Raw genomic sequence first — 50,624 nt, forward strand, 5'->3', positions numbered from 1 at the left:
AATCAGGTGGAATAACAGTTTCACACTTAAGATTTGGTAAGACTCCAATTAAGTCACCATACTTAATAAATAAAGCTGATTTCGTAGCTTGTCATAATCAATCATATGTTTACAAATATAATGTATTAGAAGGATTGAAAAAAGGCGGTAAGTTCTTATTAAATACTATCTGGACTCCAGAAGAAGTAGAAGCACATTTACCAGCTTCATATAAGAAATTCATAGCTGAAAATAACATTGAATTCTATACACTAAATGCTGTTAAAATAGCTCAAGAAATTGGTCTTGGCGGAAGAATCAACATGATAATGCAATCAGCATTCTTTAAACTTTCTAACGTTATTGCGGTTGATGATGCTATCAAATACTTAAAAGATGCAGTTGTAACTTCTTATGGTAAGAAGGGACAAAAAGTTGTTGATATGAACAATGCTGCTATCGATAAGGGTGTTGAATCAATAGTTAAGATAGAAGTTCCAGCTTCATGGGCTAATTTAGAAGAAGAAGCTGCTGCAACTACAGAAATTCCAGAATTCATCAAAAAGATTGTTAACCCAATGAACAGACAAGAAGGAGACAAACTTCCTGTAAGTGCATTTGTAGGAATGGAAGATGGTACATTCCCACAAGGAACTGCTGCTTATGAAAAGAGAGGCGTAGCTATAAGCGTTCCAGAATGGCAAATGGACAAGTGTATACAATGTAACCAATGTGCATTTGTATGTCCACATGCTGCAATAAGACCAGTTCTTGCTACTGAAGCAGAAGTTGCTGCTGCACCAGCAGGATTTGAAGCTAAAGATGCAACAGGAGCTAAGGGACTTAAATTCCATATGGCTGTATCACCACTTGATTGTTTAGGATGTGGAAACTGTGCTGACATCTGTCCAGCTAAAGAAAAGGCTCTTGTTATGAAGCCTCTTGATACACAATTAGAAAAGACTGCTGCATGGGATTATGCTATAACAGTATCACATAAAGAAAACCCAGCTAATAAATTCTCTGTAAAGGGAAGCCAATTTGAACAACCATTACTTGAGTTCTCAGGTTCATGTGCAGGTTGTATGGAAACTTCATACGCTAAAGTTGTAACTCAATTATTTGGTGACAGAATGATGATAGCTAATGCTACTGGATGTTCATCAATTTGGGGAGCATCAGCACCAGCAACTCCATACACTAAGAACTACAGATGACATGGTCCATCATGGGCTAACTCATTATTTGAAGATAATGCTCAATTTGGTCTTGGAATGTTCCTTGGAGTTGAACAATTAAGAGATAAATTAGCTATGACTGTAAAAGAAGTATTAGGCGGAAATGCAAGTGCAAACTTAAAGACAGCTCTTCAAGAATGGTTAGACAACATGAATGTTGGAGAAGGTTCAAGAGAAAGAGCTGATAAGGTAATAGCTGCAATCGAAGCTGAAAATTGTGACTGCGGTTTAGTAAAAGAAATATATGAAAATAAAGATTTCTTAGTTAAGAGATCACATTGGATATTCGGTGGAGACGGATGGTCTTATGATATCGGATATGGTGGATTAGATCATGTTCTAGCATCAGGAGAAGATGTAAATGTATTTGTATTTGATACAGAAGTTTACTCAAATACAGGTGGACAATCATCAAAAGCAACTCCAGCAGCTGCTATAGCTAAATTTGCAGCTAGTGGTAAGAAGACTAAGAAAAAAGATCTTGGTATGATGGCTATGAGTTATGGATATGTATATGTAGCACAAGTTTCTATGGGTGCTGATAAGAACCAATTAATAAAAGCTTTAGCTGAAGCAGAAGCATATCCAGGACCATCATTAATAATCGGTTACTCACCATGTATCAACCACGGCTTAAAAGCCAGCATGGGTAAGAGTCAATTAGAATCTAAGAAAGCTGTTGAATGTGGATATTGGGGATTATACAGATATAATCCAACATTAAAAGAACAAGGCAAGAACCCATTTGTATTAGATTCAAAAGAACCAACTGGAGATTTCAAGGCGTTCTTAATGGGCGAAGTAAGATATGCTTCACTTGCTAAGCAATTCCCAGAAGCTGCAGATGCATTATTTGAGAAAACTCAAAAAGATGCTATGGAAAGACTTGCAGGATATAAAGAACTTGCAGCAAAATAATATAAGAAAAAGAAGTGCTTAGGCACTTCTTTTTTAGTTAATAGTTAATTATTTAAAATATAAATAAAAAAAGCTTTTAAAATTAGCTAATTAAGGGTACAATTAGAACATAACATATTTAAGGAGGATTTTTATTTATGGATAAAGAGAATTTACATGACTGCGGTTGTGGTTGTAATGATGAAGGTTGTGGATGCGGAGAACATGAGCATGAACATAATGATGATTGTGGATGCGGTTGCGGCTGCGGAGAACATGAAAATTTAATAGTTGATTTAGAAGATGAAAACGGAAATACAGTTCCATGTGAAGTAGTTGATGGATTTGAATATAAAAATAATGAATATGCTATAGTACAGCATCCAGAAAATGGAGCAGTATATTTATTTAAAGTAGTAGGTGAAGGTGAAGAAGGAGAACTTGTAATTCCTGATGATAAAGAGTTCGAAGAAGTATCAGCTTACTATGAAAATATGGTAGAAAACGAACATAATCAACAATAATAAACATAAATACTTGGTTTTAGCTAGGGTTTAAATGCAACTGAAGCTTAAAAATTTTCATGTATTAGTTAAAATTTTAAATTAGATTAAATAAAAGAAAGCCGTTGCAGTAATGCATTGGCTTTCTTTATTAACTTAACTTTTGTAGCTTAAGCACATTGCGAAGCAAAGCTTTCAAAGTTAAGAGTTACTAACTAGAAAGGTAGTGTTATTTTGGAGAAATTAGCCATTTTTGATGTAGACTATACTTTAACAAAACGAGAAACTCTTATGGAATTTTATTTATTTATGTTAAAGAAAGAACCTAAACTCATAAGACATCTTCCAAGAAGTCTTGTATCGGTGTTTTTTTATGTATCTAAAATATTAGATGCAGGCAAAGCTAAGGAAAATTTTATATCATTTATAGATGGAATAGAAGAAGTTAGAATGAAGAAAATAGTTGAAGAATTTTATAGAACTAGATTGAGCAAAATATTCTATAAAGATGCTATGAATACTATGAAAAAATTAAAATCTGAAGGGTGTAAAATATATTTAATATCAGCATCAGCAGAATTTTATCTGGATGAATTGTATAATATAAAAGAAGTAGATATGGTTATAGGTACAAGATTTACCTGTGAAAATGGTAAATATAGAAGAAAGATTGTAGGAGAAAATTGTAAAGGAGAAGAAAAAGTAAAAAGGCTTAAGGAAGTTTTAAAAAAAGAAAATATAGAAGTAGATTTTAAAAACTCATATATGTTTTCGGATTCACTATCAGACATGCCTCTTTTTAACTTAGTGGGGAATCCGTTTCTTATTAATTATAAAAAGGGACATGACAAAATACAGATATTGAACTGGAAGTAAATGAGAGTTAAGAATTAATAAGAGACAGTTAGAGTAGTACTTTTTCATAAAAAACTTTGAATAAATTTTTAATAGCTTGAATTTTAGGTTTAAAATCATATAAAAAAAGTGCACTTAGTTCTATATTTTACTAATTATATACTTTTGTGGTATAATAATTGTTATAAAATAAAAATTATTAAATGGAGTGATTTTAATGAATGAATGCTTTAATAAGTATTTTATATACAATTCTGAAATAAAAAATTCTGAAGAATTCGATGATGCCATGTTAAATAAAGGTAAATCTTTATACGAAGTTATAAGAATAATAGATGGCAAACCTTTATTTTTAGATAGACATTTAAATAGAATGGATAATTCATCAAAAATATCAAAACTAAGTTTATGGCTTAATAAAAAGCGTGTAGAAGAAAAAATATTGCAATTAATAAAAATAAATGGTGTTGATTCAGGCAATATAAAATTTTTATTTAATTTTCAAGAAGATGTATTAAAAAAAGAACAAAATAAGACTTTTATGTGTTATTTTGTAAAACATCATTATCCTTTTAAAGAAGATTACGAAAATGGAGTAGATACGATACTTTATCACGGAGAAAGAAATAATCCTAATGCAAAAATTATAAATTCAGATTTTAGATCTATGGTGGATAAGGAAATAGTGGCTAAAAGTGCTTTTGAAGCTATATTAGTAGATCGAAATGGTAATATAACCGAAGGTAGCAAATCTAATATATTCATGATTAAAAATAATAGTGTCTTAACAGCACCTCTTGAAGATGTTTTACCAGGGGTTACTAGAAATGTTATAATGGACTTATGTAAGGATTTAGGCATTGAATTAAAAGAAGAAAAAATTAATTATAATAATTTAGAAAGTTTAGAAGCTCTATTCATATCAGGCACTTCTCCAAAAGTTTTACCTATAAAATCTATAGATAAAATGAATTTTAATTCTGCAAAAAATGAAATGGTTCTCAAAATAATGAAAGCATACGATGAAGCAGTTAAAAAGGATATTTTAAGTATATGAAAGAAAATAACAAGTAAAAGATGTTAGTATATTTTGCGATTGACAAGGAAAAGCAGGTTCCACTGATGGTTGTTTTATCAAAGGGTTTTGTTGACGCAGTATGACGCAAAATATACTAACTGGCTTCCTAGTTATTTTTGAATATGCCTTAAGTTAAAAAATATTTTATTAAAATTATGAATAGAGTTTTTAGTAATACATCTAGCAGTAATATTAAGCTTAAAAGCAAAAAAAGACTTATGCTTTTAAGCTTATTTTTATCTTATGAATATTTATTTGTTATATGGTTTTTTAGAATAAGATAAAATGTTTATATACATATAACAATATAAGTTATATAATAAGAGAAAAGTACAATTATGGGTATTTATGGCACATGTTTTCTAATAATTAAGATTTTAAGAGTTTTTTTCTTAGGGAGGAAGAGAGTTATATTAAAGTTTAATATTTTTTCTAAATATACATTCTTATATGTTGTGTAATATTTTTGAAATTAAGGAAGGTTTAATTGAGATAGGTGAAAGTAGGCATCTACAAAGTTCAATATATCTATTACAGTTTATAGAAAATTATTATGGATATTCAAACTAAAAGTTGTATCATTAAATGTAAAGTATAACAAAAAAGTGTAAAATTCATTTTTATACAAAATACATCATAATAAGTATTTTATACCATAGTTTACCCATGTTATAATAAATACATATAGAACTTTGAAATTTAAGAAGTTTTATGTAATACAAATATTACATAAAGAGAAAAGAAAATGAAACGATAATATTAAGAACCTTTAGAATTTAAAAAGTATTTAGGTTATATATAATAGGGGGGAAATTAATGAAAAAGATATATGAGGAGTCCTCATTAGAAAAAAGTATAAAAAAGGCCTGCAATGAATTTGGTGTGACTGAGGAACAAGTAAAATATAAAATTTTAGATGAGAAGAAACATTTGTTTATGAGAAAGTTAGTTGTTGAAATAGAGATTTTAGATGATGTGAAGGCTGAAAATGTCCAAATTAATGATGAAGAATTATATATAGATAAAAAAGATGGCACTGTAAAAATATTGAATGGTAAAGTAGTGGTTAAAAACCCTGAAGAAGGAGGAGCACCTGCATCTATAGCAGTAAGTGATAGCATAAAGGTAATAGTAGATGGCGAGGAAGTTAAGGGTAAAAAAGAAGTTTTTAAAGAAAATAAAATAGAAGTTTTTTTTCCGGAAGGTAAAGCCTATAGAGAACTAAAAATTAATTTATCCGATGATTTAATGGAAGCGTATGCAAGTATTGTATATAAACCTGAAAATGTATTTAAATTGAAAGATTGTGAAGAAACTACAATGGCAGTTTTAAAAACTGAGGTTGTTAAACAAAATTTTCCACCAAAGTATAAAGTTGAAGAACTTAAGCAAGAATTAAACAACAATAATGTAGTATATGGTATAATAGAAGAAAATTTGAGATCATGTGTAGAAAATCCGTGTAAAAACTATCTAGTTGCTAAAGGTGATCAGATACAAAACGGAAAAGATGATTTTGTGGAAGTAAAATTTCAGACCGATGCAGATTTGAAAAAATTGAAGGAAGATAAAGTTGGAAATATAGACTTTAAAAGTATAGGTTCTGTAGCAGCAGTGGAAAAAGGAGATTTAATAGCTGAGAGGCATCCTGGGGATGGTGGAAAAGATGGATGTGATGTTGCTGGAAAAATAAAAAAGCATAAACCAGGAAAAAAATTAAAATTAAAAGCAGGAGAAGGATGCACTACTAGTGATAATTTAATATTTTCAACTAGATCAGGAAAACCATGTGTAAAAAGCAATACCTTTTATGTTTATCAAGTTCATGAAATTAGAAGTGATGTGGATTTGAAAACAGGTAATATAAAGTTTATGGGAGATATAATCGTATATGGTAGTGTAAAAGAAGGAATGCAAATAGAGTGTGGAAACTCCTTAATTATAGAAAAGGATGTAGAAAGAGCTGATATAAAATCAATTGGAGATATAAGTGTAAAAGGTAATGTTATTGCTGGTAAAATATTTGCTGGTGGTGAGGATGTTGCAAAAATTAAATGCATAAAAGACTTACAAACTTTTAAAGAAACATTAACCAATTTAATATCAGCAGTAGAAGAAATAAGAAAGTTTAACCTTTTAGGTCCTGATAAGAAAGATGGAGAAATAATAAAGATTCTTATAGAAAACAAATTTAAAACATTTTCAAAGCTATGTATAAATGTTGTTGCAGATTTAAATATGCAGCGTGGTGATTATGATGAGGAAGGTTTAGTAAAACTTATAAGAACAAAGTTAATAGGAATAGCACCTGTTAGCATAGAACATTATTCAATATTACGTAAGATTATAGAAGCTGTAGAAGAAAAGTTGGTGATTTTAAATAATGATTTATCTATACCCGTAAATGTAAAACTGTCGTATTGCCAGGACTCAAATGTGCAAAGCTCAGGAGATATTGTTATATCTGGAAAGGGTGAGTATATATCTAATATTGCAGCTAATGGAAGTATATATTTTATGCAAGAGAGAAGCGTGGCTAGAGGTGGAAGCTTAAATGCTAAAGACGAAATTAAGTGTAGAATAGTTGGAAGTACAGCGGGAGTGTCCACAAAGTTAAAGGTGGAAAAGAGTGGACACATATGGATTGATGAAGCTTACCAAAATACGATATTCTTAGTAGGAAATAGAGAATATATTTTGGATACGCCAAGCAGAGGTGTACATGCATATCTAGATAGCAGCGGTGATATAGTTGTAGATAAGTTGAAGCTTTAAAAAATTATAATTATTATTGATGAATACACAGATTTTGTAAGATTTTACACTGAATTTAATAAAATGGGGAGGAGTTATCAAAAAAATGGATAGTAAAGAAGCTAAAATATTAATATTCAGCATAAATGGAGAAGAATATGCTACAGATATTATGGAAGTGGAAAGAATTTTGGGATATGAACAGCCAACTAAGATTCCTGATTCTCCGGCGTTTGTAGAAGGAGTAATAAATTATGAAGGAGATGTACTGCCTGTAATATCTTTAGCTAAAAGATTCAATTTGCAGGAAGAAGAAAAAAATGATAATGCCAAAATAATAGTGTCAAAGCAAAAAAATAATAAGTTCGGCATAGTTGTTCATGTGGTATCAGAAGTTAGAAATATACATGAAAATGAAATAGAAGATCCACCTGAAATAGCAGTAGGAATTTCAAAAAGGTATATAAAAGGTTTGGTAAAAATAAAAGGACAAATAATTATATTGCTGGATCTTGGAAATATATTAACAGAGGATGAAAAAAAGCTTATTTAATTTATGAAATGAAAGGTGTATATTTATGGAGATAAAAGAGATAAAAGTAGGAATTGCAGATTTAAATACAGCTTTTTCTCCTGACAGAATAATAACTGTAGGGTTGGGTTCTTGTATAGGAATAGCCATATATGATGCAACAAAGTCTTTAGGTGGACTTGCTCATATAATGCTTCCTGATAGTACTCAATTTAATAACGTAACAAATCCGTTAAAGTTTGCTGATTTAGCAGTTCCTATATTGATAGAAAAATTAGAAAAGTTAGGTGCATCAAGACGAAACCTCAAAGCAAAAATAGCTGGAGGAGCTTCTATGTTTAACTTTTCAGATAAAAGTATGATAATGGATATTGGAAATAGAAATGGTATAGCAGTAAAAAATGCTTTAAAAGAATATTCAATACCTTTAATTGGAGAGGATATTGGAGGAAACAAAGGCAGAACTATGATACTTGATAATAGTGATGGAGCTGTAACCATTAAAACAGTTGGAATGGGAGTAAGAGAACTTTAATTTGTTGGTAAATGTGCCATAAGCTTAAGTTAAAAAAGAGGTGATGGTAATTTGAGTAAAGTTAAAGTTTTGGTCGTGGATGATTCTGCTTTAATGAGAAAATTTATATCAGATATGATAAATGAAGAATCTGATATGGAGGCTATGGATATTGCAAGGAATGGAGAAGATTTTTTAAATAAACTAGTACAAGGCAGCGTTCCAGATGTTATAACTTTGGATGTGGAAATGCCTAAGATAGATGGAATTACTGCATTAAAGAAGCTAAAAAAAATGAACATAAATATACCTGTAATAGTCTTAAGCAGTATTTCAAAGAGAGGACCTGAACTTACTATGGAATGTCTTGAAGCAGGAGCATTTGACTTTGTACCAAAGCCTTCTGGAACAATATCTCTTGACATAAATAAAATTAAAAATGAATTAGTTGAAAAAATAAGATTGGCATTTAAAAAGGGATTGCCAGAAGATCAAATGGTTGGAAAGGATATGCAGTTAGATAATAAATTTCAAACCGGAATAAAAGCTGAAATGAAAACAACTAGTAGACAAGGTAAAGTGGAAGCTGTAGTTATAGGAGCATCTACAGGTGGACCTAAGGCGATATATACAGTAGTTACAGCGCTACCAGAAAATTTAGGAGTTCCTGTGTTTGTAGTACAACATATGCCTGTAGGATTTACAAAGGCTTTTTCAGAAAGACTTAATTCGAATAGTAAAATACATGTAGTAGAAGCATCGGAGGGTATGGATATAAAAAAGGATACAGTATATGTAGCACAAGGTGGATTTCATATGGAAGTGGGATCAGATCATAAAATACATTTGAATACTGAGCCTCCTATATGGGGAGTACGTCCAGCTGTAGATAAATTATTTATTTCTGCCTCAAAAGTGTATGGATCTCAAATTGTAAGTGTAGTACTTACTGGCATGGGGAAAGATGGTGCTGAAGGAACTGTAGAAATTAAAAAAAAGGGGGGCTTAACTATAGCTGAAGATAAGTCTACTTGTACTATATATGGTATGCCAAAGGCAGCTTATGAAACTGGTATGGTAGATAAAGTATTGCCAATAGATAATGTAGCATATGAAATAATAAAAGTAGTATCAGGGATTGGGAGGTAGATTTTATGGATATGGACTATTTTGAGAAATGGGTGCTTAAGGAATTTAATATAAACCTATCTGCCTATAAATCAAACCAACTTCATAGAAGAATAAATAGTTTAATGTCAAGAGTAGGATCAAGCTCTATACAAGAATACATAGAACTATTAAAAAAGGATCCAGCGCAAAAACAAAAGTTTTTAGACTTTATAACTATAAATGTTTCAGAGTTTTTTAGAAATCCTGAAATATTTGAAGAACTTAAGGAAAAATTAAAAAGTGAGCTTTTAAAGAACAACAATTCTTTAAAAATATGGAGTGCAGCATGTTCTATAGGAGCAGAACCGTATTCTATAGCAATGTATTTAGATGAGGTTTCGCCTGGTGGTAGACATAAAATAATAGCAACGGATATAGATAATACTATAATTGAAAGAGCTAAAAAAGGTGAATATGTAGATTCAGAAATAAAAAATGTAAAAAAACAATATTTAGATAAATATTTTACACAAATGGGCGATAAATATACCATGAGTTCTAAAATAAAAAATATGGTAACTTTTAAAAAGCATGATTTAATACTTGAAAGCTATGATAAAGATTTTGATTTGATAGTATGTAGAAATGTAGTAATATATTTTAATCAGGATGTAAAAGATAATATTTACAAGAAATTTAGTGAATCGTTGAAAAAAGGTGGATTACTATTTGTAGGAGCCACCGAAAGTATATATAATTACAGAGATTATGGATTTGAAAAAGCTTCTACATTCATATATAGAAAGTTGTAAGGAGGGGATAAATATGGATACTTCACAATATATGTCCATGTTTCTTGAGGAATCTATGGACAACCTACAAACATTAAATGAATCATTACTTCAACTTGAACAGGAACCAGAGAATATAGATAAGCTAAATGAAATATTTAGGGTAGCTCATACAATAAAGGGTATGGCTGCTACTATGGGATTCAATGAAATGGCAGAACTTACTCACAAAATGGAAGATGTATTATCAGAATTTAGAGAAGGAAAGCTTAAAGTTACTCAAAAAGTTGTAACAGTTTTATTTAAATGTCTTGACACTTTGGAGCAGATGGTTAACAATATATCTGATGGAGTTGAAGATGAAGTTTCAATTGTTGATATAATGAGTGAACTTGAAACGATTAAAGAAATTGCAGATGAAAATTCAGAAGTAGAAAGTAATCCTGAAAAACCTGTAAATGAAGAAAAGAAAGATAGTAAGGCAGTTAATATAGAATTAAATGAATATGATATTAACGTAGTAAAACAGGCAGAAGATAAAGGCTTTAAGCCTTATCAATTAAAGATATTTTTAAGTGAAAATACACTTTTAAAATCTGCTAGGGCTTTCTTAATATTCAAAAATCTTGAAGATTTTGGTGAAATAATAAAATCTGTACCAAGCACAGAAGATATAGAAAATGAAAATTTTGATTTTGAAATTGATTTAATACTTTTATCTACTAAAGAGAAAGAGGAGATTCAAAATAGCCTAATGAATGTATCAGAGGTAGATAAGGTTAATATTGATGATGTGGATGTAAAACAAGAAAAGATAAGAAAAATAGAAGAAAATGCCAAAAATGAGGATGTAAAAGCTAAAGCTCAAGAACAGAAAACTGATATACAGCCAAAACCAGCAGCAACAAAAGCGCCAAGCAAAGCTGCCAGTAAGACGCCTCACAAAGAGGTTCATAAAAAGGCACATCAATCTGTAAGAGTAGATCTTGAAAGATTGGATAAGTTTATGAATATGGTTTCAGAGCTTGTTATTCATAGAACAAGATTAGAGCAAATAAGTAGTAATTATAAATTAAATGATTTAAATGAAACTTTAGAACAAGTAGCTAGAACTACATCAGATCTTCAAGACTTAGTTATGAAGATTAGAATGTTACCAGTAGATACTGTATTTAACAGATTTCCAAGAATGATAAGAGATCTTTCTGTGGAACTAGATAAGGAAATGGAACTTATTATTCAAGGTTCAGAAACTGAATTAGATAGAACTGTAATAGATGAGATAGGAGAACCTTTAATACATTTATTAAGAAATGCAGCAGATCATGGTGTTGAACCGAAGGAAGAAAGATTAGCTAAGGGTAAAAGTGAAGTTGGAAAGATAAGACTCATAGCTTATCAAGAAGGAACTAAAGCTGTAATAAAGGTAGAAGATGACGGTTCTGGAGTACCTGTAGATAAAGTAAAAGCTAAGGCAGAAAGATTAGGAATAAATACAGAAGGGATGTCTGATAATGATATAAGAAATTTAATCTTTATGCAGGGATTTAGTACTAATGAACAGGTTACAGATATTTCTGGTAGAGGAGTTGGTATGGATGTAGTAAAAACTAAGATATCGGCTCTTGGTGGTACAGTAGATTTAATAAGTGAAAAAGATAAAGGATCATCTTTTATAATAAGATTACCATTAACTCTTCAAATAATTCAAGCTTTACTTGTGGGGGTTGGAACTGAAACTATGGCTATATCTTTAGGATATATAGATAGAGTTATAGATTATAGTGATGACTTAGTTAAAATGACTAATAATAAAGAAGTTATAATACACAATGGAAATGTAACACCGCTTATAAGGTTAAGCAATAAGCTTAATATAAATAAAGATAGTAGTGTTAAAAAATATATAGTAATAGTAAAGGTTGGAGAAAAAACTGTAGGACTTATGGTAGATGGATTGTTTGGACAAAAGGAAATAGTTATAAAACCTCTTGGAAAAACACTTCAAGGCTTGAAAGAATATATAGGAGCAACAATACTTGGAGATGGGTTAGTAACATTAATACTAGACGTTGCTGCTTTAGTGTAGGGAGGTAAATAGTATATGAGCTATCAAGACATGACTCCATTACAGCTTGATGCACTAAGGGAAGTAGGAAATATAGGTACAGGAAATGCAGCTACAGCACTGTCGCAACTTATAAATAGAAAAGTGGATATGTCAGTTCCTGATATAAACATTGTACCTTTTGATGATATTTTTTCAAGTATAGGTGGAGATGAGATAGTTGTGGGAGTTATAGTAAGGGTTTTAGGTGAAGCACCAGGTAATATATTATTTGTATTTGAAAAAGATATTGCACTAAATTTAGTAGAAACCTTAACTGGAGAAAAAGAAGAATTTTTAAGTGAAATGGGTAACTCTGTAATATGTGAAATAGGCAATATAATATCTAGTTCATATATGAATGCTATATCAAGATTTACTGGACTTGCTATAATGCCTTCTGTTCCAGCAGTAAGTTATGATATGTTAGGAGCAATACTTTCTACAACATTTATAGAATCAGGACAGTTTGACGACTATGTGCTTGATATAGAAACCATGTTTGTTCAAAGTGATTCTGAAGTAGAAATAGGTGGGCACTTTTATTATGTACCAATGCCTGGTTCACTTGAGAAAATGTTAAGTGCATTAGGAGTTTAATAATAATAACAACAGGAGTAAATAGATTTGGAGGGAATAAAATGTCAAAAGTATTAATTGTTGATGATGCTGCTTTTATGAGAATGATGATAAAGGATATATTAGAAAAGAATGGGTTTGAAGTAATAGGAGAAGGAAATAATGGCCTAAAAGCTGTAGAATTGTATAAAAAGGAAAGACCAGATGTAGTAACTATGGATATAACTATGCCTGATATGGATGGAATAGAGGCTGTAAAAGCAATAAAGGCATTTGATCCAACAGCAAAAATAATAATGTGTTCAGCTATGGGACAGCAGACTATGGTTATGGATGCAATAAAAGCAGGCGCAAAAGATTTTATTGTAAAACCATTCCAAGCCGATAGAGTGCTTGAAGCTATTAAAAAAGTAATAGGGTAGCAAATTAAATTTTCAGTGACAGATGACAGTAAAAGTTATCTGTCACTTATAGAATTAGGAATTGAGAATAAAAAATTTATTTGTAAGATATAAAGGTCTTATAAATTTGAACGAGAATTTATTGAGTGATATTAAAATTTGTATTAAATTTTGCATTAATTCTCCATTCTAAATTTTATGTTCTCAATTAAGTTGTAATGGATAAAATTATAGATATGTTAAAAATGCTGCAGTAAAATATTGTTCAGCAGTTAACATTGGAGGTGTTTAAGTGATGCAGGTTGTTATATTTAAGTTAAACAATGAACAATTTGCAGTGAAAACTGCAAAGGTACAAAGTATAAATGATGCTATGGAAATAACAAAAGTTCCAAAGGCGCCAGCACATATAAAAGGACTCATAAATTTAAGAGGTAATGTAATATCACTTTTAGACATAAATCTTTTATTAGATGTATCAAAATCCGAAGAAAAACAGAACAATATAATTATCTTAGAAATGGAAGATGAATTAGTAGGAATAACTGTAGATCAAGTAGATGAAGTTTTAGAAGTGGAAGAAGAAATAATAGAAAAGAATAATGATGAAAAAAAAGCTTATATCGAAGGAGTTATAAATTTTAAAGATAGAATTGTGACACTTATAGATATAGATAAACTTCTTTCAAATTAGAAATTCTTTAATAAGAAATGAGGGAAGAGAATGGCAGATGTATTATCGCAGAGCGAAATAGATGCCCTTTTAGCTGCCTTGTCTGCTGGAGAGTTAACTCCAGATGAAGTACCAAAAGAAGAAGAAAAACAAAAAGTTAAACCTTATGATTTTAGAAGTCCTCAAAAGTTTTCAAAGGATCATATAAGGACACTTGAGCTTATTCATGATAACTATGCTAGAATAATTTCAAATTATTTAACTGCGCAGGTAAGAAGTAATGTAAAGGTAAAAATAGAGTCTGTACAGCAAATAACTTATGAAGAGTTTATTCATTCTGTGCCGAATCCCACAATTCTTACTGTATTTAAAATGCCACCTTTAAGTGGATCTGTATTGTTTGAAACAAATCCACAATTTTCTTTTGAAATAATAGATGTACTTTTAGGTGGAAAAGGAACAGGAAAGTATAAAACAAGAGAATTTACAGACATAGACAAGAATATTATGACGGTTATAAATACAGGGCTTATATCTAATTTGAAATTAGCTTGGGATGATGTGCTTGAAGTTAATACTGAAATAGAAGGTTTAGAAACTAATCCGGCATTAAATCAAACATTGGCACCAAATGAAGCAGTGGCATTAATAACTTTTTCTGTAGAAATGGGCAAAAGTAGTACTTTTATCAATATATGTATACCTTATTTAAGTATAGAAAAAGTATTAGATAAGCTCGTAGTACAATATTGGTTCCAGGATAGTAATAATGAAGGAATACTAGAGGAATCTAGAGCAAAATTAAGAGAAAGATTAAATATAGTAAATATGGGTCTTACTGCAGTATTAGGTTCTACTAATATTACTGTAGACGAGTTCTTAAGGTTAGGTGTAGGTGACGTGTTAACTTTAAATGATAAAACAAATACACCTATTAAGTTAATGGTGGAAGATAAACCATATTGTTATGGAAAACCAGGAGTGTTGGGGAAAAATATGGGGGTTCAGATACTAGATATTATAGATAAGGATGTGGAAAATTATGAGTAATGGGTTTCTTTCACAGGAAGAAATAGATGCACTTTTAAACGGTGGAGGCGATACACCACCTGAACCATCGGAAGAAACAAAAACTTCAGGGGAAACACCAGAAACGCCAGAATCATCAGATAAATCAGAGTTACCTGCATTAACAGATATAGAAAGAGATTTATTAGGTGAAATTGGTAATATATCTATGGGTTCTGCATCCACAGCACTTTCTACAATAATCAATCAACAGGTAAACATAACTACGCCAATAGTAAGTATGACTAGATTAAAGGACTTAAAGGATGAATTTGAAGTTCCCAATGTTGCTTTGGAGGTTAAGTATGTAAGTGGTATAGTTGGAGAAAATCTTCTTGTAATGAAAATTACAGATGCATCTGTAATTGCAAATCTCATGATGGGTGGGGATGGAAAGGTAGAAGAAGGCGCTAAAGAATTATCTGAAATAGAACTTAGTGCTGTGTCAGAGGCTATGAATCAAATGATAGGTTCTGCAGCTACATCCATGGCGACCATGTTTATGAGAGAAGTAAACATATCCCCACCTTTATCTACAATATGGAACGATTTAAAATCTCCTGTGGCTAAAGGTATATCAGAAGAAGAACCAATAGTTAAAGTATCCTTCTCCTTAGCAATAGGTGATTTGGTAGATAGTACTATAATGATGGGGCAAGAATCTCCTGAAGGAGAAACAATATCAAAGTCAGAACCACAAACGGTTCCATCACAGCAGACAGTGCCGCAGCAGAAAGTAGAACAAAGTCAACCACAGCAACAGCCACAGACACAATATCAGGCACCGCCACAACAAACTATATATGAGAAGCCTATAGAAAATCCGAATGTTCCCAAAGTTGAAGTTAAGCAAGCTTCATTTCAACCTTTGGGTACACCAAGTTCAAGTGCGGAAATGCCAAAGAATATAGATTTAATATTAGATGTACCTTTAGATATATCTGTAGTATTAGGAAGAACAAAAAAGAACATAAAGGACATATTAAATCTAGGAACAGGATCTTTAATAGAACTTGATAAATTAGCAGAAGAACCAGTAGAAATACTTGTAAATGGAAAAAAAGTAGCTTATGGTGAAGTAGTTGTGGTAGATGAAAATTTTGGCGTAAGAATAACAAGTATTATAAGCAGTGAAGATAGAATTAAATCTTTAAGATAATATAAGCAGCCTTAAAAGGGCTGTTTTTATTTTTTTTATAGGAATTTTCTATTTTTGTACAAAAAATATATTGCCAAGTATTTAACTTAAATTGTTAGCATATTATGGTGAAATATTACAATTAAGTGTATATAATCAAGGTTGATGCAAAAAAGACGTTTAAGAAAATACTTATATTCTATAGTAAATTTTAATGGAATTTATTTTTTTATTAAAGTAGTTAAAAAGAGGGATTTTGAATTAAAAATAAAGGTTTTTCTTTTATTTTCAGGTATAAACATTGGATTTATATACCCGATAATACTAATAATGATATAGCCAAGAGAAGTTGTTTCACTTGATAAATGTTAGGAGTGTATATTTATGAAAATTAATGGAGTTAATCCAAGTAAGGTTATAAACCTTTACTCGGATCATAAAAAAACCATAGAAAAGAAAGAAAGAGTACAAAACGGTGATATAGTTCAGATATCCTCATTAGGTAAAAGTTTGAGCTCCTATTCATTAGATGATAAATTTGTAAGTTCAAAAGAAAAAATAGAAAAGTTAACTAATGAAGTAAAAAATGGTACTTATAATATAGATTCGAAATTAATTGCAGCAAAAATTATGGAGGAAATGAAAATATAAAAATGGAGGTATGTCATGAATGCATCTGAATTAAATTCAGTAATAGTTGAAGAAATTAAAGCACTTCAAACACTGCTATCTTGTTTAGATGAACAGTTTCAATATTTAACGAAGAGAGAAGTATTTGCACTGGATGCTGTAAGAAGCAAAATAGAACAAAGTAGTAGGGAGGTAGCTTCTTTTGAAATGAAAAGAAGAAGCCTAACAAATGGTGAGGATATGAATAAAATAGTGCATGAACTTAAGGATAAAGAATTAGAAAAAAATTATAGAGATATAAAGAAGTTATTGGATTCTGTAGTTTTTCAAAAAGATACAAATGATATTTTGATTAAGCAGCAGCTTAGTTTTACAACTCAAATGTTAAACTTTTTAAATCCTGATAGAGGACCTAAAACATATAATTCATATGGAAAAAGACGATAGGGAGGAAATATAATGTCCGGTTTATTTGGAACTTTAAATATATCAAAAAGTGGGATGTTTACTCAGCAAAGATGTATAGATGTAACATCCCATAATATAGCTAATGCTAATACAGAAGGATATTCAAGACAAAGAGCAGAACTGCAAACTACAAAACCTTTTCCAATGCCTAGTGTGAATAATGCAGTGGGACCAGGACAATTAGGAACGGGAGTGCAAGTAGTTACAATAGATAGAATAAGAGATTCTTTTCTTGATTACCAAATAAGAGTAGAAAAGGGTGTTGATGGGCAATATAAAGGCAGAGATAAATTTTTAAGTCAAATAGAAAATATACTAAATGAGCCTTCAGATACTGGATTGTCTAAAGATATAGGAAATTTCTTCGATGCATGGAATACGCTAGGTACAAATGCTAAGGAATCTAATTCTAGATCTATAGTTGCACAAAATACAGTAACACTTACTACTGATTTAAACCATACTTATAATGAGCTAGAAAAGCTGAAGGAAAATACTCAAACTGTTATAAAAGATGATGTATTTGATATAAATAGTAAATTAAAACAAGTAGATCAATTAAATAGAGAAATAATACAGGTTAGGATAGCAGGAAATAATCCAAACGATTTAATGGACAGAAGAGATTTGCTTTTAGATCAATTAAGTGAAAAATTTGGAATAAGTGTAGATAGAAAACAATTTGAGGGGGAAAATGTAACTACCTCTGATGATGCAAAGGCTAAAGATATAGGAGATGATGGAAGACCACCATTAGCTGCTGATGGTACCACTAATCTTAATCTTGTGCAAGCCAATTTTCCAGATCAAGCGTGCAGGTTTTCTTATGTAGATAGTATACAACCTGCTGGTGGACAAAAAGCTGGAGAGGCAGGAAAGTATACTTTAACTTATTATAAAAATGGCGATAAAACTAGTAATGATAATGCTGTAACTATAACTGTAGATATACAAGATAGTACAGATAAAAATGGAGTTAAAACTACTGCAGCAGATAAATTTAAACAACTGAATCAATGTAGGGTTTTGTGGGCAGATAATAGTGGAGTAGCACTTAATGTAGATACTTCTGCTAAATCTCAAGGAATAGTTGCAGGTAACCTTCCAGCAGGAAGTTCAATAAAATTTGAAAATTTAAAATTATTTCAACCTCCTTCAGGAGAAATTAAAGGATATATGTCAGTTCAAAAGGACATAGATACTTATGAAGGACAGTTAAATAAGTTTGCAAAAGCATTAGCTTTTGCAGTTAATGGTATAGTAAGTCAAGAAAATGGTGCTATTGCAGATGTTACAAGTGGAGATAATGTTGTTGAAGTGAACAACTTCTTTGTAAATGCAGATGCCCAAAAAAAAGGAGCGTATACTGGTACAAATCTAACTAAAATAGAAGAAGCAGAAGCTGATATTACAGCAGGAAACATTACCATAAATCAAGCTATATTGGATGACCCCATGAAGATAAAAACTGCAGCTAAATATGATGGAAATAATAGACCTTTAACAGGTGAAAGCGATGGAAGTAGGGCTGTGGCGGTTGAAACTTTAAGAGATAGTCTTATGGCGGTTCAAAATATAGATCAAGATAATTCGACTAAAACTAAAAAAGCAGATTTCCTTGATGGTATATTTGAACTAAATTCTAAAATAGGAGTAAATACAATAATCAATAAAACTGGTGGAATGACTTTAGACAGTTATTTCAAGGATACAGTAGATAGACTTGGAATTCAGGAACAGGAAGCAAAGAAGACTGTAACAAATCAAGCAAGTCTTTTAGCAGGTTTTACACAATCTAGAGACTCTGTATCGGGAGTATCACTAGATGAGGAAATGGCAAATTTAGTTCAATTTCAACACTGTTATCAAGCTAATGCTAAGCTGATATCCACTGTAGATCAGCTTTTAGATGTAGTAATAAATGGACTTAAGAAGTAAAAAAACGAGGTGATATTTAATGAGAGTTACTAATAAAATGCTTGCAAATAATTATTTAACGGATATGAGTACAAATTTAAATAATCTACAAACAATTCAACAGCAAATGTCCACGGGAAAAAATTTCACAAAGCCTTCAGATGATCCTTTTAATGTAGCTAGATCTATGCAAATGCATACAGCTATAGATGCAAATACTCAGTATAATAAAAACATAACTAATACTATAAATTGGTTAGACACTACAGATACTGCATTAAACCAGTTGGGCAATGTATTTCAAGGTATAAGAGAAAGACTTGTATCATCAGGGAATGCTGCTTATGGTTCTGATGAAAGGTCTAAAATAAAGGATGAAATAAATCAAAGGATAGGTCAAGTATCTCAAATATTAAATACTACTTTTGCTGGAGAATACATTTTTGGTGGTACAAAAGGTGCATCTAAACCAGTAGATGCTATAATGGATTCTTCAGTTGGAGAAGTTACTAATACTGTTGCTGGGGGAAAAGGAACTGTTGGTGGTAAATTTTATGGTTCTGGTAATGCCAAATTTACAATAGAAGTAGCAGCAGTAGATTCTTCTGGAAAAGCAACTAAAGTAAATGTATTAAAAACCACTGCAAGTGGAACTACTTCAACATCTACAGTTTCACTCAATAAAGATAATAAATTTGATATAGGTAATGATTTAACATTTTCTATAGAGACTAATACCATCAATAAAGCTCCAACTATAGATCCTACAACCAAAAAGGAAACTGCATCAGGAAGTACATATACTTTTGACTGTACTTCTGCTGGAAATGCTAAACTTATTTATTGTAAAGCTGATGGAACTGAGTTAAATACAGATACTGTTGAATCGGATCCAAATTCTGAAGATGCTTTGCAATTTAATATGATAGATACAAAAAGACAAACAGAAATATCACAAGGAGTTTTAGCTGATTATAACGTTTCAGCTTCAGAAGTAATAAAATATGGTGATGAAGATAATGACGATTTAAGAAGTTTACTTTCTAGGATTGTAAATAATTTAGATGGAAAAGATGCAAATGGAGTTAGTAATGAAGATGCAGCTACCAAAGCTTTAGCTAATGAAGATTTGGCTGATTTAGATAAAGCTATTAAGCAGACATTAAAAATTCGTTCACAGGTAGGTGCAAAGCAAAATAGAATGGATAGTGCTAAAGAACAAAATGTTCAAGGAAATACTAATATGACTGATATACTTTCAAAAACAGAAGATATAGATGTAACACAGAAAACTATGGAATTTGCTGTGGCTCAAACTGTATATTTAGCATCACTACAAACTAGTGCAAAAGTATTACAGCCAACACTTATGGATTATATGAGATAACATCTTAAAACCTAAGAATAAGAGGTGTAAAAATGGAACTATCAACAAAATATCATGGAATAGTTGAGTATGATGAGAGTGATGTCATTACATTTGAAAAAGGAATTCCAGGTTTTGAACGTTTAAAAAAATTTATCATTTTCCCAGCAGAAGAAAATGAAGTGTTTAATATACTTCATTCTATAGAGGATGAAACCATAGGTCTCGTAGTAGTTTCACCTTTTCTTTATATTAAGGATTATGAATTTAATTTAGACGACGAGAAACTAAAAGAATTGCAAATTGAAAAAGAAGAGGATCTTCTAATTTTAAATACAGTAACTGTAAGTACGAATGTTTCTGATATAACAGTAAATTTGAAAGCACCTATAGTAATAAACATAAAAAAGAAAACAGGAGAACAAATAATATTAGATAACCCTAATTATGCTACTAAGCATTTGCTATTTCAAAAATAATTTTAATTTAATATGGCATAATATATTTAAGAATTAGCTTGAGAAATTTAAAAGCTCCTGGGGAGATGATGAAATGTTAGTTATAAGCAGAAAAAAAGGAGAATCTATTTTACTTGGAGAAGATGTAGAAATTACAATTGTAAAAATAGATGATAGTTCAGTGAAACTTTCTATATCAGCACCTAAAAGCATAACAATTTTAAGAAAAGAGCTATACAAGGAAGTAGAGCAGGAAAATAAAAAGGCAGTGGCTGTAGATATAAGTGTACTTAAAGAGTTAAAAAGTAAATAATTATATTAATTAAAAAAAGGAGTGTTTGAACATGGAGGTTAATGTATTAGGTCAGGGAGGACAGAATACCGTTACATCTAAATCTTCAGCACAAAACTTAAATGATAATGTTAAAACAGATAGTATAAACAATATTTCTCAAGTAAACAATACCGAAAATGCTAATGAAAGCAAAGGAAGGCAAGTAAGTGTTGAAGAAGTAAAAAAGCGGTAGACAAATTAAATAAATTGCTTGAAGGAAGAGAAACACATGTAGAATACGAGCCAATAGGAAAGGCAAAACACATCGGAATAAAAATAGTTGACAATGAAACGCAGGAGGTAATTCAGGAGATACCTTCTAAAAAAATTGTAGAAATGATAGATAAACTATGTGAGTTGGCAGGGCTAATGGTTGATGAAAGGGTTTAATTAAATTAATAGTGGACAATTGACAATGAAGGTTGATTTTCAGCAAAACTGAAAAGTTCCAATTAATAATTTTCAATCCTCAATTATTAAAAAAAGGGGGTACTTCTATGGAATTTAGATTAAATAAAATAGACCCTGAGGTACGTCAAAGAGTAAAAGAAACAACCAGTGCTGGTAAGATTCATACTAAAAGCGGTATAGCTATAAATAAGGATAATAAAAAGAATAAAAATGGACAAGATTTTAGTTCTGAACTTGAAAAACAAAAAGATAAAAGAAAAGCAAAAAAAATTTATGTAGATGCATTAAAGTCTGAAGAAGTAGAAGTTTCAGTTTATAAAGAAGAAAAAGAAGATTTATCTAAGGACGAAATTAAAGGCTATATTATAGATATAAGAAAATAATTAAAAGGGAATTAAGATTTATTACTTTTAGATTAAGAAATAAGTTTTAATTCTTAATTTTAATTAAATAGTATAGATAAGTATACGATAATTAATTTATATGATTGTTGAATTTAGAAAAAATCATACTAAGGATATTCGTTTAAATTTTTACTAAAAAGGAGTGAGTTTTAGATGTATGCACAAAACGCATATAATGCATATAAAACTAATAGTGTAAATTTTGCTTCAAAGGAACAATTATTATTGATGCTTTTAGATGGGTCCGTTAAGTTTTCAAAAATAGCAAGACAAGCTATAGAGAAAAAAGATATACCAAGAGCTCATGAAAATATAGTAAAAACTCAAGATATATTTTATGAACTTATGTTAACTTTAGATGCAACCCAGACAGGAGAATGGGGAGCTAAGTTACTTGGAATATATGATTTTATAATAAGAAGACTTAGAGATGCAAACACGAAAAAAGATTTAAAAATAATGGATGAAGTTATACCTCTTGTAGAAAGTGTAAGAGATATGTGGAATGAAGCTTATAAGGTATCTAAGCAAGCAAAATAGAATGAAAGTATAAATTTATTTTTATGAAATGTAAAAAGTTATTTATAAATAGCTTGTGTTATAAAGGAAAGGAGAGTGTTTAAAAATGAGCAGCATAAATAGAATAACAGGTCTTTCGGGATTTGATGTGGATGGTACTGTACAAAAACTTATGAAGGCAGAAAATACTAAGCTAGATAAGGCAAAACAGGATAGACAAGTAATACAGTGGAGGGAAGAATTATACAGAGAACAAATTGGAAATTTAAATACATTTTCAAGCACCTACTTTGATACTTTAAAAAGTGATACATATATATTATCTTCTAATACATTTTCAGCAGCTGCTGTAACTACTTCAGACACTACTAGCAAAATAAATGCAACAGCTATGTCTTCTGCAAGGACTGGTACTTACAGTATAACTGTCAATAATGTTGCAAAGGGAGCTAGTGTAATAGGTAGTAAGGCTGTAAATATAGAACAAGGTGGTGCTATTGGTTTTCCAATAGTTATGGATGGAAATAACAATACATTTAAGGTGAATATAGGTACAAGTTATGATGTTACTTTAGATAGTACAAAAGTTTATAGTAATTTATCGCAAATGGCGGCAGATTTGAATACAAAAATGGGCAGTGTTACAGTAGGGTCAGGAAAATTAAGTGATAATGTGGCAGCTGTAGTAAGTAGTGATGGCACAAAAATTGAATTTAATAAAAAAATAGAAATAACTGACAGTAATAAAAATATAACTCTTAATGTGGATGGAAATAATTATAATGTAACCTTAACTAAGGGAAATTTTACTACTAGCGATATTGCCTCGCAAATAAATGGTCAATTGTCAGGCTTGAAGACTGCGGGTGGTACTGCTTTTCCTACAGGAGTAGCAGCACAGTCAACTGATGGTCAAAATATAACTTTTATAAATACCTCCGATAAGACTGTTCATGCAGGGACAGTAAGTGTATCTACAGGTTTGCCTACAGTTACAACTGGCGGTACTAATACAGGAGTAACTGGAACTAAATTAAACTTTGCGTCAAACAGTTTTAGTTATGATAAACAAATAATAGCTGGAAAAAATGATACTTTTAGTATAGGTGGAACTACAATCACTCTTGCGGCAAGGAATTATACAACTGATCTAAATGGTGGTGGTAGCAACTATAGTGATAATGATATAACAACAGATTTAATTTCACAAATAAATACACAGTTAACAGCAGGTTCATCCATATCAGCAAGAACTGCAGTAGATGGTAGTAATACAATTCAACTTGTTTCAACTACTTCGGCTCAAATAGGGCTAAGTGGCAATGCTGCAAGTATGCTAGGTTTTGTTAGTGGTTCTCAGTTATCACAATCTCAAAGTGATAGTATCAATAATATTCTAACAGGGTCTGCAGATTTTACAATTAATGGTGTTGAATTTAAATATGATTTTTCAAAGGCGGCAGGGGATTCAGCACTAGCTTCAGGATATATAGGAGCTAAAGGCAGAAGTATATCTAGCATAATGTCTGAAATTTCTACTAAGGCTAGTGTAAATGTTGGTTACAGTGAACTTACAAGAAACTTTACAATGGCTAGTAGAAATACAGGAGCAAGTCAAAACTTTACAGCAAAAGATACATCAGGAACGTTTATGGCTACTCTTTTTGGATCTGGAGATATAGATACAAGTGCATCAGATTTGACAAAAGCAGTGGATGGTTCTTTTACTATAACAGAACCAGGGGGATCAGCTACAACTGTTACAGAATCCTCAAATAACTTTGCTATAGATGGGGTAACTTATAAAATAGATCCTAATACTGCTAATGGTGCGGCATCAACATTAAATATATCACAAAATACGGATGCCACACTTAATAAAATAAAAGATTTTATTAGCAAATACAATGATTTGATAGGAAAAATAAACACAAAGATAGATGAAAAGAGACAGTATAGCTACAATCCTTTAACTGACGATGAAAAGAAATCTTTAAAAGCTAATGGTGAAGAGGATCAGATAACAGTATTAGAAGGTAAAGCAAAGCAAGGTTTATTAAAAAATGATATATCACTTAGTAATATGGTTTCACAAATGAGAACAGCTTTTTACGATACAGTAAAAGATGCAGGAATAAATTTATATGATATAGGATTATCTACATCTGATGATACAACTCAGAGAGGAAAAATTGTAATAGATGAAGATAAGTTAAAACAGGCATTACAAACTGATGGTGATAAAATATCTAAACTATTTACACAGAAATCTACAACAAAACCTTATTATAGTCCAGTTATGAGTAATTCTGATAGGGCTGCAAGGTATTCAGAAGAAGGAATATTCCAAAGAATAAATGATATTATACAAGATAATGTAAGAATGTCAAGAGATTCCCAAGGAAACAAGGGGTTACTTATACAAAAGGCAGGAGTTCAAGGGGATGTAACAGATATTAATGGAATTATACCTAAGGAATTAAGTGCTCAAGATACTCTTATTAAGCAAATTACTAGTAAATTATCTGATAAGGAAGAGGCATATTATAAACAATTTTCGGCTATGGAACAAGCTCTTGAAAAATTAAACTCTCAATCAACGTGGTTGTCACAACAACTTGGAGGTTAATAAAAGTAAATGAATACTGAATTAGAAGGCCTTTTAAATCAATATAGAGAATATACTCTAAAGCTTATAAATGTAGTAGAAGAAGAACTTTATGATGATGTGGAAGGCTTACTTACAAAAAGAGAACACATAATTGATCAAATAAATTCTAATCAGCATACAAAAGATGAGTTTTCAAAAGTAGCAAAAGACTTACAAATTTTGATTTTGCAAAAAAAGTTAACGGATTTAATGAATCAAAAGAAAAGCAAAATAAAAAATAAACTTAAATCAATGGCTAAAAATAAATCAGCAAGGAAAAGTTATAATAAAAAATTCAGTGTAGATTCTTTATTTTTTAACAAGAAAATGTAGTTTTTGCTTTAATAAACTTCACATAAAAAGAACATGTTTTATACATGTTCTTTTTATGTGAAATCTTATGATTTTTGAATAAAATTATAAGATAGGTAAAAATCATACACATAGCATGTTTAAAGTATGTTATAAATTAGCATAAATGTCATAATAATTAGGAAAAAAGAAAAAAATATATAAAATTATCAAAAAAGTTCGCTTTAAAGTATAAAGAATAAATTAAATAATCCGATATACATAGTGTAAACACAAAATATAAGAGTGAACAAGGATGTTTGCTTAATTTAAAAATCAAGGAGGAAGAAAAAATGATAATTAATCACAATTTAAACGCTATGGACGCTCATAGAAATATGGTGGCTAACACAGGTAATGCAGGAAAAGCAATGGAAAAATTAAGCTCAGGTTTAAGAATAAACAGAGCTGGAGATGATGCAGCAGGATTAGCAATATCAGAAAAAATGAGAGGACAAATCAGAGGATTAGATCAAGCTTCAAGAAACTCTCAAGATGGTATTTCAATGATCCAAACAGCTGAAGGTGGATTAAATGAAACTCACTCAATTCTTCAAAGAATGAGAGAATTAGCAACACAATCAGCTAATGATACAAACGTATCAATAGACAGAGATGCTATTCAAGGTGAAATTAATCAATTGACTTCAGAAATAACTAGAATAGGAAACACAACTGAATTCAATACTCAAAAACTTTTAAATGGTGGATCAGTGAACGCTGCAGCAGGTGGTCAAACTAACTTCTCATTAACATTACAAATAGGTGCAAACGAAGGACAAAACTTTAAACTAACATTAAATGACATGAGATCTTACAATTTAGGAATATCTACAGTATCAGCTGGAACTGGAACTGCATTTGCAGCAGCTGGCACAGTAACAGATGCATCATCAACTGCTAATGAATTTGCATTAAATGTAGGAAGTACAGCAGCAGCAGGAAATGCAATAACAGTAATAAATAAAGCAATAAATACAGTATCAACTGAGAGAGCAAAACTTGGTGCTTACCAAAACAGATTAGAGCATACAATAGCTAACTTAAACACAGCAAGTGAAAACTTAAGTGCATCAGAATCAAGAATAAGAGATGTAGATATGGCAAAAGAAATGATGAACTATACAAAGACAAATGTATTAACTCAAGCTGCTCAAGCAATGCTTGGTCAAGCAAACCAAACACCAAACCAAGTTCTTCAATTATTAAGATAATAAGAAGAAATTTTATAAAAAAGGACATGTTTTATGCATGTTCTTTTTTTTGTTAGTATATTTAAAATTCAGAGGCTTTTGAAAATAGTTCCTAATAAGGTACCAAATATAATAAATATGAATAATTTTACTTAAAAGTATAAAGTGTGAAGGGTTTAATACGATATACTTAATGTAATAATTAAATATGGGTAAACAAGGATGTTTGCTTAATTTAAAAATCAAGGAGGAAGAAAAAATGATAATTAATCACAATTTAAACGCTATGGACGCTCATAGAAATATGGTGGCTAACACAGGTAATGCAGGAAAAGCAATGGAAAAATTAAGCTCAGGTTTAAGAATAAACAGAGCTGGAGATGATGCAGCAGGATTAGCAATATCAGAAAAAATGAGAGGACAAATCAGAGGATTAGATCAAGCTTCAAGAAACTCTCAAGATGGTATTTCAATGATCCAAACAGCTGAAGGTGGATTAAACGAAACTCACTCAATTCTTCAAAGAATGAGAGAATTAGCAACACAATCAGCTAACGATACAAACGTATCAATAGACAGAGATGCTATTCAAGGAGAAATAAACCAATTAACTTCAGAAATAACTAGAATAGGAAACACAACTGAATTCAATACTCAAAAACTTTTAAATGGTGGATCAGTAAATGCTAAAGCAGGTGGTCAAACTGACTTCTCATTAACATTACAAATCGGTGCAAATGAAGGACAAAACTTTAAAGTAACATTAAATGATATGAGAGCATATAACTTAGGAATATCTACAATATCATCTTCAACAGATAAATCATTTGCACAATTATCAACAGTAACAGACGCATCATCAAGTGCTGATAAAGAAATAGCATTAAATGTAGGAAGTACAGCAGCAGCAGGAAATGCAATAACAGTAATAAATAAAGCAATAAATACAGTATCTTCTGAAAGAGCAAAACTTGGTGCTTACCAAAACAGATTAGAACATACAATAGCTAACTTAAACACAGCAAGTGAAAACTTAAGTGCATCAGAATCAAGAATAAGAGACGTAGATATGGCAAAAGAAATGATGAACTATACAAAGACAAATGTATTAACTCAAGCCGCTCAAGCAATGCTTGGTCAAGCAAACCAAACACCAAACCAAGTTCTTCAATTATTAAGATAATAAGAAGAAATTTTATAAAAAAGGACATGTTTTATGCATGTTCTTTTTTTATTGCATGGAAATGAGATTAAGTTTTTTAACAATTAAAGATAAGTATAATATTTACGATAAACTAGATATAAATAAATATAAAAGGGTGAAGAGTTTTATGGATAATCTAAGTGTAGTAATAAGAAACAGTAAAAAAGAAATAATAAAAGATTATGTAAGAATGTTAAAGCCTATTTTAGAAAATTATAATGTACAAATTTGTATTTTAAGTAATGATATAGAAAAAATAGATATAGAATATAATTATCTTATAACAGAGATAGATTACAGTGTTAAGGATGTGTATAAATTTTATGAATCAGTAAGCAGTAATGAAAAATATATAATACTAGAAGAAGGAATAGAACTAAACGAAAGCTTGTGTAAAATACTGGCAAATGTTTTACTGAAAGAAGATTCTATTAATTATTACATACCTAAGAAAAGGTATGTAGATGTTGATAATTTATTTGTACAAAGTGAGTTTATTTATAGAGTTAAAGGAAAAGAAGAGGCTTTAGAATTAGATGGAGTTGTTAATGACTTTTCATTAATGAATTTAAGTAAAGATCAATTAGAAATAAATTTAACGAAAATGGTAAACGATAAAAAAACTCAATATATACATGAATGGTACAGTTTAATTTATAATAACATAGATAAAGATATACTAATGGATTTTTACAATACAATAGAAAAAATAAAATTATATGTATCTAAGGAAGAAAATGATTTAATAGAAACTCTATTTTTGTCTAATAAATTAGATAAAAGGTATTGTGATTTTTTAGCTATAAAAAGAAACTTAGTAAATAAAAATAAGAATAAAAACTTTATTGAATTATTAAAAAAGAATAAATTTTTACAGCATAAGCACATTGAATATTCAATTTATATACTATATTATTCAATTTTAAGTGGATTTATGATAGATGAATTATTAGAATATATAGGTGTTAACCGGTTAAAAGATTATATAATGTATATGTTTAGTGCAGATGAAGATTTTTACGCATATTTATTTGCATATATAATGTCTATAAATATAGAAGTTGAACTAGGAATACCTGACAATAAAAGAATTATAAAATATTTTAATATTGTAAAGTCATACTTAATTTATATGAATGATAAATCTAGTACAAAAGAAAAAAGAAAAATGCTGGTACAGGTATTTGTTGAATACACTAATTATAGTTTTTATGTTTTAAATGAAGCAAAGCAAATGGAGGAAGGAAACATAGAAGCTAAAGAAATGGACTTTATAAAAGATATAAGTTCTGCTATTTTATTTTTAAATAATAATAATTTAAAAGATGGCATAGACTCTTTAGAAAGTGCATCACTAAAAATTGATTACATGATATTGCCAGTAAGATATTATATCCAAAGTATTATAAGAGAAAACAAAAGTTATTACTATAAATTAAGTATATGTTTGATAGTAAAAAATGAGGAAAAACATATTGAAAGATGCTTAAAAAGCGTTAAGTTCCTTTTAGATGAAAGTTTAGCAGAAGTTATAATTGTAGATACAGGTTCAAGTGATAAAACTGTAGATATAGCATCAATATATACAGACAAAGTTTATTTTTATAAATGGAATGGAGATTTTTCGAAAGCAAGGAATTATAGTTTTGCTATGGCAAAAGGAGAGTATATTTTTGTATTAGATGCAGATGAAGAGTTTGATAAGGCATCACAAGATGAATTTTTGAAGCTGTTTAGGGGAAATAGGTATACTGAATTTAATACATTTTCCTTCAAAGAAAAAAATTATTTAAGTAATGATTTTAAGATAAGTAGTACATTTACTAGATATTTTATATTTAAAAACGAAGAAGATTTTTATTTTACAGGAAAGATACACGAACAGCCAGTATTGAAAGAGAAAATTTCTTCTTTAAATATGTATATTTTGCACTATGGATATATAATGGACAGTGAAATTATACAAAAAAAATTTGAAAGAAATTTAAAGATTCTAAAAGAAGAACTTGGAAATAATCCAAATAACGAATATTACATGTTCCAGATGGCTACCACCTATAGAATGCATGGAGATATTGATGAAGGAATATTTTGGATGGAGAAACTTTTAAATAGAATTGAAGATAAGGAATTTATACAAATGTATTTGACTTATTACAATGAAGCTAATACTTTATATTTATTAAAATGTGAATTTGATAAGGCTATAGAGTGCTGCAAAAAAGGATTAAAAAAGCAGGAAGATTTTATAGATTTAATATATGGTTTAGGTACAGCTTATTTTTTAAAAGAAGACTATGAGAATGCATATAAGTATTTGAAAAATTATCTAAAACTTCATGTAGAATTTTATACGCATGAAATTGCTAATAACCCAAGATTTATATTTATTTCATTGGATCAAAAAGATAAAGCAATTAATTCATTGCTGGTATGTTGTTATATGAAAGAAAATTATGATGAATTAATAGAGTATTATTATGAAGTCTTAGATCCGAATTTACTTAAGAGTACCACTGGATTATTAATAGAATATTGTTTTAATACAGAAAATTACAATGAACTTTCTAAAATCTACAAGAACAAGATTAGTAATAATAATGATATAAATATGGAAACAATATTTTATTATTTTATAAAAAGAAGATTTGATGATATGAAAATCAATTCTAAAAGAAAGTTGTTGGAAAGTTTTAAGAATACTTATGTATACGAAAATTTAAAAAATAATGTCACTGAAAGTAGAGAAAATTTATTGATTAAATTAATTGATATTTATGACATTGAACAATCAGATATTATAACATCATGTTTGCTAATAGGTGACATTTTAGATATGGTAAAAAGTTACAATATAAAAAATAAATCTTTAAAGGAATTAATTAATTATAAGAAGTATGTTAAGTTTGCAATATTAAGAACTATAACAGTTAAACAGTTTAAGGGATTGAGAGAAGATCAGCTTTTAGATATTATAAATAAGTATATAGAAGTATGTTTAGTTATTATTGAAAGTGGAAATACAAATTTACTTGATAACAAGGAAAATAAGTTTATAAATAAGTTTATTATTGCATTTAATAAATTACAAAGTGGAAAAATTGTTGAAGCAATTAAATATATAAAGGAAAGCGCTGAAGAATATAATGAAATGGCAAGGCCAATGGAACTGTTTATTAAAAACTTAGTGAAAAATTAAAAAAGACATTGAATTATGGAGGATATAAAATGCAAGACGATCAGTTTACGATATACAAAAAAAAAGCTAAGCAAGCTATAAGTGATCTTATTAATAGTAATGTTCTGGATCAGGCTAAAAAACTAATAATAGAGTATGAAAGTATAGTAGATGATGACATAGAGATATGTTCATTTAAGGCTGTAATTGCTATTATGGAAAATAAAATAGAAAAAGCAGAAAAAGTATTACTTGATGGTATTAAATATGAAGAAAATAATTTTGATTTGAATTATAATCTGGCATATGTATATGAAGTGATGAAAGAATATGAGCTATCTTATGTATATTATGACAAATCAATAGAATTGTCGTCAGACAAAAGGACAAAAGATGAAATTGGATTTAAAATGAAATTTATGTTAGAAAATTATGTGGTTAATAGGCATAAAACTAGTATTATAATTTTAACATATAATAACTTTCAATATACTAAACAATGTATTGAAAGTATAAGAAAATTCACAGAAAAAAATAGTTATGAAATTATAGTGGTAGATAATAACTCAACAGATAAAACAATTGATTGGCTAAAACAGCAAAATGACATAAGACTTATATCTAATGAGAATAACCTAGGTTTTCCTAAAGGTTGTAACCAAGGTATAGAAATATCAACTGGAGATAGTATTCTTCTTCTAAATAACGATACTATTGTTACTCCTAATTGGCTTACAAATTTAAACAAAGCGTTGTGGAGTGCTAGAAAGATTGGAGCAGTAGGAGCTATTACTAACAGCTGTTCATATTGTCAATCAATAGATGTAAATTATGATAGTATTGATGAAATGATAAAGTTTGCATCAAAGAATAATATATCCGATAATTCAAAATGGGAGGAAAGAATAAGACTTGTAGGTTTCTGTATGCTTATAAAAAAGAAAGTAATTGATGAAATAGGAACCTTTGATGAAAGATTTACACCAGGTAACTATGAAGATGATGATTATTCTTATAGAATTTTAAATGCAGGATATAAACTACTGTTGTGTAAAGATACATTTATACATCACTTTGGAAGTGTTTCTTTTAAAAAGGGAATTTATAAATATGAAGATTTATTAGACACAAATTCGAAAAAATTTGAAGAAAAATGGGGATTTAACTCTAAATACTCATCTTTTATGAACAGAGAATTGGTAAAATTCATAGATAAAGATAAAGATAAAAAGTTAAATGTTTTGGAACTTGGTTGTGGTTGTGGTGCAACTTTACTTGAAATAAAAAATGTATTTAAAAATGCTAATTTATATGGTTATGAATTAAATGAAAGTTCAGCTAAAATAGCCAAAAAATTTGCTGATATATCTACTGGAAAATTAGATTTAAGATATGAAAAAGAATTTTTTCATTATATCATAATTAATAAAAATGCTTTTGATTTAAAAGGAATTTTAAGTGATATTAACATATTAAAAGATTTTTTAAAGGATTTGGGAAAAATATTTTTTGTTATTTCTCATGATACTAATATAAATTTAAGCTTATTAGAATATAACTCTAATATATTAAAAGGATTCATTGGGAAAGTTAACAAATGCGAGTTTTGTAATATAGTAGAAATTAAAAAATTAAATGATATTGGGTTATATGAAAAAATACTAACAATAAGTGAAAGTGATTCTACAACAAATATTCTTAACGATATTGTTCAGATGATAGATAAGGATAAAAAGGTTTGTGATAAAATAATAAATTTTCTAGAATTTATTAGTAACAATAACAAAATTACTGTAATTAATAAGATAATAAGTTCGTGTATAGAAAATAGAAGGATTAATAATATTTCTCATCTTATTAATAAGGTATTACAATATGATAAATATAATAAACAAACCCTTAAAAATATTAGATGTTACACTGAACTAATAGGAAATGAAAATGACATTTTTGATATTAATGAAATCTTAAATGTAAGGTACAAAGAGTTAAATATTCAAGATGAAAAAGATACTGTGAGAGAAGGGTTAGAAAGTGAAAATACGATAGACAATAATAACAAAAGTAATGCAGTAGAAGAAGTTGTCATAACATGCAAAGGCAATGTATCAAAACTGTTTAGTTATTTTGGGGAAAATTCGTTTATAGGAAAACATTATAGAATAAATGGGATAAATTATGTGTATATCGGTAACAATTCTTTTATTAAAGATAACTGTTGGTTAAATATTGCTGTGGAGGATTCTAGTATTGAACCTAAGATAATAATAAAAGATGGGTGTCAAATAGGAAGTAGGTTTACGTTCTCTATATCTAATAAAGGAATAATTGAAAAAAATGTAATAATCGGGCCAAATGTTTATATTTCTGACTGTGACCATAATTATAAAAATATAGGAATTCCAATTATGTATCAGGGTATTACGTCTATGACTAATGAAATTACTATAGGTGAAAATTCCTGGATAGGAGTAAATTGCGCAATTGTTGGTAATGTTCACGTTGGAAAAGGATGTGTTATAGGAGCTAATAGTTATGTAATAAGGGATGTTCCAGATTATTCAGTAGTAGTAGGAAGTCCTGCAAAAATAATAAAGATGTATGATACCATTAGTCAAGATTGGATCAGAGTTAGAAATGATGAAGAAATTGAAAAGGTACTAAACAACAGAAAAAGAAAACCATTAATATCAATTTGTATACCAACATTTAATAGAGCTAAAGAATTGGAAAAATGTCTACATTCGATATATAGTCAAATAGGTGATGATAGTTTATTTGAAGTTTTTATTTCTAATAATAATTCCACAGATAACACTGAAGAGATAATATATAAATATAAAAGCTTATATAATAATATAACCTACAATAAAAATAAAACAAACATTGGTGCAGATAAGAATATTGCTTTAACAATGGAAAAGTCAAGTGGCAAGTATATGATTTTGCATGGAGATGATGATTATTTTAAAGATAATACAATATATCAACTGATGAATATTATAAATACTAATAAACAGAGCTCTTTGTTTTTTATAAATGTACTTAGTAATGAAAATCAAATTAAACTATGTAAAGGAATTAACGAATTCTTAAAAGAAGCATCTATTGGAGCAGACTTTATTTCTGGAGTGATTATTAAAAGAGAAGAATATGAAAAAGTTAATGAACCATTTAAGTTTATAGATACCTGCTTTAACCAAATCTATTTACAATATAGTATATTGTTGAATAATCCTCAATTTGTTTTGATAAATAGTCCTTTATTCTATTATGAAGGTAATAAGCCCAATGGATATAATTTTGATAAGGTATTTATAAAAAAATATTTAGATATTTTAAATTATTTTGTCCAATATGGCTTAGATGAAGAAATCATAAAAAGAGATAAGCAAAAAATATTAGAAACAACTACATTACCTTGATACAAAAAAATAGTTGAAAATAAAATAAGTTTTCATATAGCTGAAAAAGAAAATATAATTTTAAAGTTTTATATGGAACTTTTTTCTTAGGAGTTTATCTAGTAATTATAGATGAAAGACTTAAATATATTACAGAGTGTATTAACGAATTCTTTAAATAATGTGGAATATAAGGGAATATAGAATAGTAGTAAAATTTATATTTAAGGTGAAAATATGAATAAAGATATTAATTTAATGGAAGAATATAAAACTAAAATAAAATATGCTGTAGAACAGAATATAAATAGTGGCAAAATAAATGAAGCTAAGCAGTTAATAAGTGAATATGAAAAGATAGTAAAAGGTGATATTGAAGTTTGCTCTATAAAAGCAGTTATATACATAATGGAAAATGACTTATATAGTGCAGAAGAAATCTTAAAAGAAGGTTTTGCAATAAATAGTAAATCTTATGATTTGCTATATAACATGTCTTATGTGCACCAACTTAAGAATAACAAGTTCTTAGCAGAATATTTCATGAATGAGGCCAATAATGCATTAAATAAGGATAAATACAATGAATATTTGTCGGCCGAATTTAGAGTAAAAAAATCTAAATACGATACAGAAAAGGCAAAAGTAGGTAGTGCGCCAAGAGTACTAATAGGGAGTACTATAAGACAAAAAGTAGATATATTAAAAGAGTTTTTCAAGTCATTATCAGAACTTTATATTCAAGATTATAATATAGATTTTATATTTTTTGATGATAACAAAATAGAAGAATCGTCAAGATTAATAGAAGAATTTAATATCGATAGTTGTAAAAAGGTAATAATAAAGGGTGAAAAATCTGGCAATTATATTTGTGATGATAAAAGTCATCAATGGAAAGATGAGCTCATATGGAAGATTGCTAGATATAAAGATAAGATTATTGATTTTGCTAAAAAAAATAATTACGATTACTTATTCCTAATTGACTCTGATTTAGTTCTTCACCCTGAAACATTAGAGAGATTGATTTCAACTGGTAAGGACATAATATCAGAAATATTTTGGACAATATGGAATATAAATGATATTGGGAAACCCCAAGTATGGGTCAGTAGAAACTACAATCTGTATTATGAATCACAGAGTGAGAATTTGAGTGAGAAAGAAAAAAAAAGCAGAATAAATGGATTCATTAAGGCAATGAGGATACCTGGAGTTTATGAAGTTGGAGGATTGGGAGCCTGTACTTTGATTAGCAAAAAAGCTTTGAATAGCGGTGTATGCTACAAGAAAGTAGAAGGTATTGCATATAGAGGTGAGGATAGGCATTTTTGTGCTAGAGCTTTAAGACTTGGATTAAAACTATATGTAGAAACAAGCATACCTGCATATCATATATATCGTGAAACAGAGTTAGCTGGTGTTGAAGAATATAAATATAATAATAAAAAGTCAATGATTTATAGTTATAATAATTTTTCAAGGACTTCAGTAAAATCTCAAAATAATACTGTAACATTAGCTATGTTAGTAAAAAATGAGGCGCATAGATATTTAGAAGGAGTTCTTACAAAGGCTTCAAAGTATGTTGATAAGGTTGTAATATTAGATGATGGAAGTACAGATAATACTGTGGAGGTATGTAAAAGAATTTTAAAAAATGTTCCACATAATATAGTTTCAAATAAGACGTCTAATTTTAATAATGAAATAGTTTTAAGAAAACAATTATGGAATTTAGCATTGGAAAGTAAAAGTGATTGGATATTATGCCTTGATGCAGATGAAATATTTGAAGATAAAATTAATATTGAAATAAGAAACCTTATTAATCAACCATATTATGACTACTTTGATTTTAGATTATATGATTTTTGGGATAAAGAACATTTTAGAGAAGATAAGTATTGGAGTGCACATAAACACTATAGAAGCTTTCTTATCAGATATCAGCCTAATTTTAAATATATATGGAATGAAACACCTGTACACTGTGGAAGATTCCCATTAAATATATATAATCTTCCTGGTTCAATAAGTGATTTAAGAATTAAACATTTAGGATGGGCAAATGAAAAAGAGAGAATTGAAAAATATAAGAGATATATGGAACATGATAAAGATTTTAGATATGGCATAAGAGAGCAATATGAATCAATTCTAGATAAAAGTCCTAGTTTAATTAAGTGGGAGGAATAGCGAAGGAGTTTTAATGGATATGATAGAAGGTGCTAAATGAGGATGATAACTCTTTGTATGATAGTAAAAAATGAAGAATTAAATTTAAAAAAGTCTCTCAAAGCTGTATCATGTTTTGTAGATGAAATGATAATAGTAGATACAGGATCATCGGATAAAACTAAAGATGTAGCTAAGGAATTTACTGATAAAGTTTATGATTTCAAATGGTGTGATGATTTTGCAAAAGCTAGAAATTTTGCGGTGTCAAAGGCATCAAATGATTGGATATTAGTATTAGATGCAGATGAGGTAATTGTAGATTTTGATACTGATAGTATTTTAAAATTTATAGAGGATAAAAATAATTCTAAAGTTGTAGGAAGAATAAAAATTATAAATTTTCTAGATTTCAGCAGCAAAAACAGGACTCAGACAGAAAGATTAAGTAGATTATTTAATAAAAAATATTTTCATTATGAAGGAATGATTCATGAGCAAGTTACCGCTCTAGATGGAGAAAGTTATAGTGCAGTACAAGTAGATATTACTGTTAATCACTTTGGATATACTAAAGAGGTATTAAGTGAAACATCAAAGCTACAAAGAAATATAGCATTATTAAAAAAAGCTGTAGAGAACAATCCTAAAGATTCTTATTATTTATATCAGTTAGGCAAAAGCTATTATTTAAATAAACAGTATAATATTGCTTTGATAAATTTTAAAAAAGCATTAAAATTTATAGATAATTTTAATTATGAATATGCAGAAGATTTAATAGAAACCTATGGATACTGTTTAATTAACACAAATCAGTATTTAGAGGCTTTATATATAGAAAAATATAAAGCTTATTACTCAAAATCTCCAGATTATAATTTTTTAATGGGACTTATTTATATGAATAATGGTAATTTTAAAGAAGCAATAAATAGTTTTTCTGTATGTACAGCTTATAAAGAAGGTAAAATAGAAGGGATTAATTCATATTTGCCTTATTATAATATAGGTGTAATATATGAATGTCTTGGAATTAAGGATAAATCTATAAGTTATTATAAAATGTGCGGAAGTTATGAACCAGCTTTAAAAAGGTTATAAAAGGTAGGGAACAGTGTAAAAACTGTTCCTTAACTTTTGTATAGAAATCTACGATAAAACTCATAGAATAAAATATTATAAAATCGGAGGACAAAATGAATAATCAATATTACTTAGAAACCTCAAATGATGGCAAAAATATAATTAGAGTTGTGAGCGAAGATAAAAAAGTATATATAGGAAGTAAATATTCAGTAGAAAGAGATATAAATAAATTTACAGGAGATTTGGGAAGTATAAATGGAAATACTATAATTTTAGTATTTGGCTTAGGAACTGGTGAACATATAAGAGAATTGCTGAAGAATGTAATGGATAGTAATAAAGTTATAGTAATAGAGCCAAGTTTAGAAATTGCTAATTTGTTTTCAAATATAGAAAATTCAAAATATATTATTTCTGATAAAAGAGTAAAAATGTTTGTTTACGATAAAAAAAATATTGAGAAGAATTTAAATAGTAGTATAGAAAGTTGCGAAATAGATAATGTTAAATTCATAAGCTTTGCAAACTATTCATCCATATTTGAAGGTGAATTTAAACAATTAAGCACTTATTTAAGAAAAGTTATTCAAAATAAAAGAATAGGAAGGGATACTATTAATTTCTTTTCACAAATATTGTTTCAAAATTTTATTAGAAATATGAAGCAATGTGCAAGATGCGGCGTTATAAATTCTTATAAGAATTTGTTCCAAGGAAAACCAGCAGTTATCGTTTCAGCAGGACCTTCCTTGGAAAAAAACATACACTTATTAAAAGATGTGCAGGATAAGTTTATTATAATATGTGGAGCTAGAACGTTAAAAGCATTAAAAAATGCAGATATAACTCCAGATTTTGTATGTGCAGTAGATCCTCAAGATATTACTTATACTATAATGAAACATAACCTTGATAATACAGTGCCTTTAGTATTTATGGATTCTGCAAACTACAAAATTGTTCAAGAATATAAAGGAAATAAAATAATGTTTTCTAATGAAGGAATGGAAACCTATGTAGAAAGCATAACAGGCAAAAAGGTAGATTCACTGCTTCAAGGAGGTTCAGTAGCCCATGTATGTATGGGTTTAGCTATTTATTTAGGATGTAATCCTGTTATATTTATAGGACAGGATTTAGCTTATACAGGAGATAAGTTTCATGCACTAAGTGCTAAGGCTATGGAAAACCCAGGAGATGTGGCTGTAACCTATTTAGAACAACATAAGGATCTTTGGCTTGAAAGTGAGAAAAGTATATACGTAAAGGATATAAATGGAGAAATGGTGCGTACAAGCATACCTTTAAATTCTTATAGAGAAGAATTTGAAGAACTTATGGAAAAGTGTATTGGTATAACTTTTATAAATAGCACAGAAGGTGGAGCTCATATAAAGGGAACACAAGTAATTCCTCTTAAGGCTTCAATAGATAAGTATGGTGTTGAAGAAATAAGTAAAAATATAAGTTTTCAAGATACTATAAAAAAGGAAACTGTTGAAAACAATTTAAAAATAGTGAAAAACAATTTAATAGACATAAAAGAAGCATGTGAAAAAGGTATAGAGTATGCTGAAATGATGTATATGTATTACATACACAAAAAGGGAATAAATATAAATAAGGTATTTAGTTCATTAGATGAAATAGATTCTAAAATAAATGATATACAAAAGATAGGAATAATAGCGTACCTACTAGCACCATATGTAGATAAAGTTTTAAATGATGAAAAGTATGCAGAAAAGTTAAATGAGCTTGAGTATGATTCAGGAAAAAGAATGGCAGAAAAAAGTAAGTCATTGTATGAGTGTATATCAAAAGCTGTAGAAGAGGCGTTAAAATATATAGATTAAGTTTACAATATAACAATATAAAGGAAAATTTCACTAGCTAATAAAAATTATTATATGAATTGCTATAATTAAGTAAGTTTTTTATAAAAACTTACGATAAGTATAAAAGAGAGCTTATGCGGTTTAGGAGGAATAAAATATGAACGAAGAGTCTATAAGAGCAATTGAAGAATTTAAAACTGTTCAAAGAGATACAATGCCATTAGCTTCAGAGTATGTAGCAAAGCTTAAGAATGGTGTGGATATGGCAATTAATAAGTTCCAGTCAGGAGAAAATGAAGAAGGAATTAACTTATCTTCATATATAGAAGAAGGTCTACAGTGGCTTATAGAAGTAGCTAGGCTTACTAAGGATGTTCAATATGAGGAAATGTCTGAAGAACTTATGTCAAAAAAATTAGATATGTTTGTAGATGCCTATGAAAACAAAGATTATACTCTAATGGGTGATGTTTTAGAATTTGAGATAAAGCCTTTATTAGAATCATGGGAGAAAGTTATAAATGCTGCTAAGTGTTAAGAAAAGGCCTCGTACATTTTTTATGTGTGAGGTTTTTGTTTTAATACAAAATATTTTTAATAAAGGAGTTAAAAAATGACCTATTACACAAATAAAAGAATTTTAATAATAGGTGGTACTGGTACCATAGGTCAGGGGCTTGTAAAGGAACTTATAAAACATAAACCTAAAGTCATAAGAATATTGAGTAGAGACGAATACAAACAATTTATAATGCAAAATGAGTATGGCAGCGGTGGCATGTTTAGATTCTTTATTGGCGATGTAAGAGATTATGATAGAGTGGAAAGAGCAATGAATGGTATTGATATAGTATTTAATCTTGCAGCTATGAAGCATGTACCAGCTTGTGAATATAACCCATCGGAAGCTATAAAAACTAATGTTAATGGAATGGAAAATGTTATAAAAGCAGCTGTATATAATAAGGTTAGGTGTGTTATATTTACCAGTTCAGATAAGGCTATAAATCCTACAAATTCTTATGGAGCTACAAAGCTTTTAGCAGAAAAGTTAGTTCAAGCAGCCAATTATAGTAAAGGTCCTGTGGAAACTAAATTTGTAGCTGTAAGATTTGGAAATGTAATTGGTTCTAGAGGTTCAGTTATACCATTATTTAAAAGACAGATATTAGAAAAGGGAAAAGTAACAGTTACAGATGAGAATATGAGCAGATTTATGATGACTTTGGATCAGGCTGTAAAGCTTACTATGAAGGCTGCTGAGATATGTTATGGTGGAGAACTGTTTATATTAAAAATGCCTGTAGTTAAATTGAAGTATTTAACAGAAGTAATTATAGATGAAGTTTGCAAAAAATATAGTATGGATTTTAAAAGCATAAAGGTGGAAAATATAGGCTTAAGACCAGGTGAAAGAATGTATGAGGAACTTATGTCAGAAGAAGAATCTGAATATGCTTATGATTTAGGAAATATGTATGCTGTAATACCAACCACCTTTAATAAAAGCGAATATGAAAAATTTTATAGGAATTTTAAACATTCAATTAGAAAAAGTTATACTTCTAATGATATAGAACCTGTAACAAAGGATGAAACTAGAAACCTCATATTACAGGGATTAAATGTAGGCATTGAAGGAGGAATGGTATAGTGAAGCTACTTATAACAGCCATAGGAAAAAGAGTACAGCTTATAAAGTATTTAAAGACAAATTGTACTATAGTGGGGGTTGATGCAGGAGATAGCGCTCCTGCATCAAAATTTGTAAATAAATTTTATAAGGTGCCTAGATTTACCGATGAAAAATATATAGACTCTATTTTAAATATATGCAAGGAGGAATTTATAGATTTATTAATTCCACTTCATGAATATGAGTTTAATATATTATGTAAAAATAGAAGTAAATTTAAAAATGTAGGAACTACTTTGTTGCTAAGCAACGAAGATATAATAGATATATGTCAGAATAAATTAAATACTTATAACTTTTTTATTAAGAATAAAATAGGATCTCCTAAATCTTATTCTAAGGAAAAAATTCTAGAAGTTTTAGAATATCAAAAGGATGAAGAGATCGTAAGAAATTTTTTTGAAAAAGAGCTTGATTTGATATTTCCATTAATAGTTAAGCCTGTTAATGGGATGGGAAGTGAAGGAGTATTTAAAGTAAGCAATATAAAAGAATTAGAGTTTTTTATAAATTATGTAGAGAATCCTATAATACAACAATACATAGAAGGTACAGAGTATACTATAGATGTACTTTGTGACTTAAAAGGTAAGCCTATATCTATAGTACCTAGAGAAAGATTGGAAGTGCGATCAGGAGAAGTTTCTAAAACTAAAACTGTAATGCATAAAGAGATAATAGAAGAAACCCATAGACTCCTTGAAGCTTTAGCTCAATCAGTTAGTGATAAAGAAGGAGTATCTATTATGGGGCCATATACAATACAGTGTAAAGTTACAGAAGATAATAAAATAAAATTTATAGAAATAAATCCACGTTTTGGAGGAGGAGTACCTCTTACTTTTGAAGCAGGAGTGGATTATGGTAAGTATTTCAATATGATGATAAATGGAGAAGAGATAGACCCTATAATTGGGCAATTTAAAGAAATGACGATGCTTAGATATGATGATGCAGTATTTATCGAATAAAATTCCTATATCAAGAGAGTGAGAAGTATGATAAAAACAATTATTTTTGATTTAGATGATACATTATATAGAGAAAGAGATTTTGTATATGGAGCCTTTAAAAAAGTATGTGAATATTTAGCTTTAAAATTTAATAAAGATTACGAAAAGCTTTATAATAGTACTATAGATATTTTGAATATTCAAGGTAGAGGAAGAATTTTCAATATGTTATGTGATAAATATAATATAAACGAAGATATAAGTAATTTAGTAGACATCTATCGAAATGCAAAATCAAGTTTAACGCTTTATGGAGATGCATTATATTTTTTAGAAGAATGCAGTTTAGGTAATATAGCATTAGAAAAAAATTCTTTAGGTAATAAAAGAGTTGAATTTAACTTAGGAATAATTACAGATGGAAAAGCTTCAGTTCAGTGGAATAAAATCAAGGCTTTAAAGTTACAAAATTATATAGACAAAATAATAGTTACAGATGATTATGGGCTTGATTATTGGAAACCTAATGAGTTTGCTTACAAAGAAATGATGAAATATTTTAATTGTGAAGCAGAAGAATGTATATATGTAGGAGACAATCCTAATAAAGATTTTATAGGTGCTAGAAAAGTTCACATGCATACTGTACGGGTAATTAGAGAGATAGGTGATCATATGAGTACTTTTTTGGATGAAACTTATGAAGCGGATTTTATCATTAAAAGTTTATATGAATTGAAAAATATAATATATAAATGTAATTATTTATAGGTTGAATTTTTAATGTTTAGGTGATAAAATTTCAATAAGTATTAATGTTGTAGGAGGTGTAAAATGGACAAAGAATTATTAAAAGCACTAGGCGAATTACTTGATGAAAAATTAGGATATGTAAAGAAAGACATTAGCAGTTTAAAAGACGATGTAAGTAGTTTGAAAAATGATGTAAGTAATGTGAAGAATGATGTAAGTAATATAAAGAATGATCTAAGTAATATGAAGAGTGATATTGAACTTATTAAAACTCAACAAAAGGAGCATGGTGTTATATTAAGAATACTTGAAGATAAAGCTAACACTAATAAAGCCGAACATGACAAATTAAGTAATGATATTATTCATTTATCAGCAAAAGTTGAAGACATGAGAAAAGATTTGGCAACAGTAGAAGTAGTTACAGCTAGAAATATGGAGAATATAGCAAATTTGAAGATTATAAAGTAAAATATTTTTATGAATATATATTGAGGAACGTGCAGTTAGTAAATTGCATGTTTTATTTTTATTTAGAATTATTAATTATAAACGATATAATAATTAACAATATAGGAAATTTTAAAACTAAGTAATAAGTTTATTAAAGGATAAATTAGAGAAATTGAATTAATCTATGTATAAATAAATATTACAATATTGAAAGGAAATTAATATGAAAATATTATGCATAATACAAGCTCGTATGGGATCGGAAAGATTACCAGGGAAGGTTATAAAACCTATAATGGATAAGCCTATGATACTTTATACTTTAAATAGATTAAGCAAAAGTAAATATATAGATAATATTGTTTTAGCTACATCTACAGAAGAGAGAGAACAGTTGCTAGTAGATGTAGTGAAAAAGGCTAAATATGATGTTTTTAGAGGACATGAAAGTAATGTTCTCAAAAGATACAAGGATGCATCAGATAAGTTTGGCGGAGATATAATCATAAGAGTTACAGGAGATTGTCCATTAATTGATGCTGAAATAGTAGATAATGTGATAACTTATTTTAAAACAAATGATTATGATTATGTAAGATTAGATGTGCCAGATACTTTTGTAAGAGGATTTGATGTAGAGATATTTACTAAGGCTGCGCTGGATAAGGTTGATAAGACAGTTAATAATATAAATATTGATGAAACAAAAAATACAGAAGAAATTAATATGTATAAGGAACACGTTACTTATTATATTTATAAACACCCTGAAGAATTTAAAATAGGATATGTAAAGGGAAGTAAATTTTACAACAAAGACTACAGATTATGTGTAGATACAAAAGAAGATTTTAACTTAGTAGAAACTATATATAATAATTTTAAAAATGAATTTGTTTCTGCAAAAGAAGTTATAGAATATTTAGACAATAATTCTGAAGTAACTAAAATAAACAGGAATATAAAACAAAGATAAATGTACAATTGGGAGGATATTATGGAAGATTATATACAGATAGGTAATAAGAAGGTGGGAGGAAATAATAGTACTTTTATTATAGCAGAAATGTCAGCTAACCATAATCAAGACTTTAATAAGGCTTTGGAGATAATAAAAAGAGCAAAGGAAGCAGGAGCAGATGCTATAAAGTTACAGACATATACACCAGATACAATAACCTTAGACTGTGATAATGAGTATTTTCAAATAAAGCAGGGGACTATATGGGATGGAACAACTCTTCACAAGTTATATGAGAAAGCTTATACTCCTTGGGAGTGGCAGCCAAGACTTAAAGAGGAAGCCGAAAATGAAGGCTTAATATGCTTTTCTTCACCCTTTGATAAGACAGCAGTGGATTTCCTAGAGAAAATGGATGTTCCTGCTTATAAAATAGCATCTTTTGAAATTACTGATATACCCTTTATAGAATATATAGCATCAAAAGGTAAGCCTGTTATTATGTCTACAGGTATAGCTACTTTGCCAGATATTGAAGAAGCAGTAAATGCTTGCAAAAGAATGGGTAATGAACAAATTGTATTATTAAAATGTACTAGTGCTTATCCTGCACCAATAGATACAGTAAATTTAAGAACTATACCTAATATGGCAGAAACCTTTGGCACAGTTGTAGGTTTATCAGACCATACATTAGGAACTCATGTATCAGTGGCATCCATAGCCCTAGGAGCAAAGGTAATAGAGAAACACTTTACAATAAGCAGAAGTGAAGGAGGACCAGATTCAGCATTTTCTATGGAACCATCAGAATTTAAAGAAATGGTAAAGGGCATAAGAGATGTAGAAAAAGCATTGGGGACAGTAACTTATAATCTAACAGAAAAACAAAAGAGAAGCAGAGAACATTCTCGTTCATTATTTGTTGTAAAAGATATAAATAAAGGAGAACTATTTACTGAAGAAAATGTTAAAAGCATAAGACCTGCTTTTGGTATGGAGACAAAGCATTTTAAAGATGTTATTGGTAAAAAGGCTTCTGTGGATATACAAAAAGGAACTCCAATGACGTGGAATTTTGTAGAACGATAAAGTTTAGTATGTATAAAATTAACTTATGTGTAACTATATTCTTAATTTTCTATTTGTGATACTATATAAATAGGATAAATAAAAATTTAAATTAAGGATAGGTGAGTGTTATGATAATAAATCATAACTTAAACGCTATGTATGCATTAAATTGTATGAATAGAGCGTATGGAGCACTTAGTAAGAATATGCTAAGATTATCATCAGGACTTAGAATAAATAGTGCAGCAGATGATCCAGCAGGACTTATGATTTCAGAAAAAATGAGAGCTCAGATAGCAGGTTTATCCCAGGCAAGCAGAAATATACAAGATGGTATTTCCATGATAAACACTGCAGATGGAGCTTTAAATGAAGTTCATTCTCTTTTACAAAGGGGAAGAGAACTAAGTGTTCAAGCAGCGAATGGTACTTTGTCACCTGAGGATAAAAAACATATACAGATTGAAATTAGTGAAATAAATAAAGAACTAGATAGTATATCTGGTAACACAGATTTTAATGAAAATAAACTTTTAAATGCTCCAGCAAGTGGCAAAAAACTTGTTTTACAAGTAGGAGCAAACCAGGGACAGAATATATCAGTAAATTTGTGTAATGCTAGCAGTGTAAATTTAGAGGTGGATTCAGTAGATGTAACAGTAGATGCTCAAGGGGCAATAACCAAATATGATAAAGCTATAAATGCTGTTTCAAAACATAGATCTTATTTTGGTGCTATGCAAAATAGGTTAGGGTATGCCCTTAATGTAACTAATACTGAGGAAGAAAATTTAACTGCAGCTGAATCTAGAATAAGAGATTTAGACATTGCAAAGGAAATGATGGATTATGCTAAGAACAGTATTATACTTCAAGCTGCTCAAGCAATGCTTGCTCAGGCAAATTCCCAAGCTAAATCAGTGTTGAAATTATTAGAGTTTTAAAATGGTTAAAAACTGCAGAACTAAGCTTTTGCAGTTTTTTTGTGTAATTATATGTAAAATGATTTGTTACATAAAGTTTATAAAAATGGCTACGATAAAAGTAATAGTTTTTATATGAAGAAAATCATGGAGGAATGATTATGCTTTGTGCATTAATAATGGCAGGTGGGAAAGGGAGAAAGGTTTTGGCCACTTTCCACAGAAGAAAAACCTAAACAATTTTTAAATCTTTTAGGCAAAGATACTATGATACAGATGATTGTGAAAAGATTGGGCTAGATGAAATATATAATCTAGGGCTCAAAGTCATGTATAAGTATCTTTTGAGGTACCTGAGTATACAGCAGAAACAGATGCTATAGGAACTTTGAGAATATTAGATGCTATAAAAGAAATGGAAATGAAGAGTAAGTTTTATCAAGCATCCGCTTCTGAATTATTTGGAGGAATGCCAGGTACAGAACCACAAAGTGAAAAAACTCCATTTTATCCAAGAAGTCCATATGCAGTAGCTAGGCTTTATACTTATTGGGTTACGATAAATTATAGAGAAGCTTATGATATATTTGCATGTAATGGAATACTTTTCAATCATGAGTTACCAAGAAGAGGTCACAGAGGCCTTGTTGGTTCTTCTATAATTAGAAATTTACAGGAAAAGGATACTTGAATATAATAGGAAGAACTCATAAGAAATTAGATTTGACAAATGAAGTTAACGCAAGAAAATTTTTTAAAGAAAAAAGACCAGAATATGTATTTTTCGCAGCAGCTAAAGTTGGTGGTATTACTGCAAATAATACATATCCAGCAGATTTTATATATGAAAATTTAATGATTCAAAATAATGTTATAGAAGCAGCTCATGATTTTAAGGTTAAGAAGTTACTATTTTTAGGAAGTTCTTGTATATATCCTAAAAATTGTCCACAACCTATAAAGGAAGAATATCTTTTGTCAGGTTATCTAGAACCTACTAATGAGGGGTATGCACTAGCAAAAATATCAGGACTTAAAATGTGCCAATTTTATAAAAAGCAGTATGGTGATAACTTTATAAGTGTTATGCCTACAAACTTATATGGACCTAATGATAATTATGATTTAGAAATATCTCATGTATTGCCTGCACTTATAAGAAAATTTCATGAGGCAAAAGTGAATAATAATCCTTATGTGGAAGTATGGGGAACTGGTAAACCTTTAAGAGAATTTCTACATGTACATGATATGGCTGATGCTTGTGTGTTTTTGATGGAGAACTATGATGGAGATGAATTTTTTAATGTGGGTACAGGTAAAGAAGTTATTATAAAAGAATTGGCTGAGGTAATAAAAGAGATTGTGGATTATAAAGGTGAGATTAGGTTTGATGGGAGTAAGCCTGATGGCACACCTAGGAAGCTTTTGAATGTATCGAGGTTAAAGAGAACTAGATGAAGTTATAAGGTGGAGCTTTATGATGGAATAAGATATACATATAAAAAGATTTCAATAAGTACTAAAGTTGTAGAGGTGCTAAAATGAAGACTTATTTAGTAACTGGAGGAGCAGGATTCATAGGTTCAAATTTTATAAAATATCTATTTAATAAATATAAAGAGAGAGAAATAAAAGTAATAAATTTAGACAACCTAACCTATGCCGGTAACTTAGAAAATTTGAGAGAAATAGAAAGCAAAGAAGATTACAAGTTCATAAAGGGTAATATATGTGATAAAAATTTATTAGAAAGTATATTTATCAAAAATGATATTGATTATGTTATAAATTTTGCTGCAGAGTCCCATGTGGATAGAAGTATTGAGGAACCTGAAATATTTGTAAAGACCAACATTGTAGGGACTCAAAATTTAATTGATAGTGCTAAAAAACATTGGCAAATAGAAAATGAATTTATAAGAGGTAAAAGATTTATTCAAGTTTCTACGGATGAAGTCTATGGTTCACTAGGAAATGAAGGTTACTTTACTGAAGAAACTTCATTATCACCTCATAGTCCATATTCTGCAAGTAAAGCGTCAGCAGATTTAATTGTTAAAGCATACTTTGATACATATAAAATGCCTATAAATATAACAAGATGCTCAAATAATTATGGCCCCTATCAATTTCCAGAGAAGTTAATACCACTTTTGATAAATAACTGTTTAAAGCACAATGAAGTACCAATATATGGTGATGGCAGGAATATAAGAGATTGGTTATATGTGGAAGATCATTGCAGTGCTATAGATTTAGTTGTAAGTAAAGGGAGGTTAGGGGAAGTCTATAATATAGGTGGCAACAATGAAAAGGAGAATATATACATAGTTGAATATATAATTAAAATTTTAAGTTATATGATTAAGGATATGAATATAAATGACAAATTAATAAGATATGTTAAAGATAGAAAAGGTCATGATAGGAGATATGCAATAGATGCTTCAAAAATAAAGGTAGAACTAGGATGGAAACCTAGGCATAATTTTGAAGAAGGTATTATAAGTACAATAGATTGGTATTTAAAAAATAGAAATTGGTTACAAAATGTTACTTCAGGTCAATACGAAAAATACTATAGTAAAATGTATTTAGATAAAGTAAGTAGATAGGAATAAGATGGTGATTTAAATGAAGGGTATAATATTAGCAGGTGGTAGGGGAACAAGACTATATCCAGCAACAAAAGCTGTAAGCAAACAAATGATTCCAATATATGATAAACCAATGATATATTACCCTCTTTCGGTTTTAATGTTAGCTGGTATAAGGGATATTCTAATAATATCTACAGAAAGAGACATAAAGCTTTTTCAAGAACTTTTAGGAAATGGGATACAACTGGGAATGAATTTTACATATGAAATTCAGAAAGAACCTAAGGGAATAGCAGAAGCATTTATAATAGGAGAAAAATTTATTGGAAAAGATACAATAGCACTTGTATTAGGTGATAATATATTCTATGGACAGGGATTTTCACCTGTACTTAAAGAGATTTCTTCATTAGAGGAAGGAGCATATGTATTTGCTTACTATGTTAATAATCCTGAAGCTTATGGTGTAGTAAATTTTGATGATACTGGGAAAGCTATTTCAATTGAAGAAAAGCCACGGCAACCAAGGTCTAATTATGCAATACCAGGATTATATTTTTATGATAATTCTGTAATAGAAATAGCTAAAAGTATTGAGCCATCTGGAAGAGGTGAACTTGAAATATCAGATATTAACAAAATATATCTTCAAAGGGGTATGCTTAAGGTTGAAGTGTTAGGAAGAGGATTTGCATGGCTTGATACAGGAACTCATGAATCTTTACTTGAAGCAAGTAATTTTGTACAGACAGTACAAAAAAGACAAGGTTTATATATTGCATGTATAGAGGAGATTGCATATAGGGAAGGGTTTATTACTAAAGAACAATTAATAAAGCTAGGAAAAAGTCTTAGTAGTAGTAATTACGGAAAATATTTGATGATTATTTAATATTAGATAAATAGTTAAGGATTTTTTAGTAGCTTATTTATAATTATATGATGATGAAGGTAATGTTAACGTAGATAATAAAGAAAAGAATGTTATGGCAGTGTATTGTTAGTGAGTAGCGATGTAAATAGTATAAACTTTTTTATGTTCAGGCAGCCTTTTGCTTTTTAGTAAAAGGTTGTTTTTATTATGGACTTTAGTCTGTTGAGATCGCGTAGCAGGCGAAACAATAAACCACCCGCTATGCGCAACATCATAAACTTAAGGAATCTTGATTTAATATTTTAATTTATCAGGTTTCCTTATTTCTATATATGCATTAAAATTAAGATAGTGTAAAGTTTGCTATGAAAAAATAACGCTCAAAAAATATGCTTGTAAGAGCTCATGAGGTTGCTTATTTTTTCAAAGATAAGATTAGGTTGCTATAATCGCCACCCTTGACTGCATGACAAATAAATGCACTGAAGTTATCACCGACGGCGAAGAAACTCAAAAACAGAT

Annotated in this window: 44 protein-coding genes and 3 pseudogenes (1 of these 47 running past the window's edge); all 47 read left to right on the forward strand. The window is 29.2% G+C overall.

Annotated features, from left to right (window positions below):
- A pseudogene (gene nifJ, locus HBE96_RS00755) lies at positions 1–2,135 on the forward strand (pyruvate:ferredoxin (flavodoxin) oxidoreductase) (it extends 1,369 nt beyond the left edge of the window).
- A 137-nt stretch (positions 2,136–2,272) separates the two neighbouring features.
- Complete coding sequence (locus tag HBE96_RS00760; protein WP_169295859.1) at positions 2,273–2,638, forward strand: DUF1292 domain-containing protein; 366 nt, start codon at positions 2,273–2,275, stop codon at positions 2,636–2,638.
- Positions 2,639–2,851: 213 nt separating this feature from the next.
- The gene (locus HBE96_RS00765; protein WP_169295860.1) at positions 2,852–3,493 is read left to right on the forward strand and encodes an HAD-IB family hydrolase; all 642 of its coding nucleotides are present in this window, start codon (positions 2,852–2,854) and stop codon (positions 3,491–3,493) included.
- Between the two features lie 196 nt (positions 3,494–3,689).
- Positions 3,690–4,529, forward strand: coding sequence for an aminotransferase class IV (locus HBE96_RS00770; RefSeq protein WP_169295861.1), 840 nt, complete (start codon positions 3,690–3,692; stop codon positions 4,527–4,529).
- Positions 4,530–5,366: 837 nt separating this feature from the next.
- Entirely contained in the window at positions 5,367–7,325 is a 1,959-nt protein-coding gene (locus HBE96_RS00775; protein WP_169295862.1) for a flagellar assembly protein A, read from the forward strand.
- Between the two features lie 85 nt (positions 7,326–7,410).
- A complete protein-coding gene (locus HBE96_RS00780; protein ID WP_169295863.1) occupies positions 7,411–7,857 on the forward strand; it encodes a chemotaxis protein CheW in 447 nt (148 codons plus the stop codon).
- A 25-nt stretch (positions 7,858–7,882) separates the two neighbouring features.
- Entirely contained in the window at positions 7,883–8,371 is a 489-nt protein-coding gene (locus HBE96_RS00785; protein ID WP_169295864.1) for a chemotaxis protein CheD, read from the forward strand.
- 51 nt (positions 8,372–8,422) lie between these two features.
- The gene (locus tag HBE96_RS00790; RefSeq protein ID WP_169295865.1) at positions 8,423–9,499 is read left to right on the forward strand and encodes a protein-glutamate methylesterase/protein-glutamine glutaminase; all 1,077 of its coding nucleotides are present in this window, start codon (positions 8,423–8,425) and stop codon (positions 9,497–9,499) included.
- Between the two features lie 5 nt (positions 9,500–9,504).
- Positions 9,505–10,272 carry a CheR family methyltransferase gene (locus HBE96_RS00795; RefSeq protein ID WP_169295866.1) on the forward strand — a complete coding sequence of 256 codons (768 nt, stop codon included), beginning with the start codon at positions 9,505–9,507 and terminating at the stop codon, positions 10,270–10,272.
- A 13-nt stretch (positions 10,273–10,285) separates the two neighbouring features.
- The gene (locus tag HBE96_RS00800; protein ID WP_169295867.1) at positions 10,286–12,340 is read left to right on the forward strand and encodes a chemotaxis protein CheA; all 2,055 of its coding nucleotides are present in this window, start codon (positions 10,286–10,288) and stop codon (positions 12,338–12,340) included.
- Between the two features lie 15 nt (positions 12,341–12,355).
- Positions 12,356–12,958, forward strand: coding sequence for a chemotaxis protein CheC (locus tag HBE96_RS00805; RefSeq protein WP_169295868.1), 603 nt, complete (start codon positions 12,356–12,358; stop codon positions 12,956–12,958).
- Positions 12,959–12,999: 41 nt separating this feature from the next.
- Positions 13,000–13,359 (forward strand): response regulator, encoded by a 360-nt coding sequence (locus tag HBE96_RS00810; RefSeq protein ID WP_169295869.1) that lies wholly within the window; start codon positions 13,000–13,002, stop codon positions 13,357–13,359.
- 274 nt (positions 13,360–13,633) lie between these two features.
- Positions 13,634–14,032, forward strand: coding sequence for a chemotaxis protein CheW (locus tag HBE96_RS00815; RefSeq protein ID WP_169295905.1), 399 nt, complete (start codon positions 13,634–13,636; stop codon positions 14,030–14,032).
- 30 nt (positions 14,033–14,062) lie between these two features.
- Complete coding sequence (fliM, locus tag HBE96_RS00820; RefSeq protein ID WP_169295870.1) at positions 14,063–15,061, forward strand: flagellar motor switch protein FliM; 999 nt, start codon at positions 14,063–14,065, stop codon at positions 15,059–15,061.
- Complete coding sequence (gene fliY, locus HBE96_RS00825; RefSeq protein WP_169295871.1) at positions 15,054–16,238, forward strand: flagellar motor switch phosphatase FliY; 1,185 nt, start codon at positions 15,054–15,056, stop codon at positions 16,236–16,238. Before fliM ends, fliY begins: the two co-directional genes overlap by 8 nt.
- A gap of 363 nt (positions 16,239–16,601) precedes the next feature.
- Complete coding sequence (locus HBE96_RS00830) at positions 16,602–16,868, forward strand: flagellar biosynthesis anti-sigma factor FlgM (protein ID WP_169295872.1); 267 nt, start codon at positions 16,602–16,604, stop codon at positions 16,866–16,868.
- Positions 16,869–16,883: 15 nt separating this feature from the next.
- Positions 16,884–17,294 (forward strand): flagellar protein FlgN, encoded by a 411-nt coding sequence (locus tag HBE96_RS00835; RefSeq protein ID WP_169295873.1) that lies wholly within the window; start codon positions 16,884–16,886, stop codon positions 17,292–17,294.
- 12 nt (positions 17,295–17,306) lie between these two features.
- On the forward strand, positions 17,307–19,253 hold the full coding sequence (gene flgK, locus HBE96_RS00840; RefSeq protein ID WP_169295874.1) for a flagellar hook-associated protein FlgK: 1,947 nt from the start codon (positions 17,307–17,309) through the stop codon (positions 19,251–19,253).
- Between the two features lie 19 nt (positions 19,254–19,272).
- Positions 19,273–20,619: a flagellar hook-associated protein FlgL gene (gene flgL, locus HBE96_RS00845; RefSeq protein WP_169295875.1), complete on the forward strand. Its 1,347-nt coding sequence runs from the start codon at positions 19,273–19,275 to the stop codon at positions 20,617–20,619.
- A 32-nt stretch (positions 20,620–20,651) separates the two neighbouring features.
- The gene (fliW, locus tag HBE96_RS00850; RefSeq protein WP_169295876.1) at positions 20,652–21,077 is read left to right on the forward strand and encodes a flagellar assembly protein FliW; all 426 of its coding nucleotides are present in this window, start codon (positions 20,652–20,654) and stop codon (positions 21,075–21,077) included.
- A 73-nt stretch (positions 21,078–21,150) separates the two neighbouring features.
- Positions 21,151–21,369: a carbon storage regulator CsrA gene (gene csrA, locus HBE96_RS00855; protein ID WP_169295877.1), complete on the forward strand. Its 219-nt coding sequence runs from the start codon at positions 21,151–21,153 to the stop codon at positions 21,367–21,369.
- A gap of 31 nt (positions 21,370–21,400) precedes the next feature.
- Entirely contained in the window at positions 21,401–21,583 is a 183-nt protein-coding gene (locus tag HBE96_RS00860; protein ID WP_169295878.1) for a hypothetical protein, read from the forward strand.
- 14 nt (positions 21,584–21,597) lie between these two features.
- A complete protein-coding gene (locus HBE96_RS00865) occupies positions 21,598–21,780 on the forward strand; it encodes a flagellar protein FlaG (protein WP_169295879.1) in 183 nt (60 codons plus the stop codon).
- A 107-nt stretch (positions 21,781–21,887) separates the two neighbouring features.
- A complete protein-coding gene (locus HBE96_RS00870; protein WP_169295880.1) occupies positions 21,888–22,184 on the forward strand; it encodes a hypothetical protein in 297 nt (98 codons plus the stop codon).
- A 174-nt stretch (positions 22,185–22,358) separates the two neighbouring features.
- Positions 22,359–22,745, forward strand: a complete 387-nt coding sequence (gene fliS, locus HBE96_RS00875) for a flagellar export chaperone FliS (RefSeq protein WP_169295881.1) — start codon at positions 22,359–22,361, stop codon at positions 22,743–22,745.
- Positions 22,746–22,830: 85 nt separating this feature from the next.
- Positions 22,831–25,353 (forward strand): flagellar filament capping protein FliD, encoded by a 2,523-nt coding sequence (gene fliD, locus HBE96_RS00880; RefSeq protein ID WP_169295882.1) that lies wholly within the window; start codon positions 22,831–22,833, stop codon positions 25,351–25,353.
- Positions 25,354–25,362: 9 nt separating this feature from the next.
- Positions 25,363–25,707 carry a flagellar protein FliT gene (fliT, locus tag HBE96_RS00885; protein WP_169295883.1) on the forward strand — a complete coding sequence of 115 codons (345 nt, stop codon included), beginning with the start codon at positions 25,363–25,365 and terminating at the stop codon, positions 25,705–25,707.
- A 311-nt stretch (positions 25,708–26,018) separates the two neighbouring features.
- On the forward strand, positions 26,019–26,939 hold the full coding sequence (locus HBE96_RS00890) for a flagellin N-terminal helical domain-containing protein (protein ID WP_169295884.1): 921 nt from the start codon (positions 26,019–26,021) through the stop codon (positions 26,937–26,939).
- Between the two features lie 238 nt (positions 26,940–27,177).
- A complete protein-coding gene (gene hag / locus HBE96_RS00895; RefSeq protein WP_169295885.1) occupies positions 27,178–28,101 on the forward strand; it encodes a flagellin Hag in 924 nt (307 codons plus the stop codon).
- 148 nt (positions 28,102–28,249) lie between these two features.
- Complete coding sequence (locus HBE96_RS00900; protein ID WP_169295886.1) at positions 28,250–31,321, forward strand: tetratricopeptide repeat-containing glycosyltransferase family 2 protein; 3,072 nt, start codon at positions 28,250–28,252, stop codon at positions 31,319–31,321.
- A gap of 29 nt (positions 31,322–31,350) precedes the next feature.
- A complete protein-coding gene (locus HBE96_RS00905; protein WP_169295887.1) occupies positions 31,351–34,725 on the forward strand; it encodes a glycosyltransferase in 3,375 nt (1,124 codons plus the stop codon).
- Between the two features lie 216 nt (positions 34,726–34,941).
- Positions 34,942–36,906, forward strand: coding sequence for a glycosyltransferase (locus HBE96_RS00910; protein ID WP_243186791.1), 1,965 nt, complete (start codon positions 34,942–34,944; stop codon positions 36,904–36,906).
- 36 nt (positions 36,907–36,942) lie between these two features.
- Positions 36,943–37,989, forward strand: a complete 1,047-nt coding sequence (locus HBE96_RS00915) for a glycosyltransferase (protein WP_342590141.1) — start codon at positions 36,943–36,945, stop codon at positions 37,987–37,989.
- 95 nt (positions 37,990–38,084) lie between these two features.
- Positions 38,085–39,830: a motility associated factor glycosyltransferase family protein gene (locus HBE96_RS00920; protein WP_169295888.1), complete on the forward strand. Its 1,746-nt coding sequence runs from the start codon at positions 38,085–38,087 to the stop codon at positions 39,828–39,830.
- A gap of 139 nt (positions 39,831–39,969) precedes the next feature.
- Positions 39,970–40,350 (forward strand): DUF8042 domain-containing protein, encoded by a 381-nt coding sequence (locus HBE96_RS00925; RefSeq protein ID WP_169295889.1) that lies wholly within the window; start codon positions 39,970–39,972, stop codon positions 40,348–40,350.
- Positions 40,351–40,425: 75 nt separating this feature from the next.
- The gene (locus HBE96_RS00930) at positions 40,426–41,466 is read left to right on the forward strand and encodes an SDR family NAD(P)-dependent oxidoreductase (RefSeq protein ID WP_169295890.1); all 1,041 of its coding nucleotides are present in this window, start codon (positions 40,426–40,428) and stop codon (positions 41,464–41,466) included.
- The gene (locus HBE96_RS00935) at positions 41,466–42,479 is read left to right on the forward strand and encodes an ATP-grasp domain-containing protein (RefSeq protein ID WP_169295891.1); all 1,014 of its coding nucleotides are present in this window, start codon (positions 41,466–41,468) and stop codon (positions 42,477–42,479) included. Before HBE96_RS00930 ends, HBE96_RS00935 begins: the two co-directional genes overlap by 1 nt.
- Before the next feature lie 27 nt (positions 42,480–42,506).
- Positions 42,507–43,232 carry an HAD family hydrolase gene (locus HBE96_RS00940; RefSeq protein ID WP_169295892.1) on the forward strand — a complete coding sequence of 242 codons (726 nt, stop codon included), beginning with the start codon at positions 42,507–42,509 and terminating at the stop codon, positions 43,230–43,232.
- Positions 43,233–43,295: 63 nt separating this feature from the next.
- A complete protein-coding gene (locus HBE96_RS00945; protein WP_169295893.1) occupies positions 43,296–43,685 on the forward strand; it encodes a hypothetical protein in 390 nt (129 codons plus the stop codon).
- Positions 43,686–43,890: 205 nt separating this feature from the next.
- Positions 43,891–44,643 (forward strand): cytidylyltransferase domain-containing protein, encoded by a 753-nt coding sequence (locus HBE96_RS00950; RefSeq protein ID WP_169295894.1) that lies wholly within the window; start codon positions 43,891–43,893, stop codon positions 44,641–44,643.
- A gap of 21 nt (positions 44,644–44,664) precedes the next feature.
- Positions 44,665–45,720 (forward strand): pseudaminic acid synthase, encoded by a 1,056-nt coding sequence (gene pseI, locus HBE96_RS00955; protein WP_169295895.1) that lies wholly within the window; start codon positions 44,665–44,667, stop codon positions 45,718–45,720.
- Between the two features lie 110 nt (positions 45,721–45,830).
- The gene (locus tag HBE96_RS00960) at positions 45,831–46,646 is read left to right on the forward strand and encodes a flagellin N-terminal helical domain-containing protein (RefSeq protein WP_169295896.1); all 816 of its coding nucleotides are present in this window, start codon (positions 45,831–45,833) and stop codon (positions 46,644–46,646) included.
- Between the two features lie 140 nt (positions 46,647–46,786).
- Positions 46,787–46,919: pseudogene (locus tag HBE96_RS00965) on the forward strand (sugar phosphate nucleotidyltransferase); the annotation flags it as partial.
- A pseudogene (locus tag HBE96_RS26090) lies at positions 46,910–47,259 on the forward strand (GDP-mannose 4,6-dehydratase); the annotation flags it as partial. The pseudogenes HBE96_RS00965 and HBE96_RS26090, both read left to right, overlap by 10 nt.
- Before the next feature lie 53 nt (positions 47,260–47,312).
- Complete coding sequence (locus HBE96_RS00970; protein WP_342590142.1) at positions 47,313–48,086, forward strand: GDP-L-fucose synthase family protein; 774 nt, start codon at positions 47,313–47,315, stop codon at positions 48,084–48,086.
- 83 nt (positions 48,087–48,169) lie between these two features.
- Entirely contained in the window at positions 48,170–49,243 is a 1,074-nt protein-coding gene (rfbB, locus tag HBE96_RS00975; RefSeq protein WP_169295897.1) for a dTDP-glucose 4,6-dehydratase, read from the forward strand.
- A 19-nt stretch (positions 49,244–49,262) separates the two neighbouring features.
- Entirely contained in the window at positions 49,263–50,120 is an 858-nt protein-coding gene (gene rfbA / locus HBE96_RS00980) for a glucose-1-phosphate thymidylyltransferase RfbA (RefSeq protein ID WP_169295898.1), read from the forward strand.
- Positions 50,121–50,624: the final 504 nt, after the last annotated feature.

It is taken from the genome of Clostridium muellerianum (genome assembly GCF_012926525.1).
Taxonomy (GTDB): Bacteria; Bacillota; Clostridia; order Clostridiales; family Clostridiaceae; genus Clostridium_AM; species Clostridium_AM muellerianum.

What these genes read in the sequence shown, in the direction of transcription:
- HBE96_RS00760 (WP_169295859.1), top strand. Translation starts at nt 2,273, where the DNA reads ATGGATAAAGAGAATTTACATGACTGCGGTTGTGGTTGTAATGATGAA.
- HBE96_RS00770 (WP_169295861.1), top strand. Translation starts at nt 3,690, where the DNA reads ATGAATGAATGCTTTAATAAGTATTTTATATACAATTCTGAAATAAAA.
- HBE96_RS00775 (WP_169295862.1), top strand. Translation starts at nt 5,367, where the DNA reads ATGAAAAAGATATATGAGGAGTCCTCATTAGAAAAAAGTATAAAAAAG.
- HBE96_RS00780 (WP_169295863.1), top strand. Translation starts at nt 7,411, where the DNA reads ATGGATAGTAAAGAAGCTAAAATATTAATATTCAGCATAAATGGAGAA.
- HBE96_RS00785 (WP_169295864.1), top strand. Translation starts at nt 7,883, where the DNA reads ATGGAGATAAAAGAGATAAAAGTAGGAATTGCAGATTTAAATACAGCT.
- HBE96_RS00795 (WP_169295866.1), top strand. Translation starts at nt 9,505, where the DNA reads ATGGATATGGACTATTTTGAGAAATGGGTGCTTAAGGAATTTAATATA.
- HBE96_RS00800 (WP_169295867.1), top strand. Translation starts at nt 10,286, where the DNA reads ATGGATACTTCACAATATATGTCCATGTTTCTTGAGGAATCTATGGAC.
- HBE96_RS00805 (WP_169295868.1), top strand. Translation starts at nt 12,356, where the DNA reads ATGAGCTATCAAGACATGACTCCATTACAGCTTGATGCACTAAGGGAA.
- HBE96_RS00810 (WP_169295869.1), top strand. Translation starts at nt 13,000, where the DNA reads ATGTCAAAAGTATTAATTGTTGATGATGCTGCTTTTATGAGAATGATG.
- HBE96_RS00815 (WP_169295905.1), top strand. Translation starts at nt 13,634, where the DNA reads ATGCAGGTTGTTATATTTAAGTTAAACAATGAACAATTTGCAGTGAAA.
- fliM (WP_169295870.1), top strand. Translation starts at nt 14,063, where the DNA reads ATGGCAGATGTATTATCGCAGAGCGAAATAGATGCCCTTTTAGCTGCC.
- fliY (WP_169295871.1), top strand. Translation starts at nt 15,054, where the DNA reads ATGAGTAATGGGTTTCTTTCACAGGAAGAAATAGATGCACTTTTAAAC.
- HBE96_RS00830 (WP_169295872.1), top strand. Translation starts at nt 16,602, where the DNA reads ATGAAAATTAATGGAGTTAATCCAAGTAAGGTTATAAACCTTTACTCG.
- HBE96_RS00835 (WP_169295873.1), top strand. Translation starts at nt 16,884, where the DNA reads ATGAATGCATCTGAATTAAATTCAGTAATAGTTGAAGAAATTAAAGCA.
- flgK (WP_169295874.1), top strand. Translation starts at nt 17,307, where the DNA reads ATGTCCGGTTTATTTGGAACTTTAAATATATCAAAAAGTGGGATGTTT.
- flgL (WP_169295875.1), top strand. Translation starts at nt 19,273, where the DNA reads ATGAGAGTTACTAATAAAATGCTTGCAAATAATTATTTAACGGATATG.
- fliW (WP_169295876.1), top strand. Translation starts at nt 20,652, where the DNA reads ATGGAACTATCAACAAAATATCATGGAATAGTTGAGTATGATGAGAGT.
- csrA (WP_169295877.1), top strand. Translation starts at nt 21,151, where the DNA reads ATGTTAGTTATAAGCAGAAAAAAAGGAGAATCTATTTTACTTGGAGAA.
- HBE96_RS00860 (WP_169295878.1), top strand. Translation starts at nt 21,401, where the DNA reads ATGGAGGTTAATGTATTAGGTCAGGGAGGACAGAATACCGTTACATCT.
- HBE96_RS00870 (WP_169295880.1), top strand. Translation starts at nt 21,888, where the DNA reads ATGGAATTTAGATTAAATAAAATAGACCCTGAGGTACGTCAAAGAGTA.
- fliS (WP_169295881.1), top strand. Translation starts at nt 22,359, where the DNA reads ATGTATGCACAAAACGCATATAATGCATATAAAACTAATAGTGTAAAT.
- fliD (WP_169295882.1), top strand. Translation starts at nt 22,831, where the DNA reads ATGAGCAGCATAAATAGAATAACAGGTCTTTCGGGATTTGATGTGGAT.
- fliT (WP_169295883.1), top strand. Translation starts at nt 25,363, where the DNA reads ATGAATACTGAATTAGAAGGCCTTTTAAATCAATATAGAGAATATACT.
- HBE96_RS00890 (WP_169295884.1), top strand. Translation starts at nt 26,019, where the DNA reads ATGATAATTAATCACAATTTAAACGCTATGGACGCTCATAGAAATATG.
- hag (WP_169295885.1), top strand. Translation starts at nt 27,178, where the DNA reads ATGATAATTAATCACAATTTAAACGCTATGGACGCTCATAGAAATATG.
- HBE96_RS00900 (WP_169295886.1), top strand. Translation starts at nt 28,250, where the DNA reads ATGGATAATCTAAGTGTAGTAATAAGAAACAGTAAAAAAGAAATAATA.
- HBE96_RS00905 (WP_169295887.1), top strand. Translation starts at nt 31,351, where the DNA reads ATGCAAGACGATCAGTTTACGATATACAAAAAAAAAGCTAAGCAAGCT.
- HBE96_RS00910 (WP_243186791.1), top strand. Translation starts at nt 34,942, where the DNA reads ATGAATAAAGATATTAATTTAATGGAAGAATATAAAACTAAAATAAAA.
- HBE96_RS00915 (WP_342590141.1), top strand. Translation starts at nt 36,943, where the DNA reads ATGAGGATGATAACTCTTTGTATGATAGTAAAAAATGAAGAATTAAAT.
- HBE96_RS00920 (WP_169295888.1), top strand. Translation starts at nt 38,085, where the DNA reads ATGAATAATCAATATTACTTAGAAACCTCAAATGATGGCAAAAATATA.
- HBE96_RS00925 (WP_169295889.1), top strand. Translation starts at nt 39,970, where the DNA reads ATGAACGAAGAGTCTATAAGAGCAATTGAAGAATTTAAAACTGTTCAA.
- HBE96_RS00930 (WP_169295890.1), top strand. Translation starts at nt 40,426, where the DNA reads ATGACCTATTACACAAATAAAAGAATTTTAATAATAGGTGGTACTGGT.
- HBE96_RS00940 (WP_169295892.1), top strand. Translation starts at nt 42,507, where the DNA reads ATGATAAAAACAATTATTTTTGATTTAGATGATACATTATATAGAGAA.
- HBE96_RS00945 (WP_169295893.1), top strand. Translation starts at nt 43,296, where the DNA reads ATGGACAAAGAATTATTAAAAGCACTAGGCGAATTACTTGATGAAAAA.
- HBE96_RS00950 (WP_169295894.1), top strand. Translation starts at nt 43,891, where the DNA reads ATGAAAATATTATGCATAATACAAGCTCGTATGGGATCGGAAAGATTA.
- pseI (WP_169295895.1), top strand. Translation starts at nt 44,665, where the DNA reads ATGGAAGATTATATACAGATAGGTAATAAGAAGGTGGGAGGAAATAAT.
- HBE96_RS00960 (WP_169295896.1), top strand. Translation starts at nt 45,831, where the DNA reads ATGATAATAAATCATAACTTAAACGCTATGTATGCATTAAATTGTATG.
- rfbB (WP_169295897.1), top strand. Translation starts at nt 48,170, where the DNA reads ATGAAGACTTATTTAGTAACTGGAGGAGCAGGATTCATAGGTTCAAAT.
- rfbA (WP_169295898.1), top strand. Translation starts at nt 49,263, where the DNA reads ATGAAGGGTATAATATTAGCAGGTGGTAGGGGAACAAGACTATATCCA.